The organism is Acidobacteriota bacterium (assembly GCA_016196035.1).
Lineage (GTDB): Bacteria > Acidobacteriota > Blastocatellia > RBC074 > RBC074 > JACPYM01.
Map to the genome: position 1 here is coordinate 1 of JACPYM010000085.1, position 57,671 is coordinate 57,671.

A 57,671-nucleotide genomic window follows, 5' to 3' on the forward strand; every position below is an offset into this window, starting at 1 on the left:
CGGACAGCACAAGCCGTGCGGATGAAGCTGCTGCGCCAACCACAACGTGCAGGCTTCGGCATCTAGGAGATCGTTAAGGGGAAAGTCAATCATTCCCTAAGCTTACCCCTGGCGATGCAAACTGACTACACATGAGCCAAAAATGTACGTGCGCGTCGTTGAAGCCGGGCACAACGCGCTTGCCTTTCAAATCAATGACGCGCGTGTTCGCCCCAGCCAGCTTGCGGATTTGCGCGGTCGTGCCGACGGCGACGATGTGATTGCCGAGACAGGCGATGGCTTCGGCTTCGGGCTGCTGCGCGTTACCCGTCCAGATTTTGCCGTTAAGCAAAATCAGATCGGCGCTCAGCGGCGCGAAAAACGGCAGGAAACTAACGAGCAAAAGACACGCGGTTAGATTGCGTCTCATCGGGTTCTCCGGTTTGTGAGTTGCGTGAATTGAACCTCAAGCGGCGCCGAGGGTAACACAGCTCGCGAGGTTGAACCGTTGTGGCCCCACACTTCAACGTGCGACAGGCCAACAGACAACTCATTTTGCCAATTGCGAGTGTTTTGTCTGCACGGTTTCCCAGGCAAAACGGCGGCAATTTGTCAGATGAATGACCGGCTGTATTCCTAAAGCCGCAGCAAAATACACTTGCCGCTAGAACAGTGTAGCAACTCAACGCCGCTTTCAATTCGATGAAATGCGGCTAAACCCATACTTGACAGTAAACAGAAAGAGGAGGAGCAATGGCACAAAGAAAAATCAAGACCGTTGATGGGCAACGCTTCGAAGATCATTGCGATCGCTTTCAGGAACGTAATGACTGCATCTTGTACAAGCAAGGGCTCTTTAACACGGTGAAAATCAACAAGCGAAACATTTCTACGGATAACATCCACGGTGCTGCCGGAGAAATGATGATTCTTGTATTGATGGTGTTGGGTGTATTGATGGCAGGGTTTGTAATTCTGAGTAACTCTGCCAGGTAACTCCCCGCTAACAACAAACTGGGTAGTGGCTAAATCGAGTGGGACGGCTTAGCGGTGTAACCATAGCCACTACCCGCGTTTACTCTGGGGAAAGCGCGGGCTTTCACCCGATCTCTAACCGGTACCCTTTCCCCCGCAAAGTGGTGATGCAGTTGCTGGGCAATCCGCTTTGCTCTAACCGTATTCGCAAACGTTTGATCATAGCGTGCAGCGCGTCATCGGTGGGACTGTTGCCGCGTTGATATTCGTCAGGGTAGACCACGGCAACAATTTCATCCTTGGTACGTAGGCGGCCAGGCTCTAAACAAAGATACTCCAACAGCAGCAACTCTTTCCTCGTCAGAGGCGGAACCATTTGTTGCCCGCCCACCCAAACTTCGCCCGCCGTATCAATCCGAATTGGGCCGGCTTGAGTTTTGGTCGAGTGAGCGGCGCTGGCTTTCTGCGCTGCAATATATTCGGTGAACAGGACGCCGAACGGGCGGGTTATTTGATTTTCCTCTTTAACCAAATGTTTGAGCCGCAACCGCCTGCCCGCTTCGGCGTTGCCGGGGGCAGCCTTCCGCTTAATAACGAGGTCACGCAAGACAGTACGCTCATCCTCGCCCAGGCCATCCCAGAGCTTGCCGCATTCCGTGCGCACATCGTCTACTTGAAGCAGTCCGGCAAGCGCCTGTTCATCGCTTTCCGGCAAGCTCACTTGGCCTTTCACCAGAGCCAAACAAGCCGCCTTCAACAAACCCGGATGCCCGCCAGTCAAGCCAATCAAACGCTCGCTTGTTTCCACCGGCAAGCCTACGCCATAACGTCCCGCGACACGCTGAAGTAAGCCGAGCGCATCCTCTCTCTCATAAGGGCCAAGCCCCATAACATTCGCCGAGAACAGTTCATAAAATTCCTCGTGTTCCGCCCCTAAACGCAACTGCGGCAACTCTTCACGCGTGAACACCAGATACGAGACACGATATTTGTGCTCATCGCGCAGCGCACGCAGATGAACGAAGAAGTGCGGATTGAACGTCTGATAGGCTTCATCGAATTGATCGAAGAGGCAAACCAAATGCAGGTCGGGATCGGAGCCAAGCACCGCGCTTACCGCGTGCCCAAAAACACGCCGGCAGGCTGCCGCGTCAGCGGATTGCTGAATGAACTGCGTAATACCAGCCACGTAATCAATAACATCCTGCTCAATCACCTGCTGCTCACACTCAACCAAGAGCCGTTCGGAGAGCAATTCATACGCGGCGCGCTCGGACAACTCAGACAACGCGTGCGAATCTGCGGCAAGGAAAAGGTAGCGCTGCAAGGCATCGCTCAAATAGTGTTGCCGCACAGCCGGCGTCAGCAAATGGCGAAACAAATTGCTCTTGGCCATACCGCTAACACCAATCAGCGAACAGGAATCACCCGCACGCACACACCGGACGACCTGTTCGACCAGCGGTTGGCGGTAAGTTAGCGGATGCGTTTTCAGATTGGCGGCTTGTGTGTTTACGTTGAACATACCTGACCTTGTTATTGTTGTTGCCGACGTCTTTTCGACTCCGCAATGGCCTTCAAAAGTTGCGGCCAGCCATCCTCCTGATAGAGCTGGATGGCATGATACTTCGCTAAACGCTCTGGCAAATCACATTCTTCCAACATAACAGGAATGATGAAGATGTCGCGCGGCAACATCTCTTGAACTTTGTCGACCGCTTGATTGGCCTCTCGTTGAAAAAAGCCGCGTTTTCCAACCGAGTTTTTTGAAAGACATGAAATGAAAATCGCAGAGTTTTCAATCGCCAGTTTAATACTGCCATTCCAATCCTCTCCCCCAACAAGCTCCTTATGATCTATCCAAGGCTCATGCCCTGCATCTGATAGTTGTTGATACAACCTATCAACTTTATCCCTGTCTTCACTGGCGTAGCTAAGAAAGATTTTCTTTTTCGCTTCAGAAGGTGAATTCGCCTTACGCGCGGCGGTCTGTAGCCGTTCGCAGATCATCGCTGCTGAAAGGAGCGCGTGGTATTGCGCAATACTTTCAGAGGGTTTCGCGCTATCGGCTGAAGTGAAACCTATCATCCGTTTGAGTGCTAAGAAGAGCAGGGCGATGTGATATTCATGCACTTTCTCGACATCGGTGAGTTGGCAGGCCAGTGAGCGCAAATGCTGAATGGTCTCGAGTGCGCGGGTTTGCACTGGTGTGGGATGTTTGAGCAACCCTACAATCGGCTCCCGCAATGATTTCGGCGTGAGCAACGCTTCCTCAAGATCGTAACGCTCTCGTAGGCTGTTAGATTGCAGTAAAGTAAATTTGATGTCGCTCTCCAGTTCAGCGAAATCACGCAGAATATGCCCCCAGCCTGTCTTATAAAAATCTATCAACCAGATACGTTCTGCATCGCCAACCACGATGTTGCCACTGTGTAAATCGCCGTGCGTAATAGCAACCTGAGCAGGCGGAGGGAAGAAATCGCGCCTAGCCTTGCTACTATGCTCTTCCAGAGCAAACAAAACAGGGTTGGGAAGTATAATTTGTTGCCTGTCGGCGATTTGAACCTGTAAGTGGCCATCCTTTAGTAAAAACATCGATGAATTGCCTAGTGTTTGCTGCTGCGCTAGCTGGCCGAATTGATTTTTTAATTCGGCCACATGCGGCTCATCTAAAAGGTTGAGATAGCCACGATACAAACGATCTAATGGCTCTCGCTCATTTTTTGCGAGCCTCCGCTTGCCGCCATACCAGTTTTTGCAACTCACTTGAAAAAGATAGCTAACCACCTTCTTGATTTGCTCAACGCTCACTATCTCATCATTGTAGTAATCGAGAAAAGCCCTTACCGAAGGAGCCTCCTTGCCAACAAATGAATAAGCAATGGCCCCCATCTCACGTGACCAAACCGGACCAAGTTCCAGTCTTGCGCGGCGCTCTACGTGTGGTTCTACAAATTCCTGATAGTTCAATTGTTCTAGGCTGATACTCTCTCGCGGGCCGAACTTGACTGCAAAGCTTGTGCCTGGAACGTTGTTTCGATCCTGCTGAGCTAAAGCGACTGTACAATGCCCATGCCCAGGAATTGCACGCAAGAAATTGACTTTGCTGGCCTTAGAAAAGAGGCGACAAGTCAAATCTCTCAGGACACGCTCTGCTTTCTGCTTGGCTTCACCTTCGCGGTTCCGAAACATCTTTAACTGATCAACCAAAGTTGACCAGGAGAATCCCTTTTCGCGAGTTATCTCAGGATGGGAACCAAAACCAAGGCGCGTTTGAAAAGCCTGTTGAATCGCATCCAGAACTTTCTCCGGGCCATCGCCCTTACGGACAAAACGCACCGCTAGCGAGTCACCCCGTTCGTTTGGCTCAAGCATCTCGCAAATAGCCTTCTCTGCTGCTTCTGGATTGGGGAATGGTTGCCCTGTGAGAATAATCTTGATAATTGAATGATCGAGCCTTTTGGCAAGCCGCAAGCCGCTGTCATCACTCTCGTCGCTGTCATCTCGGAGTCGAATATCAATTACAGCCACATGAATAACCTCTTCCTCACAATACCTCTCAGCCTGTTCTTCGTTTTCAGCAGTTAGTACCATATAACCTTGGGCTTCCAGGTAATCTCTGTTAGAGGCAAGAACATTGGGCTTATTATCAATAATTAAAACTACTGGTTCACACATATCAGTCTCCCCTCAGTTGGCGATATCGGCTAGCGGCAAATGAAAGATGAAAGTAGTACCGCTAGCATCTGAGTGATGCAACCTAATGTCACCGCCGCAAGCGAACAGGTAGATACGAGTGAGCAATAGGCCCATCCCGCTGCCAGCCTGATGAGCGCTGGGCACACGGCGAATGAAGAGTTGCTCTTGAATCTCAACAGGAATTCCACTCCCGGTATCTGCGACCTTGATGTAGGCACGCGCTGCAGCGACATAGCCCGAAAATGAAAGTTGCCCACCTTTCGGCATAGCCTTGATCGCATTTTGAATCAAATGATCGGCGACCTTCTGCAAAAGCTCTTCGTTGGCGAACACAGGCGGCATGCTATCCAGTTGAATAGCGATCTCTATGTGTTTCTGTTGCAGATCACTTTCACGGCGTTTCCTTGCATCCCGCAAAATGTGCGCCAGCACAATCGGTTGTTTTTCGGTAGAGTCAGTAGGCATGCCTGGAATCAAGGTAGCAACCTTTTCAGCCGTCTGCTTGATGCGTTCGACAATTTCCGTAACTTTTGGGCTGAGATTGGAGGCGCAAGCAAGAAGTTTCAAGCTTTGGGCGTCTGCTCGAAGACTATAAGTCTCGTTTGCCGCATCGTGTGCCCAAGCTGACATCGCAGCAAGAGAAACGGCGGCATCGCTGGCCGATTCAAACCGCTCAAACTGGCGAGCGGTTTGAATGGCAATCCCCGCTTGTTGAGCGAAGATATTCATCCAAGTCAATTCTGACTGAGTAAACACATGGCGCGATAAAAAATTGACGAACATTACTCCAACTGGCTCGTCGCCAACTAGCAAAGGGACGCCGGCCGCCGAGGCAATGCCTTCACGCCGCACAAAACCATGATCAAGTACATCATCCCCTAACACATCATCCGCTGAGTGAAGTCGTCGCAAGTTAAGAACCCTGTAGATAGCAGATGCCGAGAGATTTGGGCTAATCCAAATTTTCTCAGGCTCCCGAAGAAATCCTGCGTAGACAGGCTGTTCATCAATAACTCCAGTGTTTGGGTTATAGGGGTAAATGATTGCAATATCTGATCCAATGCCCCCATTCTTATCTACTGCTCCATCAACAACCCTCTTCAGCGTAGCTTCCAAATCGAAGCGTTGCTTGATGTCTTGAACATTGCCTAACAGATTCAAGCTTTGGGCATTTTTGTACGCCATGGCATTGGCTATAGCAGAGACAACTTCGTTAGCGAAAGCTATGCACAGGTTTTGTTGCTCCTTGTTATAAGCATCTAGCTGTTTACTATCAACCGCAAGCAAACCAATCAGCACTTTGCCGTACAGAAGCGGAACACCAAGCCAAGTACGTATGTGTTCAGTATGATATTCTTCCGCCTGCTGCCAAAAATGAGAATAACTCGACCGTAAAACATCAGGAATAAACAAGGGCATTTGTGTATTTACGATATCAAAATCTGGGAATTGCGGATTGATGGGGAAAGATAACTGCATCACTTCACGCTTGGCCTCGCCTTCGAATCCATCACACGCAACAACCTTAAACACATCGCCAACTTTGAGTTGAATCGAAGCCGAATCATAAGGTAATAGCTTCTGCAATTGAACCAACACTTTTTCGAGGACATCATCAAGCACCAAAGTCGAATTGACGACCCTCGAAACCTCTTGCAAACGGCGTAAAGCTCTAGTTTTCCGGCGTAGAGCTGTAGTTTTCTTGGTGACCTGATCGTAAAGCTGAGCGTTTTTAATCGCAATCGCAATTGCCGCAGCCGTCTGAGTAAGAATGCGGAGATCGCGATCATCGAAAGCATCCAAATTTGCGCTTTCAATGTTTAGCACGCCGAATGTTTTGTCACGGTAAATAAGCGGGGCCGCAATCTCGGAGCGGCTTCCTTCGGCGCTCTTGATATAGAGAGGCTCTTTACTAACATCTGGAACGATTTTTGGTTGGCCGGTTCTGGCAACTAATGCAGTCACTCCAGCCGTTTCATCGTTGATTTTAATCCTACGAGTACGGATGACATCCTCTGGATATTGGTTAGCGCGCTCAATATACAACTCGTTCGTGCGTTGATTTTCTAAGAGCACAGCGCAAGTCGTATACCCGAACCGCTGGCGGAGGTTTTCTAGGATGGTATCAAGCAACTGATCATACTTCAGCACTGAGACGAGCGTCTGCGCCATCTCGCCCGTAGCGTCGCGCTCTTGTAAAAGCTGCTCGTTCTTTTTCAAAATCCGGGCCTTTTCAATCTCAGCACCTGCCAGCCTGCCTATGCGAGCAAGCAGTTCTGAATCCGACGTCGTAAATGTTCGACCATCGCTGGCGTCATGTATGACTAAAACCCCCAGCACATTAGAACCAGAAACAATTGGCACACCAACAACAGCCTGAAGTTGATAATCCTCGAAATCTGGCAGCCGATTTTGCCATTCACTGTAATTGGAAACGGTAAATGGTTCCAAGCTGGTTAAAACCTCTCCAACCAAGCCCTCATAACGGCTCAATCGTTTGCCCTCCATTGCTCTCGAACTTACATCAGTAGCAGCTACTTCCAATTGCGTTTCATCCTCATCAACCAACAAATAAACAGCTCCGCTAGTTGCGCGAAGAAACCCAGCAGCACGATCGGCCACAGCATGCAAAAATTCTTTGAAATCTGAGATTTCAGCCAAGCTAGATATCCCATGCGAAATTCGTGTCTTCTCTATTTCTGCCCCAGCTAACTTACCAACGCGCACAAGAAGTCCTTGCTCTACCCCATTGAATTCACGTCCTTCTTGCCGATCATGCACAACTAAGACACCTAATAACCGAGAGCCGGAAATGATAGGCACACCTACAACTGCCGTAAGATGGAGGTCGTCCAAAACTGTCAATCGTTGCTCCCATTCCCAATAATTGGGAACAGCCACTCGGCGTTCTAAACGTAACACTTCCCCCAATAAACCTTTGTGGCTCTGAAGTAACTTACCTTCCTCAAACGCCAGGATACCCGTCACACCAGCCACTTCGACTTGTTCGCCATCTTTGGTTAACAGGTAAACGGCCCCGCCAACTGCGTGGAGAAACTTGGCCGCACGCTCAGCCACAAAACGGCATAAATTTTTGTAGTCGTTGAACTCAGCCATTTCAGCAGCCATTTGATTGAGTTCATATAACTGCAACACTAAGGCCTTCTCTTCTTGTTGCAGCCTCTCTTTCTCAACTGCAATGGCTACCTGATCCGCCAGCACTTGCAGTAACCTCCATTGCTCTTTAGCGAGCACGACTTGATTCTTACTGCCAAGAGTGACAATCCCGTGTAACTTCCTATTACTTCGCAATGGGAGAATTGCAAAGAACTTGAGATCCTTTCGCACCAAGGCTCGACTCAACCCTGAGTGTTGCGCCAGGTCATCAAAGATGATTGGTTCATTGGCATTGAAAACCCCATCACGTATTGCTTTCGGTAAATCTGCCAATGACTTCTCTACTCTCTTCCCCAAGCCACGTTCTATATCAAAGCTCAGGGTTTGCAAACGATCATCAAAAAAACCAATCGTACATGTGTCCAGTTCAAGTAACTTGTAAAGATCGTCCACAACTATGTTAAGCACCCGATCAAGGTTGTCTTCTTGGCGAGTAGCGGTAAGCGTTTCATAGAGATGGGAGAGAATTCTCAAACTCTGCTCTTGTTGTTCATGGAAGAGGGCATTCTCAACAGCCAGGGCAATATGACTAGCGACAGTTTGTAGCAATTCATAGTGATCTTGGGTAAAGGCATCTTGCTGGTCGCTCTGCGCGCAAATTGCACCAATAACCCGGCCACCGCTGATAAGCTGGATTCCAATCAATGCCCGACTTGGCGGATATATCAAATTGATTCGCTGAATCAGCGACTGTCTTTCGGCTGCATCTAAATCATTGTGAAACTGCGATCCGTTTTTGATGATGTGCCCCGTTAATCCCCATTGTTGTTTATCGCTCAAAGGGCGCGGCTCCAATTTAATTCCTTCTTTCCGGCTACCAAACACCCAGAGGAAACGAAACTCGTCACGGGGCTCGTCATAGATAGAGATATGCAAAAGATCAAGATTCGGAATTAGTTTGGCCGTGCGCTCACAAATCTGCCGGGCAATTTCCTCAGGGTTGAGACTCCGCGTAGCGGCCTGGCTCACATCCAGAATCTTTTCCAGCAAGTCGCGCTCTCGCTCAACGGCCTTCAACCTCCGCCGCTCTGCCGCAGCGCGGATGTATACAATCAGTTCTTCATCACGCAATGGTTTGAGGACGTAATTGCAAGCCCCCTCCCGCATCGCCCGCAAACCATCATCCACATCTCCAAAGCCAGTAATAATAATTACCTCGACACCGGGGTGAGATGATTGAATACTCTTCATCACCTCAATTCCATCCCGCCCCGGCCCAAGCCGCATATCTATCAGCGCGACGTCATAATCACCCTGTGCAGCCGCCACGCAGGCCAACGCTTCGTCACCATCGCCCGCGCAATCAACTGCAAATTGGTAAGTGCGGCGAAGTTTTTCGGCCAGCCACTCGCGCGCATCAACTTGATTGTCAACAAACAGGATGCGGATCGGATTAGTCATACTGTGGCTCCTTCCATACTGGGTAAGACGAGCGGTAACTCGATGAGAAAGATTGTGCCAACCGTCATCACGCTTTCTTCCACGCTGATTCTGCCACCCATGGATTCGACCAGCCCGCGCGTGATGAAAAGACCGAAGCCATTCCCTTCACTCCGGGTCGAGAAACCCAGCTCGAAGATGCATTCCAGATGCTACTGATGAATGCCGGGGCCGGTGTCGGTCACGCGCAGTTGTAAGGGCAGGCGGCTGTCTTGGCTGGCGAAGCGGCTCTGGATGAGCACCTCCCCGCTACCTCTGGCAAGTTGAGTATGCTGAATGGCGTTGAGCGCGACATTGACAAGCACCTGCTCCACACGCACGCCTACGGCATAGGTAGTGGGGAGATTGTTGTCGGTATCAGTGACGACACGCACGCTGTAACCTTCCGCAATCGGCGTCAGGATGCTGACGGCCCGGTGGATCACTTCGTTGAGGTTGACCGCTTCACGGCTTTCGGGGCTGACCATGCCGAGGTAAAGCCGCATGATCTTGTGCATGGCACGTCCGTTTTCTTGCAGGCTGCGGATGCAGGTTTGCATTTCGCTTAATCGGCCTTGCGCGTCGCTCTGTGGCAGTGCGGCGGCGCCTGAAGAACGCTGTTCGATGGCGTTGTAATCAAAGGCGAGTGTTTGCGTGTCATTGAGAATACTGCTCAACCGGTTATTCAGTTCGTGCACCAGATGCGAGCCGAGTTGGCCGGCAAAGACGGACGGCTGCATCTGTTGGATCACCCGCTCGGCCTCTTTGCGGGCCATGAGTGCGGCCATTAGTTCGGCGGCGGTTTCAGCTTTTCTGAGGCATTCAGTAGTGAAATGCCCTTTGCGCGAATGGAACAGAAAGAGGCCGTATTCGCGTTGCCCGAAGCCTTTGACCGGCAGGCCGATGCAGGAGGCGAAATTGACAATGTCCAGATGCTTAAACTTTTGCGGGTTGCGGGTGGTGTCAGATTCGTAAACGGTCTGGCCTTCGTGAATCACCTGTTCGATGGGGGTCGCTTGCAGGGTGTATTTCGATCCGTCGTAGTTGGACAGCCGCGCGCCGGTGTGCGCGAAGACGCTTACCTGGCGTGTGGACAGGTTCATATGGAAGAGCACACAGGATTCCGCTTTTGTGATGCGCTGCAATTCGCTGAGTTTTTCGTTGAGCGAGCGGAGCAAATCTTCGCTCGCCAAGGTCATTTCGCCAAGCCGCCCCGCCTCGATTCCCGGCAAATCGGGCATCGGGGTCTCATCCCAATCTTCCCGGCCTGCGGCCAGTTCGGTCAACGTATGATGGAGCCGCGCGAATTCTACGGGCTTGATGAGCGCGCCGCGTGCGCCCGCCGCGCGCGCTTCGGTTTTGACGTTGTAATGCTGGGCCAGCCAGTTGATCCCGGTGACGATCACGACCGGCAGCTTGGGATGTGCGCGGGTCAAACGTTGCGCAGCCTCTGTCCCGTTGAGTTTGCCCGTGCCGAGTTCGTGATCCAGCAAGAGCAGGTCGAAAGCTCGCTCGGCGCAGAGGGCGATGGCCCGTTCAGCATTATCGCAAGTTTCAACTTGATGCCCCAGCCGATTCAGCAGCCGTTGCAGTGAATGCCGAATGCTGGGGTCGTCATCCACCAATAAAATCCGTGGGAATCTGGCGGCCAACTCCGCCCAGGCGTCTATTTCGACCGCTTCGCTTTGTGCACCCGCGCGCCGCTCTTGAAACCAGTTTAAGAGGAGTTGTCGCTGCTCCTGGTTCAACAAATCACCGAGCGGGAAGCCGGAGGGCTTGCGCTCAAGCTCGGCCAAATGCTGCCTGAGGCTCAAGCGCAATTGACGCGCGGCGGGATCAATGTGAGTGACCACAGCTTGGACGGTGTCGCCAACCCACAAGACATCTTCAATTCGTTCGGGCGGGGCTTGGCTTACTTCCTGCAACGGGACAAGGCCGGTTATGGCCGGCTCCAACTCCACAAAGGCCCCGGCCCGCGCAAGGCTAACGATTTTGCGACGCAGAACTTGCCCGACTTGATAACGCCGGTAAATGTCAGCCCAAGGATCGCGCTCAGCTTGCCGCAGGCTGAGTTCCAGGCGCGGATGAGGCCGCACACGATCTACACCCAGGACTAACACTTTGACTTCCTGGCCCACTGACAACAGGGCGGCAGGCTCGGGTTGGTCTTGCGCCCAGGAAAGCTCGCGGCTGCGAATGATGCCCGCCATATCATTGGGTAATCTTACGATGGCCCCAAAATCGGTGAGTACCTGAACCTGCGCTGTCAATTGTGCGCCTTTCGGATAGCGCCGGTTGAGATCGGTGATGATAGCTGTCTCTGCGTCCAAACATGCTCCTTAGCCAACAGTCCGCGCGTAATGATTCATATTGCATGGAATCACGTGGGAAGCCGTATCCTAGTACGCGCTATTAGCGCCTACCTGTCAGGAAGCCGACATTCCAGCAACGAAACCGTCAATGCGCGAGATTGGAGAATGTGGTCTGGCTAAAGCTCTGTTTTGTGCCGGGCAACCAGCTATGACGATTGATTGCCCCTCGGTTCGATGCGCACGAGTTGCGCGGGTTCTTCCAGTTGCAATGTGGCGTGGTCGAGCGCGAATTCTTGCGCCAGCAACTTGCGCAATTCGCCCAGGATGCGCGTGCTCTGGCGGCAATCGCCGACGACGACGTGGGCGGTGATGATGTGGCGGCTGGAGGTGAGCGTCCAGATGTGCAAATCGTGGACGGCTTGCACGCCGGGGACAGCCAGCATGGCCTGTTCAATCGTTTTGGGATTGAGGTGCGAGGGCGCGCCTTCGAGCAAAACGTTGACCGATTCGCGCACCAGACGGATGGCGCTGAAAATGATGAGCAAACTGATGATGACGCTAAAGACCGGATCGGCCCAGTACCAGCCGCGCCAGACGATCATGACACCAGCTAGCACGGCGGCGACCGAACCCAGTAAGTCGCCAAGGACGTGCAGGAACGCGCCGCGCACATTCAAGTTGTCGTCGTGGTTGTGCGAGAGCAGCTTGGCCGAAATCAGATTGACCAGCAATCCGCCCAATGAAACGCCAATCAGCGCCCAGGCATTGACGGCTTCGGGCTTTTGCAATCGTTCGTAGGCCTCGACGCAAATCAGCAGCGAGAGCACGATCAAAGCGACACCATTCGCCAGCGCGGCCAAGATTTCCAGGCGGTAAAAGCCGTAGGTTTTATTCGGCGTGGCGGGGCGCGAGGCAAAGCGCACAGCCAGGAATGAGAGGGCCAGTGCGGCGACGTCGGTGAACATATGCCCGGCGTCAGAAAGTAGCGCGAGGCTGTTGGCCCAATATCCGCCCGCCACTTCGGCCAGCATATAGACGAAAGTCAGCGCCAATACGATCAGCAGCGTGCGTTGCGGCGCGCCGTGGCCGTGGGCGTGACCGTGGGCGTGATCGTGAGGGTGGGCGTGCTCGTGTTGGTGCGCGGGTGCAATCATTGGACGGATGTTAGCGCAAGACGCGGGTGGTGGATAGCGGCTTAGTCCGGCAAAACTTCGTAATAGCGTTCGCCCGCACAAGCGCGGCAGAGCGTTTGGCCAGCGCGCAAGATTTCGCGCTGATCGTTGACGCCTTCGCCACATTGCGCGCACAACACGCGGCTGGTCGGATGGCCGGGGCGGTCGGCTTCAGGCAAGGTGACGCGGACGTGTTCGACTTTGAAAAGCCGTTCATCGGGCAGCGTTTGATAGGCTTCGAGTTGTTGGGCTTTTTTTGTCGGCAAATGGGCGAAACATTCTTTGGCAAGTTCGCGCGAGGATTCCAGTGCAATGACGCGAATGGCCTCGCCTGTTTCGGTATTGAGAAAGGTCGCGGCCAGTTTGCCGAAGTCGCGATACTTGAGTGTACGTTTGCCCAGGCGGCAGCCGGTGACGGTGTTGATCGCATCGGCGGCGCAGCGGTCAATCTCTACGAAAACGATCAGGCGTTTGCCAACTTTGGGTTCTTCGATGCCGATCTGGCGGCAGCCCAATATCGCCATCCGCACGCCGAGCACCTGTCCCGGACACATGTGACCGTGATTGTGCTCGGCTTCGCTCAGGTATTCCGCCAGGGTTTTCATCGCGACTCTCTCAATACAGCAAATAGGGCGCACGTTGTTCAGCAAAAGCCTGTTCATCGGCACGCCAGGAAGCGGCAATCGCCTCGACCGAATCGCCGCGTTCGATCTGTTCGCGCAACTCGAACGTGCCCGCGATAACATCGAAGGGAGCGCGGTCAAAGACGTATTCATACGGCGGCGGCTGCCATTCAAACCCATTCGGATAAAGGTCGTGCACCAGTTTGATCAGCGCTATGCCGCTGATGACCGGCTTGAAGGCCGCGCGATTCAGCACGTGCGGTTGCACGCCGTGACAGAGGCGGCCCGCGTGTTTTTGAAACGTCGGCTGGAAGCAGTGCGGGCGAAAGTAAACGCCGGGTAATTCAAGCTGGTTGAGCGCCGTCGCCAATTCGTGCGCATTGGCGTAGGGGACGCCAAGCAATTCAAATGGGCGGGTCGTGCCGCGGCCTTCGCTGATCTTGGCGCCTTCGACATAAACCATGCCTGGGTAAACGACGGCGGTGTCTACGGTCGGCATATTAGGCGAGGGGATGACCCAGGGCGCGTCGGTTTCATCCAGGTAAAAGTCGCGCTGCCAGCCCTGCATGGAGACAACTTCGAGTTCGCAACCAATGCCAAAAGCCTCATTGAAAAGCTTGGCTAATTCGGCCACCGTCATCCCGTGGCGCATCGGCAGCGGATACATGCCGACAAAGGATTCGTGGCCGGGTTCGAGCAAACCGCCTTCGATGCCTACACCGCCGATTGGATTAGGGCGGTCAAGCACGATGAAGCGTTTGCCGAATTGGCGCGCCGCCTGCATCGCCAGCGCCATTGTATAAATGAAGGTGTAAACGCGCGTGCCGACATCCTGCACGTCAAAGACCAAGACATCCACGTCCTGCAACATCTGCTCGGAGGGCTGGCGCGTTTCGCCGTAAAGCGAATAGGCCATCACGCCGGTGCGCGGATCGCGGAAGCTTTGCCATTCGATCATGTTGTCCTGCGTCTCGCCGCGAATGCCGTGTTGCGGGCCGAACAAGGCCGTCAGGTTGATGTCGGGATGGGCGTGAAAGAGGTCTGCCGCGTGTTTGAAGTGGTGATCCACTGTCGCCGGGTTGCAGATCAGGCCGACCCGGGCGTCCTTTACAAGCGCGGCTTTTTCCGTCAACAAGCGTTCCAATCCGAGTTCAATTTGGTGTTTAGACATGGCGCTTGAGTATCGGCAATGCGCCAAAGGCTGTCAATTCTTTCGCTGTTGCGACGAGGACAGCTATTCCTGCCAAAATTTTCTGCCACGGCCTGGAACTTTTTCTTGGGAGCGGCGTGTATGGATGCAATTCCGGTGGTCATCATCGAAAGCAGAGTGAGGCTGCTGACGGTACCTAAAGATCACCAAATTCCTTCCAAAAGAAGTTCGCAATATGAGCCTGGTAACTGAGTGAGGCGGTTACCAGGCTCTTCGAGTTTTTAGCGCACGATTTCCTGCTTCAAGGTTGATCATTTCAACGCTTGCTCAAAGGCACTGTCAGTTTGTTTTTACCGCACCCCAAAAATTGCGGCAAAAATTTCCAGAACTTCTTGGAACATTCCTTAGGACGCGGCGTTTACAGTGCACAAGCGAACGGTGCTCGTTGAATATAGTGAGGATATTTGATTGAGATCGCCGCCAGCTTAAGTTTCTATTGTGTGTGAGGATCGCATCTATATGGCTCGACAGTGTGTGAGGCGCTGTCGAGCCATTCTCCTTTTGCGCCCTTCTTTCAGCCAACTATTAAGATATTTCAGCCAACCATCAAATTCTCCTAACAGGTTTCAAGCGACTTGCATATAATCCGCCTGTCTCGAATGAATGATTGATTGCGTCCGAAGTCAGCCGAGGCGCAGAGTTGATGCAGTGCCCCTCTTTCCATAAATAAAGAGCATCCCAATAGGAGGCCGTATGCGGTGTCGCAAGTTGCTGGGAATTGCACCGCTGGTTCTGGTCGGGTGTTTGTGCGCCAACGCAATTGCGCAGGAATCAGTTTCAGCTCCCATTCAAAATTCATGTATCTCAACGAATGCCGCACTGGTGAAATCACCTACTGGCATTATTACCGAGCGTCTTTCGCCCAAAGACCTGCAACGCTGGAATGCCATCGAACGCTTGGTCTTTGCCGAACAGGAGGGTCGTCCGCTTCATCCAACGTTGCGCGGATTGTGGGAGTGGATCGAGGCCAGTGGTCACGCCGTTTACATCGTTTTCGTCAAGTCAAACATCGGCGTGACTTCCACGGCTGGGCATTTCAGCATTGAGAAATTTGACGCCCGGGGCGAACGCCACGTCGGCGTCATCGAACTCAACCTGACCAACATTGATTTGGCCTACATCGAGACTAAATCATGGCGCTCAACGGGGTTTATCCCTTTCGACCAATTAAGCCGGGAGGAACGCTATGCCGAAGTGTTGGGCCACGAGATGGCGCACGCTGCCGACATCCTGACTTCGTTGGAGAAGACAGGCCGCGTTGAAGAGATGGTTGAAAAGACCAATGAATTGTTGCTGCATCATCGCTCGCTGAAACCCACTGAGCAGCTTACCGTTGAACTCAAACACCGGCTCAACCATCGCGATGCCATGTTGAAAGTGCTGGAAGCGGCAGCCGAAAGACTGGAATCCGTGGTCTGGCGCGAATTGGTTGCCAGCAAGCAAATACGGGAAAAGACCGGCAACCTGGCGCGCCTCAAACAACCCTGAGTATGCAAAAAGGCGGCAACTCTGATGCAGAGTTGCCGCCTTTTGCCGCGTCTCATTCGCCCAAAATCGTCAATGACTGGGAACAGGGGCTGCGGTAGAGGCACCTACGCTTAATGCCCCCGCCCCGGCGGCAGGCAAAAAGTAAAAGGTCAGTCCCAGGATGATATACACGGCCAACAGTAAAACACCTTCCATCCAGTTTGATTCGCCATCCTGCACGATCAACGCCAACACCGCCACCGAGGCGGCAATCGCCACGACTTCCAGCGCGGTAAAATGCAAATTCATCGGTCGGCCAAAGGCGTAGCTAGCAAAGATCAGCACCGGCGCAACAAACAACGCCACTTGCATGCTGGAACCGATGGCGATGTTGAGCGCCAAATCCATCTTGTTTTTCAGCGCCATCAAAACCGCCGTCGAATGTTCAGCCGCATTGCCGATAATAGCGACCAAAATCACACCGACGAAAATTTCTGTCAGGCCCAGCGATTTTGAGGCGGCTTCGACCGCGCCCACCAGAAATTCGCTCATCACGGCCACCAACACCGTGGCGAGCAGCAAGGTCACCACTGACCGCCTTTGGCTCCAGCCGTGCGTGCCGATGGCTTGCTCCTCTTCGTCCTGCAATTCGCCCACATAAAGGTGCGAATGTGTTTTAAGTGAAAAAACCAGGCTCAGCACATAGGTGATAAACAGCACGATGGCGATTTCCAAACTGAGATTTTGCTCTTTGGCCAAGACATTATTGCGCACGATCAAATGAAACACCGCCGGTAACATCAAGCCGATGGCGGATAAGGCCATCATCGTCGAACCCAGTTGGGCCGCTGTCGTATTGAATTTCTGCTGCGGGAATCTCAGACCTCCTGCCAGAATACTCAGCCCCAATACCAACAATAAATTGCCGATGATCGAGCCCGTGACCGAGGCTTTCACGACATCGAACAGGCCAGCGCGCAAAGCCATCAGCGCGATTATCAACTCCGCCGCATTCCCAAACGTGGCGTTGAGCAAACCGCCCACACCTTCGCCCAGCTTTTCAGCCAGATGCTCAGTGGCGCGGCCCATCAATCCGGCCAGCGGGATAATCGCCAGCGCGGCTGTCGCAAAGATGGCAATCGGATTGGCATGCGTCAGTTCCAGCACGGCGGCGATTGGCACAAAGACCAAGAGCAGGTTCAACAGGTTTTCCACGGCCAGGAGATTTTTCAGCATAGCTCGATGTTTCGGTTTCCGGCTGAGTCACGTCTTGCCAGTTGGGGCAAGCGCGTCTCAACTCCAACAATCTTCCTTTCATTGCGAATCAGTTGTTGCGAGAACGCTGCCGATTATAGAGAGCGCGCGCAACTTGGCAAATCCGCCAGTTTGCTTTCAAAGACAGGTTTGTTAAGCTTCCGATGCGTTCCCATAGCATTCTTCCCCATCAACTCATTCCATCACCACGGAGGAGAAATCATGCGTACACAAAATTCACGTCTGACATTGCTGGCCTTGTTGCTCGGCATGTTGACCACACTTGCCCCTGCCGCGTCGGCGCAACGCCGCACCACCAAAGCGCGGCCCAAAGTTACCAAAGCCGCGCCCGCCAAAGTCTCGGCGCCTGTCATTCCGGTTGGCACAGAGATGAAGATTCGCCTCAACAGCGAAATTGACACCAAGAATTCCAGGGATGGCGACAAGTTTAACGCAGTAGTGCTGACACCCAGCAAATACGCCGACGCCACCGTCGCCGGGCACATCGCCAAAATTGACCAGTCCGGCAAGATGAAAGGCCGCACTTCGCTCGTGCTGGCGTTTGACACAATCAGTTTCAGCAACGGCACCAGCCGCACCATCGCGGCCCAGATCGTCAAAGTTTACGGCGAAGATTCCGCCAAGAAGGTTGACGAAGAAGGCAACGTGCAAAGCGGCAGCAAGACCTCGACCACCGTCAAACGCACCGGCGGCGGCGCGGCAGCGGGCGCAGTCATCGGTGCCATCGCGGGTGGCGGCAAAGGCGCGGCCATCGGCGCGGCTATTGGCGCGGGCGTCGGCGCAGGCTCGACCTACATCCAAGGCAGCAACAAGGTCAAACTCGAACCCGGCACCGAAATTCTGATCAAAACCACCAAGTAACGTGATTGCAGATTGCGGATTGCGGATTGCGGATTGAAAGGCAATCGCAAATCCGCAATCCGCAATCTGCAATCCGCAATGAGTAGATATTCCCGCCAAATCCTCTTCCCTGGCATCGGCAAGGCAGGACAGGAAAAGCTGAGCAACGCCTGCGTCGTCTTGATTGGTTGCGGCGCGCTCGGCGCAATGCACGCCGAGATGCTGGCGCGCGCGGGCGTAGGCCATTTGCGCCTGATTGACCGCGATTTCATCGAAGCCTCGAACCTGCATCGCCAGGTTTTGTATGATGAGAGCGACGCCGCCAACGCGCTGCCCAAAGCCGTCGCCGCCGCCAATCGCCTCGCCCAGATCAATTCCGCCATCACAGTCGAACCGGTCGTCAAAGATGTCAATTACGCCAACGTCGAAGCGTTGATCGGCGATGCCGATGTCGTGCTCGACGGCTCGGACAATTTTGAAGTGCGCTATTTGCTCAACGACGCGGCGGTCAAGCTGAACAAGCCCTGGGTCTATGGTGCGGCCGTCAGCGCGCACGGCTTGCAGATGACGATTCGGCCCGGCCTGACGCCCTGTCTGCGCTGCGTCTTTGCCGAAATGCCGCCGCCAGGCACATCGCCGACTTGCGACACGGCGGGCGTCATCCTGCCCATCATCGCCGTCGTCGCGTCGTACCAAGTCACCGAAACGCTCAAGCTGCTGACCGGCCAATTCGACAAACTGCACGGCGCGTTGATTCAATTCGACCTCTGGCAAAACTCGTTCACCAAACTGAGGCTGCGCGAACGAACGCCCGATTGCCCGACCTGTGCGCAAGGGCGCTACGAATTTCTCACGGCGCACGGCGGCCAATTGGCTACGACATTGTGCGGACGCAATGCCGTGCAGATCACCCCCGCCGCGCCGCATCAGCTTGATCTCGCCGAACTCGCCAGCCAACTGCGCGACGCGGGCGAAGTGCAACTCAACCGCTACCTGCTGAAATTCAAAGCGGGCACGCACGAAATCACGGTCTTCCCCGACGCGCGCAGCGTCATCAAAGGGACGGATGATGTGAATGTGGCGCGCTCGTTGTATGCGCGTTATATCGGTGCTTGATTCTTCGCGGCGTCGAGCACAACATAATGACCAATGGACTTTGAAATCATCAGCGGGATTACTGATGTGTAAGTCATCGCCACCGGCACGGGCGTCCGTGGGCGTGCGCGTTTGCGCAAAATGTATGGCCGAGGCCGCTGGCGTAAACTCAAAGGCGTCGCGACTGTGCGGTTGGCCGATGGCGCGCTTCGTTTAGCCGAGATTCATTGGTACGAAGCGCACGGTATCGGCAAGCGCGATTTCAAAATAAAGCTGCCGTTTCTGGATTGAACATGAACAAGCTGCAAGACCAAACCATTCAATTCGCTCTGTGCCTGAACAACGCTGATTACAAAGCGTCGCTGGAGGTCGGCAAACTCTATCAGGTCATTCCCGACCCCAGCGCAGAGAAGCACGGCTACCTGCGCATCGTGGATGAGAGCGGCGAAGATTACGCTTTCACGGCGAATCGTTTTCACCTTCTCACCTTACCGCACCCCATCGAACAAACCCTGCTTGCGGCGGTACGGCTTTAGATGTGTAACGTAAGGCCGAAATAGTACGGAAGAGGCAAACGTTATGCGTTCGTTGTATATGCATTACGGTGGCTTATAGAGGTATTTGTTATGCAATGTTTCTTGGCCTTCCTTTTTGTCTTTCTGATAGTCGTTCAACCCAAGCCTGTTGACACACAGTCGCTCCGCCCCGTCAGGCGTAATGGCTTGGTGGGCTACATAGATCAAACAGGTAATTTTGTTATCCCACCGCAATTTCAGGAAGCGGGGAAATTTAGTGAGGGGCTGGCTCCTTTTCGAATCAAGAACAAATGGGGCTATATCAATGCAAGAGGGCAAGTGGTCATTCCTGCCAAATTTTTCCAAGCAATGCCTTTCAAAGAAGGATTGGCCTCTGTTGGCATTTTCTTTGAAGAGGGCAAAGTAATTGAAAGCAAAGTTGGCAGATATGGCTACATTGATAAGACCGGACGTCTAGCCATAAACCAACAATTTGACCTTGCTATTGGCTTCTCAGATGGACTCGCGAGTGTCATAACTCTTGAAGGGAAACACTGCTTCATCAATCAGGCCGGTGACATAGTTTTCCAACGCGGCGAACCCTCCGTTGAAGATTTTGCCGAAGGTCGGGCGCTGTTCAAGACCAAGGGCAATATGCCCGACAGCAAAGTTGGCTACTTGAACAAAAAAGGCGTGGTAACAATTCCGCCAAGATTCCAATGGGGCAATAACTTCAAAGAAGGTTGTGCATGTGTATATGAAAATGGGAAAGCCGGTTTCATTGATGCCGATGGCAAGTCATTCATCGAATTCAAATTTGAAGGCTGTGACAACTTCTCGGAAGGGCTGGCAGCAGCCAAGCTTAGCAACCGGTGGGGCTACATCAATAATGCTGGTAACTTTGTAATCGAGCCGCAGTTCGCGGAAGCCAAAGAATTTTCAGATGGCACTGCGGTCGTTAGCTTGGTTGAAAACGGCAAGTTTGGTGCGATTGATAAATCAGGCCAGTTGTTTATTCAGCCGCGTTTCACCGAACTTTCCAATTTCTCTGGCGGACTTGCCTGGGCTAATCTCACAAATAGCATTGTAGTAGACGGTGAGCCTGACGATTGGGCCTATATCAACAAGCAAGGCAATTACATCTGGCGCACCTCTCGGCTTAAACTACAACCCGCTCATCGTTAATCTCACATTCAATTTACAACTCCATTCAATGTCCAAATCCGAAATCATCGTACCCGCTTCCACCTCCAACCTCGGCGCCAGCTTCGACACCTGCGGCCTCGCGCTCGCGCTGTACCTGCGGCTCGAAGTCGAACCGCAATCCGGCGGCTTTGAAATCATCCCGACTGGCGAAGGCGCGGCCAGCGTCCCGCGTGACGAATCGAACCTGATGATTCGCGCCGCCCGCTTTGCCGCCGAAGCGCGCCGCCAAACGCTGCCCGGCGCGCGCATTCGCGTGGACAGCCAGATTCCGCTCGCGCGTGGCTTGGGCAGCAGCAGCAGCGCCATCATCGCGGGGCTTTCGATTTATGAAGCCCTGAGCGGTGACCGCTTGAGCCAGGCGGACTTTTTCGATTTCGCGCTGCACTTCGAGGGGCACGGCGACAACCTCGCGCCCAGCACCCTGGGCGGCCTAGTCGTCGCCGTCGTCAAGGAGCGCACCGATTATGCGGGCAACGAACGCCGTTCGCTGCTGGCGGTCAAACGCCACTGGCCCGAAGCGGTCAAGCTGGTGCTGTGCATTCCCAACTTCGAGATGGAAACGGCCCGGATGCGCGCCGTGTTGCCGCAGATGGTCACGCGCCACGACGCGATCTACAATTTGCAACGCGCTGCGCTGTTGCAGGCCGCACTGAGCGAAGGCCGCTTCGACCTGCTCAACGAAGCCCTGCGCGACCGCTTGCATCAACCCTATCGTGCCCCGCTCGCGCGTGGTTTGAGCGAAGTCTTGAAGCTGAATGACGAAACGGAAAAGCATCCGGGCCTGCTCGGCGTCGCGATCAGCGGCGCGGGTTCGACGATGATCGCCTTTGCGACGGACAATTGCTCGGCGATTGCCGCGACCATGCAAGCGCGGCTGGCAGCCAGTGGCGTCGAAACGCGCGCGTTGGAAGTGAGTGTGGATAATCGCGGGCGGATGGTAGAGTGAGCTTCACTGCATTCCCCAAGATAAATAACCAGCGTTTCACTGGTGTTTCGACAGGATTGACCAGATTCCTTGCAGGATGAACAGGATCGCCCAATAGCAGTCATTCGTTTGCTGATACCCATCTTGTAAATTCTGAATCAATCCCGTTCATCCTGTCTCAATGCTCTGAGGAGATTTTCTTTTGTCCAAGCGTCTGCCCGCGCGCGGTAAAGCCGCCAGCAAACCCAAAAAACCTTCGCCGCTCAACGACCTCGATCTAACGCAGTGGCGCGAATACGACGACATCTGGACGGATTCACTCTGGCAAATCCCTGAACGCGACCGCACCGGGGCGCATCTGGCCGATTATCACGGCAATTTCGTGCCGCAGATTCCCTACCAAGCCATGCGCCGCTATACCAAGCAGGGCGATGTCGTACTCGATACCTTTCTCGGCTCCGGCACGACGCTGATCGAATGCCGCCGCCTGGGCCGCCACGGCATCGGCATCGAACTCAAACCGGCGCTGCGGCGCGCCGCCGAAAAGCGCATCGCCCAGCAAGACAACCCGCACGACATCATCACACAGGCCCTGACCGGCGACAGCGCCAACCTTAACGCCACGCCGCCGCTCATTGCCAAAGCCTTGCAGGCAATTGGCAAACAAGGCGTCCAACTAGCGCTGTTGCATCCGCCCTACCATTCGATCATCCAGTTTTCTGACCGCGCGAACGACCTTTCCAACTGCCCGACCGTCGAAGCCTTCACCGAACGCTTCGGCCAGGTTGTAGACGTCACTAACCAATTCCTGGAACCGGGCCGCTTCCTGGTGCTGGTGATCGGCGACATGTACGAAGCAGGCGAATGGGTTCCGCTGGGCTTTCAATGTATGCAGGAAGTGCTGGCGCGCGGCTACACGCTGAAAAGCCTGGTCGTCAAAGACATGCAAGGCAACCGCGCCAAACGCAATCTGGAAAACATCTGGCGCTATCGGGCGCTGGCGGGCGGGTTTTATATTTTCAAGCATGAGTACGTGATGTTTTTTCAGAAGGGTGGGAAGAAAAATGGATCAAACAGTAAAGTCGTTGAAAAGCGCGGCTGAATTTCATTGCCTCAGTTGAGCAACCGCGAAGCAAGTAATGCTACGAGCGGGCCTTACCTGTTGTAGAATCTGAGGCGAGCCAGACTCGAAAATGCCACGTTGGCAAATCAAGCTGACGGCGGAGATGACAGCAATGAATGAACAAGTCACCTTACAGGTACCTGATTACATTTTGCAGCAAGCGGCACAACTCGCCGCGCAAACCAACCTGAAAGTCGAAAGTTTTTTGGCTGATGTATTGGTGTCGGCGTTAGGTGAGCGTCCAGTGACGGCATTGGCTGACGCTGAAGTCTTGGCCTTGACCGAATCGCGCTTGCCCCAAACACAGGAAGAACGCCTCAAAGATTTGCTGGCCGACCATTGCGAAGGCTTGCTCGATCAAAACCAGCAAAAGGAACTCGACCAGTTAATGAATATCTATGAACGCGCCCTGCTGCGCCAATCCCAGGCTTTGCGTGAAGCAGTTGCGCGCGGATTGATGAAGCCACTCAGCCATGAGCAGAACTAAGGTTGCGGAGCCAATCAAACAGCGTGTGCGCCAAGCCGCAGGCAATCGCTGTGGCTTTTGTTTGGGTGAACAGCGCCGCATCCTGGGCATCCTTGAAATCGAACATATCATTCCTTTGGCGCGCGGCGGCACAGATGAAGAATCGAACCTCTGGCTTTCATGCAGCCTTTGTAATTGCTACAAATGGACACAAACTACTGCGCTTGATCCTGAAACTTTTGCAGTTGCTCCAATATTCAACCCACGAGAACAGGCTTGGGCTGAGCATTTTTGCTGGGATGAATCCGGTGCCAACATACTTGGGCTTACGCCGATTGGGCGCGCCACGGTCAATACCTTACGACTCAATAACCCGATTGCAGTGGAAGTAAGAAAAGGTTGGGTAGAAGCGGGATGGCATCCGCCAAAGCTTTGATCCCCCTGCAAGACAAGCATTGTTTATGTCGTCACTCACCAAAATCCCGGCAGGCGTCCAATACTTCTTTGACGAAGAGGTGAAGCTGCGCCGCCATGTCGAACGCCAGGCGATGGCCGTGTTCGCGGGCTGGTCGTATGACGAGATCATCCTGCCGATGTTCGATTATCACGATCTGTTTGCGCGCGGGATGGGCGCCGAAATCGCCGAGCGCACGTACCGCTTCACCGACCGCGATGGCGCGTTGCTGGCGCTCAGGCCCGAACTGACGTCGCTGGTCGCGCGCACAGTGGCGACGCGGTTCAAAGCCAAGCCGCGCCCGTTGCGCCTGTGCTATTCGGGCGAAGTGTTCCGCTACGACGAACCGAGCGAGCGGGCGGCGCGTGAGTTCCATCAAGTCGGCGTCGAACATATCGGCGAACCGAACATCGTGGCAGACGTAGAAGTCCTGCTCGTTGCGGCAGAGTTGCTGAGCACGCTGGGGCTGAACGGCTTCCGCATTGCGCTCTCGCACGCGGATTTTTTCAACGGCGTGAGCGGCTATCTGGAGCTCGAAGCCGCGCAGCGCGCCGAGTTGCGCCGCCTGATTGATCGCCGCAATAGCCAAGCTCTCGACACCTTTTTGCAACAGCACGCGCCCAGTGTTGAAGCCACGCGCCGCGCCGGATTCTGCCGCCTGACGCAACTCGCGGGTGGCGAAGAAGTCTTGGCGCAAGCCGAACAGGTCTTGCGCAACAAACGTTCGCTGGCGGCGATTGCGCATCTGAGAGCGGTTTACACCACGCTCGCGGCGCTGGGTTTGGCCGAACATTTTGACGTAGATTTCGGCGACACAGGCGGGCAGGAGTATTACACCGGGCTGCTGTTCAAGGCTTACGTGCCTGAATGGAATGTGGCCGTCGGTACGGGCGGGCGCTACGATAAATTGATTGAAAACTTCGGCGCGGCGGAACCGGCGGTCGGCTTTTCCTTCGCACTCGATGCACTGGCTGGAGCGTTGTCAAAACACGCGCCGAACGGCCAGATGGATACGACGGCGCTGGTGCAAAGCATCAATTTCAACGGCGATTTGGCCGCGACGTTCACGCGCGCGCGCACCTGCCGCCAAGCTCATCAACAGGTAAAGATCAGTGCCCAGCAATAAAGCCCAACTCACTATCGCGCTGGCCAAAGGCCGCATGCAGGAAGACGCGCTCGCCCTGTTTGCCCGTGCGGGCATCATCGTGGACGAGAGCGAACTCAAATCGCGCCGCCTCGTCATTCATTCGACCGACCGGCGTTTCAGCTTCGTGCTGGTCAAGCCGAGCGACGTGCCGACGTATGTGGAATACGGCGTCGCCGACGCGGGCGTCTGCGGGCGCGACGTGCTGATCGAAGCGCGCTCTGACGTACACGAACCGCTGGATTTGAAATTCGGGTACTGCCGCATCGCCGTCGCGGGCAAACGCGAAGCCGTCAACGAAGATTACAACCTGCTCGCCACCGTGCGCGTCGCGACCAAATACCCGCGCATCACGACCGCCTACTTCCAAGCCAAAGGCGTGCCCATCGAAATCATCCCGCTGCAAGGCTCGGTCGAACTCGCCCCGCTGCTCGGCCTTTCCGACCGCATCGTAGACTTGGTCGAAACCGGGCGCACGCTGAAAGAAAATGGCTTGGAAGTGATCGAAACCATCACCGACACCACGGCGCGGCTGATCGTGAATCGGGCGAGCTTTCATTTGAAGCGGGCAGCGGTGAGTGCGTTGATTGAGGATTTGGCGAAGGTTCTTTGAATTTTAGAACGGCAACTGTGTAACGTAAGTATGTGGTGCAGCCAGGAGCAAGACTTCCCGTTTGGGGTAACTGTAGATTACGTCGAAATTGTTGGTCACTTCCCGGCCAAGAATGGAAATGTCGCTACTTTCTGCTTCCGTGAAAACAGCGAATGGGCCATTCACAGTTACGCGTCCGCCATCATCACGGGTAAAGCCCAAGCGCGTATCCGCCAGTGTTATTCCCACCAATCCGCCTACACCGCCTACGCGGGGCATCTCTGATTCGGGAACAACCAGCGGTGTCAGCAATGGCAACAACCGCGCTTCAAGCACTGTGCGATCCGCTCCTCCGTCAAGCTGAAAGGTAACGGCTTTCCACTCGCCAGTCGCAGTCAACACATGCGCTTCGATAATGGGGCGCATGATTTCATCCGGGAATTCACGCCAGCGGCCTTTAACAAGCATAAATGCGCTCGCACTTGATTTTCGGAATGTAGATGACGAACGGCGTATCGCTTGGGTGTTTTTCTCGCGCGAGACGTTCTGCTTCTTGCGCATCAGGTGAAACAAAAGTTTCGCCTTCCGAAACCGCCACGAATTGACCGAGATACTGATCGTAAAACGGCTTGCCGTGTTCACTCATCCATTCGCTGTTGCGGCGATATAAGTCGAGGGTGCGGCGGAGTTCCGGGTCTTCAGGCTCAAGGATAAGGGGAAGTTTATAGTCCAACACGACAGTCATAAATTTGTCACCTCGCTTTGCAAATCAGAATGGGCAGCTTATGCCGCCGACAAGGGTTCGTTTTGCTTGGCACCACCTACGACGCATTCGCGCTTTCAGTAGTTCGTGGGCAATATAGGAACAGATAGTTTTTTTGGCAACAGTCTTTTTGAGTCTCAAAGCCGCCTTGTCTATGATCGTGAATTGAGCGAGCTTTATTTGAAACGAGTGGCGGTAAGTGCGTTGATTGAGGATTTGGCGAACTCGCTAACGGAAGTATAAATCGAGATGACTCTTTCCGAATTACAAAGCGATTTAAATCAGTTGCTGCATCAACCAGTTTCTTTCAAACGAATTGCTGGCAATAGCATCATCATTTACTTTTTTGACGAACCAGGCGATAGCAACGTGGTCAGCATCTTCACCCATACCAGTTGGCGCTATCAAAAAGATGGCAAGGTGGTAATCGGTAGCTATGATCTTCTGATTGACGAGGATGATTTCAATTCTGTAGAAGAGTACGAACAAAGGTTCGACTACTTGTGCTCCCTCACAGACGAGCTTTCTAACGCCGACCTTTTGGCCTGTTTCATTGACCCTGAATCATCCGACCTCACTCTAAAATTTAGTAACGAACAGGTTATACACATCTTCGCCAACAGCGCGTTCGATAATATAGCGTGGACATATCGGAACATCCCACAGCAAATCTGCGCAAACGTCTCACCATCTGGCGTAGAGATTAAAACAATAGATAAATAGCAATGATCGAACTCATCAAACTCAATTCATCTGATACCGACAACGCCAAGCTCCAACGCATTCTCAACCGCACCAACGGCCTCAACGCCGAAATTCTGGCGCGGGCGGAAAGCATCCTGCACGAAATCCAAACGCGCGGTGATGCGGCGTTGCTTGAATTCACCGAACGTTTCGACGGCGTTAAACTCACGCCCGCAACCTTGCGCGTGCCCCGTGAAGTCATCGAAGAACTCGCCGCCCAAGTAGACGACGAACTCATCGCCGCCATGCGCGCTGCGATTCACAACATCCGCACCTATCACCAACACCAACTCACCCGTGATTGGGAAATCGAAGGCGAGAACGGCGTGCGACTGGGCCAGCGCGTCAGCCCGCTGCAAATTGTCGGCTTGTACGTGCCCGGCGGCACGGCGGCTTATCCTTCGACCGTAATGATGAACGCGATTCCGGCGCAGGTCGCGGGCGTGCCGCGCATCGTCATCGTCACGCCGCCGGGCCAGTTCAAACAAAACCCGCTCATCGCGGCCACGCTGAAAGAGTTGGGACTGTTTGAGGTATACACCATCGGCGGCGCACAGGCCGTCGCCGCGCTCGCCTTTGGCACCGCAACGATTCCGCGCGTAGACAAGATCGTCGGCCCCGGCAACCAGTACGTCGCGGCGGCCAAGAAGCTGGTTTACGGCGCGGTGGACATTGATTCCATCGCCGGGCCTTCGGAAATCATCGTGGTCGCCGACGACACCGCACGCCCCGATTTCGTCGCGGCTGATTTGCTCTCGCAGGCCGAACATTCCGAAGACGCGGCTGCCATTCTGATCACGCCGAGCGAGACGCTGGCTTTGACAGTGAAAGAAGAACTCGCCCGGCAAACGGCTACGTTGTCGCGCAAAGCGATCATTGAACGCTCGTTGGCCGATTTCGGCGCGCTGATCGTCGTCGAAAACATTGACGCCGCTTGCGCCCTGTGCAGCCGCCTCGCCCCCGAACACGCCGAAGTTATCACGGCGGATTGCGAAGCCGACGCGCTCAAGATTCACAACGCGGGTGCGATTTTTATCGGCGCTTACTCACCCGAACCCGTCGGCGATTATTTCGCCGGAACGAATCACGTGCTGCCGACGGGCGGGACGGCGCGTTTCTCTTCGGCGTTGGGCGTGTATGACTTTTTGAAAAAGACGAGCATCGTGCGCTATACGCGGGAAGAGTTGATGCAGACGGCAGGGATGATCGAACGGTTGGCGTTGGCGGAAGGATTTGACGCGCACGCGCGCTCCGCTACGCTGCGAATTGATAGTTGACAGTTGGTAATTGATAGTTGGGGTTCGTATGGCAGAAAGTCTAGTAAAAGATACGTCGTATAAATTTGCGGTCAGGGTAGTACGGCTGTACAAGTATCTGACCGAAGAGAAGCGGGAGTTTATCCTCAGCAAGCAGTTACTTCGCTCGGGCACTTCGATTGGGGCGAATGTCAAAGAGGCCACGCAAGCTGAGTCGCGGGCTGACTTCATTCACAAAATGGCGATTGCGTTGAAAGAAGCTTCCGAGACTGAGTATTGGCTGGAACTGCTGAAAGAAACCGAATATCTCGACGAGGCCGGGTTTAATTCGATTTATGCTGATTGCCAGGAACTGCTCAAGCTACTCACCGCAATCATCAAATCCTCCAAGCAAAATTCATGACCGAAAAAACGATCAACGATCAACTATCAACGATCAACTGCATTAAGCCGCACGTTCGCGCGATCAAAGCCTACACGCTCGCGTCCCTCGAAGCGCCGATCAAGATCAACCAAAACGAAAATCCATTCGGGATGCCCGCTGCCATCAAAGACGAAGTCTTGCGCCGTGCCGCCGCCCACGATTGGGCGCGCTATCCTGAATTTGTCCCGACGGCGTTGCTGGAAAAGCTGGCGGCTTACACTGGCTGGCGCGCGGACGGCATTATGGCGGGCAACGGCTCGAATGAGATGATTCAATCGGTCGTCAATGCGGTCGTCGAAAAAGGCGTGCTCACCGTGCTGCCCGAACCGACGTTTTCGGTTTATCGCCAAGTCATAACTGTTGCGGGCGGCGAAATCGCTTCGGTCTTGTTGAAGGAAGACCTAACTTTTGACGTGCCGCGCTTGAAAGCCGAAATCCTTGAACGCAAGGCTGCGCTGGCGATCATCTGTTCGCCCAACAATCCGACGGGTTGCACGATCAGCCGCGCCGAGTTGGTGGATTTGCTGACCAGCACCGACGCCTTGATTGTCGTAGACCAAGCCTATCTGGAAATCGGCGGCGAGAATTTCGTGCCGCTGCTCAACGAACATCCCAATCTCGTCATCCTGCGCACGTTTTCCAAAGCGATGGCGATGGGCGGCTTGCGCGTGGGCTATTGTCTGGCCGCGCCCGAACTCATCACCGAATTCAACAAGGCCAAGATGCCATATAGTTTGAATTATTTTTCGATGACAGCGGCGGAAGTGGCGCTGGACAAGCAAAAGTTGTTGCAACCGCTGGTCGCCGCCATACAAAGCGAGCGCGAGCGGCTGTTTGCTGAGTTGGGCAAGATTGAGGGGCTGGAACCTGTGCCTTCGGCGGCGAATTTTTTTGCGGTCAAAACCCGCGTCACGCCAAAAGAATTGTTCACGCAATTGCACGCAAGTGGCATTTTGATTCGCGATGTAAGCAGTGCGCCAATGCTGAAAGATTACGTGCGCATTAGTGTGGGGACACCGGAAGAAAACGATGCCTTGCTCAAAGCGTTGAAAGAGCTTTTTGTGGAATGAGTATATGTTCGAGGACATCCTCAAGCTGATGTGCGAATATATCCGCGATGATTGCGCGGAATTAACACGCCACGCTTACGACGAAATGAACGATGATGACTTGTTTGTCTTCGACTTGGAGCAATGCATCCTGACTGGTAGCATTGTTAAGCGCCAGTGGGACGATGATTTTCAGGATTGGAAATACGTGATTCATGGCCTGAGCGCCGATGGCGAACAGATCGCTACGATCGCCAAGCTGGCAGAGCAACAAAAGGTCGTTTTCATTACCACCTTTCGTCTATGAAGCAAGAACAAGAATCAGCAATCGTGTGCAGCCTCTGCGGGCAGCAAAAAGCCCATCAGGTCACCAGACCGCAGTTCGTCGGCAAAGGCAAAGACTTGGTGATCGTCGAGAATGTTCCCATGATTTCCTGCCGCAATTGCGGGCACGATTATTTTTCCCTTGAAGTTGCCCGCAAACTCGACCGCATCCGCACCAAACCACGTGAACAGACAGCTCAAAAGAGCTTCGCGGTAGCCGAACTTGTTTAACCCCTATGCCTCGTACTGCGACCATCACACGCAAAACCAAAGAAACCGACATCTCCGTCACACTCAACCTCGACGGCGGCGGGCAAAGCACGATTACCACCGGCATCGGCTTTCTCGATCACATGCTTGACCTGTTCGCGCGCCACGGTCTGTTTAATCTGACGGTCGAATGCCAAGGCGACTTGCACATTGACGACCATCACACGGTCGAAGACATCGCCATCACGCTAGGCCAGACCTTTGCCCAGGCACTGGGAGACAAGCGCGGCATTGTGCGTTATGGCGCGGCCTACGTGCCGATGGATGAGACGTTGGCGCGCGCGGTCTGTGACCTGTCAGGCCGCGCTTACCTCGTTCACCGTGTGACAAACACACGCGAAAAGATCGGCGACTTATCGGTCGAATTGGTCGAACATTTTTGGCATTCGTTCGCCGAGCATTGCCAATGCAATCTGCATATCGAAGTGTTTTACGGCAGCAACCAGCACCATATCATCGAAGCCCAATTCAAAGCCGTCACACGCGCGCTGGCGCAAGCCGTCCGCGTGGATGAACGCATTGAAGGCGTGCTGTCTACGAAAGGAACAATCTAATTTTAGCCACAGAGGCACAGAGACACAGAGTCGAACCGAAGAAATGAAACCTCTCCTTTTTCCTCCGTGTCTCTGTGCCTCTGTGGCTAATTCATCTGCAAAAATGAAAATCGCCATCATTGATTACGACATCGGCAATTTGCGCAGCGTCGAAAAAGCTTTCACTTCACAAGGCATTCCCGCCGCCATTACCAAAGACGAACAAGTCATTCGCGCCGCCGACAAACTCGTGCTGCTGGGCGTCGGCGCGTTTGGCTACGCGATGGACAGCTTGCGCAAGTACGGCTTCGATAAACTGATTCTTGAAGCCGCCGGTGCGGGCAAACCGATCATCGGCTTGTGTGTGGGGCTGCAAATGCTCTTTGACGAAGGGTATGAATTCGGCGTGCATAAAGGCCTGGGGCTGTTGCCGGGCAAGGTCATTAAGTTCCCTGACGGTGTGCGCGTGCCGCACGTCGGCTGGAATCAGGTCGAATACCGCAACAGCGCAGCGCAGCGGCCTTTTCAAGCGGCACTCTTGCGCGGCTTGCCGGATCAATCGTTCTATTATTTTGTGCATTCCTATTATGTCGAACCGGTGGATGAGACCTGTGTGCTGGGCCTAACCGATTACGGCTTGCGCTATGCCTCGATCTGCGGACGCGACAGCGTCGTCGGCGTGCAGTTTCATCCGGAAAAGAGCCAGGCGGCCGGCTTACAGCTTCTGCGAAACTTTGCTGAGTTCTGATTTTCCGCAACCGTCAATCTCAACTGCGGCAACGTTCCATCAAATTTACCAGCCAAGCCACCTCCCCGCCTGATAATTGCTTGACAGTCCTGGAACCATTTGGATAATGCCACCAACCGATTGCACTGAAATTCTGACACTAACCACACATAGCAATCGGTACCGCTTCTCGCATCAATCAATCCTGAGTTGATGCCGCACGCTGGGACGAATCGCATACCCTTCAGTTTTCTTTCAACGCATCTTCACGTTTGTGGACTATAGCCACTCTAGCCGGGGCTTTTCTGCCTACGGCCACGGGGCTTCTATCACTACAGGCGCGTGGCGATCATGGTTGCGCGTCGCACTTCACGATGGAGGAATCAATGCATAAAGAAACGTGCTTTAGGAAGTTCGGCACGGCCTTGCTCCTGGCGCTGGCGTTAACAGTCACCGCCTTTGCGCAGACCAGCGCCAGCTTGAGTGGCACCGTGCATGACGCGCAGGGGAATGCGGTCAGAGCTGCGAAAGTCATGCTCACGAACACAGCGGGTACCACCCAACTCGACACCACCACCAACCACGAAGGGTTTTATACCTTCCCGGTCATTCAACCAGGCAATTACACGGTGACGATTGAGGCCTCTGGCTTCAAGAAGTCCGTTAAATCGGGCCTCGTCGTCAATGCCTCGGACAAACAATCCGCCGGTATCACCGCGCTGGAAGTCGGCGACATTTCCAACACTGTCGAAGTCACCGCTGACGCCGCCCAACTTCTGATCAAAACAGAATCGGGCGAACAAAGCACGGCGATCAACAATCAACAGTTGCAGAACCTCGCGATCAACGGGCGCAATTACCTCGACCTGCTCAAACTCACACCGGGCGTAGTTGTCACCACCAGTTTCGCCACTTCTAGCCCAGGCGGGTTGGGCAACATTGACATCAACGGCACGCGCACGGGCAAAAACAACCTGACGATTGACGGCACCACCAACGTGGACACCGGCTCGAACGGCACCCAGCACATCGCGCTCTCGCTCGACAACATCGCCGAGTTCAAGCTGCTGACCTCGAACTTCCAGGCCGAATACGGGCGTTCGGGCGGCGGCGCGATACAGATCGTGACCAAGAGCGGCACCAGCCAATTCCACGGCACGGGCTACTACTTCCACCGGCACGAACAATTTAATGCCAACAGCTTTTTCAACAATGCCAACGGGCGCATCGGCGATCCGAACACGGGCATTGAGCGTAACCCGCGCAATTTCTATCGCTACAATCAGCAGGGCTACAACATCGGCGGCCCGGTTTGGGCGCCGAAGATTGGCAGCAAGTACCTGAAAGAGCGCCTCTTCTTTTTCTTCTCGCAGGAATATCAACAACAACTCGTACCGCAGGCTGCCCGGCAGTCGCGCGTACCGACGGCGCTGGAAGCCGCAGGCGATTTCAGCCAAACCAAAGATGGCAACGGCGTCGCGATCGTCATCAGAGACCCGGTGACGGGCCTGCCTTTCGATGGCAATAAAATCCCAGCCGCACGCATCAACGCGAATGGCACCAAGATTCTCAATCTCTTCCGCCGCTTCGAGAACACGCCGCTGGGCGGCGCGGATAATGGCTTCCGTTACAACCACAATTCGCAATTGAGCGTCAGCTATCCGCGGCACGAAAACAGCATCCGGCTCGATTACAATGTCACGGACAACACCAAAGCTTATGTCCGCTACACGCGCGATGCCGACCAACAGATCATGCCTTATGGCTTGGGCTGGACGGGCGGCAGCAACAACATTCCGTTCGACAACCTGGTCTTCAAACAGGCGCCCGCCTGGAACAGCACGCTCAACGTCACGTCGGCGCTCTCACCGACCTTGACCAATGAGTTCATCTTCGGCGCGAGCCAAAATAACCTGACGCTTGATCCGACGGTGGCAAATGCCGCGAGCTATTCAGGCATCGGCTTCAATTTTGCGCTGCCATTCGCGGGCTACCCGGCGAATCAGTGGTTCAACATCGGCTTCGGCGGGATTACTAACAACACCTTCGCCGGCGTCGCGGGGTACAGCCAGTATCCTTACAAAAACTCCAACACGACCTTCGACATTTATGACAATGTCAGCAAGGTGGTTGGCACGCATACGATGAAGGCCGGTTTCTATTACCAGCGCAGCCGCAAGGATCAGGCGGCGGGCGATTCCGCCAACATCCAGTTCAGTCACAATACGAACAACCCGAACAACACCGGGCATCCTTATGCCAACGCGCTGCTCGGCGAGTTCAACACCTTCAATCAGCCGAACATCGGCGTCTTCCAGGGACAGTATCGTTCGACCAATATCGAGTGGTATGCGCAAGACAACTGGAAGGTCAACAGCCGGCTGACGTTGGATTACGGGATGCGCTTCTCGTTGATCTACCCGCAATACGACAAACGCGCGCAGGAATACTACTTCGTGCAAAGCAAGTACGACCCGGCCAAAGCCGTGCGGCTCTACCGGCAGACTTGCGTCAACGTCAACGCCTTCGCTTTGGGCGGCTGTTCAGGCACCAACCTGAAAGCCTACGATCCCGGCCCGACCAACAACGTCTCTCCGTTGCAGGCGGCCCAGAATACGGCGCTGCAATTGCCAAGTTACTTGATCAATCGCATCGTGCCCGGCTCGGGCGACCCCTTCAACGGGATGCAAGGCCAGCAACAAGGCAACTTCCCTGGCGGCATCAAGAGCCGTGGCGTGCAATACGGTCCGGTCTTGGGCTTTGCCTACGACGTTTTCGGCACCAAGAAGACGGTCGTGCGCGGCGGGTACCGTTGGGGCTATGACCGCGTGCAGGGCAACGAACTGTCCTTCGCCGCCGTCGGCCAACCGCCGAAATTCTTCAACCCGACGTTCAATTTCGGCAATCTTTCCACTGTGGGTCAGAACACCGGCGCCATCGCGCTCGGCACGACCGGCGTGATTTCCGCCGATCAGGAAGGCTTTGTTCCCAGCGTGCAGAGCTTCAGTCTCGGTGTACAGCAGGACATTGGCTGGAACACCGTGTTGAGCGTTACCTATGTTGGCACTCTCTCGCGCCATCAGCAGGAATTGCTCAACCTCAATTACAGCCCCTACGGCGAACTCTTCACCAAAGCGGCACAAGACCCGTCGAAATTCGCGGGCGGCGTGGTGCCGGATGAAGAACCCGGGCTGGCGCAGGTTTACAAAGATGCCGGTTTGAAGTTCTCTGGCACCTATGCGCTGGCGGCGGACTTCCTGAAGAAGTACCCGGGCTATACCACCGTCGGTCTGCGCACCTTCGGTGGTTCGTCAAACTACCACTCAATGCAAACGACGTTGAGCAAGCGGCTCGGCAATTCGGTGAATTTGGGCATGGCTTATACCTGGTCGAGGGCTATGGGCACAGCCAATACTTACTCCGACTTCATCAACCCGGTTTGCTCGCGCTGCGTGAACTATCAGCCGCTGAGCTTTGACCGCAAGCACCTGATGGTCATCAACTATGACTGGCGGGTGCCCGGCTTGAAGAGCGCGAACTGGGCCGTCAAGGGTGTAACCAATGGCTGGCAGATCACCGGCATCACGCAATTCATTTCCGGCTCGCCGACGCGGCCCGGCATCGGCATTCCGAACGTCAACCTCAATCAACGCATTAATGGCTCCTGGACGGAAGGCATTGGCCCGCTCTTTAGCGGCGATGTCAAACGTTCCTCGGACATCAATAATGCCTTCAATTGGCAAAACGTCCGGCTGCCGAGCGTGGCCGAGGCCTTGCAACTCAAAGGCGCTTATCCGGTCGGTTACTTGAGGAATCCCGGTATCAACGTGACGGATCTCTCCGTCTTCAAGAACTTCGGGCTGGGCAAGGACAGCGAGCGCCGCATCCAACTCCGGCTGGAAGCGTTCAACGTCTTCAACCACGCGCAGTTCAGCGGCTTCAACAGCGGTGTGAACTTCAATATCGCCACGAATTTCTCGGACTTCCTGCAAAAGCAAAAAGCGGATGCAGCATACGTCCAGAACGTGCGCGGCGGCACGCTCAGTGGCAATCCACGCCTGGGTAACGGCCTGGGCGAATACAATGGCCTGAGCGGAACCGTGTCGGGCAATCGCATCGTTCAGCTTGCGGTGAAGATTTACTTCTAACCGCAAACTGACTGGCCGTACCTCAACAGTGGGGGTTGCAACTCGCTTGCAGCCCCCGTTTTCTTTCCAGGCCTGGCCTGGGTACGCAGGATTTTCCCTTGGAGGTCTGCGATGGCAAACGGACGATTCTGGCTGGTGCTATTGCGCTGTCTCGCGTTGCTGTGTCTGGCGGCGAGCAGCGTGCAGGCACAATTGGGAACCGTGGGCGGGCCGGGCTTCATCGTGTTTGGCCGCGTCTATCTGCCCGATGGCAAACCGGCCTCGCGCGTGAAGGTTTATCTGGAAATGTCCAATGGGCTGAACCGGTATATTCCCAGTGATGACGGCGGCAACTATGAATTTCGCGGCGTCGCGGCCGGGCGTTACAAGGTGAAAGCCGTCAACCCTGACGCGGCCGAGCAATACAGCGACGTGGCCGAATCCGATTCGACGCGCGCCTATTCCAATCGCGTGCAGATTGATGTTTACCTGCGGCTGCCACTGCACAAAGGCGCGCCTGATGCCAAACCCGGCACCATCAGCGTCGCCGAAGCCGCGCAAAACATCCCCAAAGCGGCACGCCAGGCCTTTGAGCAGGGCCTCAAGCTGCAAAAGGAAAACAAGCCGGACAAGGCGCTCATCCAATTCAACCAAGCCATTCAAGAATACCCCGAATACTTTCAGGCGCTGACCGAACGCGGCAACCTGCGCATGGCGCGCAACCAATTGGCCGAAGCCGCCGCTGATTTTGCGCGTGCGCTGGAACTCAACCCCAAATACGCGGCGGCGTTGCGCGGCTTGGGCTATTGCCAGCTTCAGCAAAAACAGTTTGAAGCGGCGGTCGCCAATCTCGAAAACGCCTACGCGCTGGCCCCCGACGTGGCGCTGACCCTGATGCTGCTGGGTTATGCCAACCTCTCGCTCAACCGTTACGAACCGGCCCAGCAATGTTTGCAAGAGGCGTTGCGCCTGGACGCGGCGAGCGCCGCCCGCGCCTATGTGTACCTCGGCGAAATCTACGCGCACGAACAGAAATTCAAGGAAGCCGCCGACGCCATCAATGCCTATTTGAAATTGAAACCGGACGCCGCCGATGCCGCGCGGTTAAAAGAGCGGGAAGCGCAGTGGCGCGCACGGGGCAAGAGCCAAGACTGATGCGAGTTGTATTGCTGGCGTGGGTGCGTAGAATGAAGCACCGAAAGGAGAACCATTTCGATGACAGCAACCCAGGATAACGTCCTTTCAATCGCCACGCTGAGCGACACCGGACAATTGACGCTTCCCTCTCAATACCTGAGCGCCTGGCCGCATGGCGAAACCTTCAACGTAATGCAGGCTGGCGCGGCCTTGCTGCTAGTGCCGCGTGACGAAGCCTTGGCGACAGTGCTGGCAAGAATGGAGACGGCGCTCAGCCACAGCGGTCTCAAAGTGAATGACTTGATCGCCGCCGCTGACGAAGCACGCGCCGAGATTGTGCGCGAACAATTCGGCAACCTGGATGAGGCAGAAAAGTGAACGTCTGGCCCAGCAGCGGCGCGCGCGTCTTCCCCGATTCCAATGTGCTGATCGAAGGTTTATTTGCGCCCTGGAGCGTGTCACGCGCGCTCTTGATTCTGGCGCGAGCGCAAGCCTTCCGGCTGGTGCTGTCACCTTATGTTGAAATGGAAGTTGAGCGCGCGCTCCCCAAACGGCTGGGACACGATGCAGTAGAAGGGACGCGCTTGATTGACGATTATGCGCTGGCGTTGCGACTGCTCGCCCCCGAACGCGCCGCGAGTGCGACACGCGAGGAAATCGAAACGCACCGCTCGTTGATTCGGCATATGAACGATGTGCCTGTGCTGGTCACGGCCATCAAAGCGCAACCTGACTGGCTAGTCACCGCCAACGTCGAACATTTCTCGCCGGAAGTTGCCAGACGCACAGGGTTGAAGATCGTCACGCCTTATCAGTTCCTACAGATGTTCAAGCTGAATCCAGGTACATAATTCAATCAAAGGAGGAGCCAGGATGAACGCCGCACAAGCTAGCGCACTACTTGCGCAGATCAACAGCATCGAAACGCAACTCACGACATTGAAACAGCGGGTGCAAAAATTCGCCGCGCAAAATGACGAACAGCCGCACACCTTTGCCGATCTCGAAGGCGTTTGGGCCGGGCAAAACTTTAGTGAAGAAGAGATCGAAGCAGCTTTGTACAAACTCACGCCGGAATGGATAGACGAGATCGCCACCATTCCGAGCAAGGCCGAGTGATAAGGTTTCACGGATGTTTCAATACCTACTACTCGCCATCGTCATTACGTTCTGCCACGCACAACAGGCATCTGACCCGGCAGCACAATTCCAAGCTGCCGTCGCCCTGCAACAACAAGGCCAGCTCGACGAAGCCGCCGCCGCCTATCGCGCGCTGCTCAAACGAAAACCTGATTACGCCGAAGCCCACGCCAACCTGGGCGTCGTGCTCGCGCGGCTGGGCCAATACCAAGAAGCTATTCACGCCTACGAAGCGGCTTACAAACTCGCGCCGCAATTGACGCCGATCCTGCTCAATCTGGGCATCGCGCATTATCGCGCGGGCCAATTCGCCGCAGCCTGCGCCGTCTTGCCGAAGTTTTTAGAGAAACAGCCGAACTCGTGGCAGGCGCGCCAGCTTTACGGGCTATCACTCGCCGCGCTGGGCCGCGAAGAAGAAGCATTGACCCAATTGGAACCGACGCTGGACGCCGCGCCGCCCGACGCCGCCGTGTTGTATACGGCCGGGCTGGCCTATTTGCGTTTGGGCCGCGCCGGGTTTCGCGCGACGCTCGAACGGCTGGCGGCTTTCCCGGCGGGCGCACCGGCCTTGCACTTGTTACAGGGCCACGCCTTTTTGCGCGATCAGGAATTTGAACAGGCGCTGGAAGAGTTGCGGGCGGCGGAAAAGCTCAATCCCGAATTGCCCCGGCTCTATTACGCGCTGGGCACGGCGCACGCGCAATTGGCGCAACACCGCGAAGCCGCCGCCGCCTTTGAAAACCAATTGCGCCGCACGCCGGAGGACGCCACGACAATGTATGCGCTGGCCGTGGCGTTAGAGGCCGTAGGCAATTTGAGCGCGGCGCAACAATACGTCACCGCCGCGCTCAAACTCGATCCGCAAAACGCCGCAGCCAACGGCTTGCTGGGCAAGATTCTTTTCAAACAGGGGAAAGCCGCCGAGGCCGTGAAGCTGGTGGAGCTTGGTGTGAAAGGCCGTCCCACCGATCAGGAATTGCGCTATCAGTTGGCGCGCATCTATCAGCAACTTGGGCGGAAGGAAGACGCCGCGCGCGAATTTGCCGCTGTGCAAAAGCTAAAAGCTGAACAATTGAAACAAGACCGGGCGAACACGCCAAAGCCTTAGCCAGTCGAAATCAAGGGCTAATGCAACCATTGCACGCACCCTGGGTACGCACCGCTTCCAGCGTGCAGTCTCAGCAACCTATTCTTTCAGGCCGGTAGCCCTGACTTGACGCCTGCACGCTGGAAGCGGTGCGTACCCAGGGTGCGGCTACTTCTCAATCACCTTAACCACGCGATTCGCGGCTACCTTCGTCAGCTTCTCGACCTTACCGTTCGGCCAACGCACGACAATCTCATCAATCACATTCGCTTTCCCCAAGCCGAAATGCAGCCGCCAATCCGAATGTGAAAGATAACTGTCGCCCGCGCGCACTTCGTCCACTTGCGTCAGGCCGCCCGCTTTGACTTCGACACGCGCGCCGACAGCATTGCGATTGGATTTCGTGCCGGTCAATTTCAGCTTCAACCAATGCCCGGTCTGTGCGCCATTCGTTTCGACAAAATCGTTGCGCAACAGCATCGGCGGGCCGTCCAGATCGTTGACCAAAATATCTATGTCGCCGTCTTCATCGTAATCGCCAAAGGCCGCGCCGCGCGACGCCCGCCGCTCTTGCAAGGCAGCGCCAACTTCATTCGAGGCATCGGCGAAGGTGCCGTTGCGCAAATTGCGATAGAACAGCTTGCGTTGGCGGTATTGTCCACCTGGATACGCGCCTTCGATCTGCGGATAAACGTGGCCGTTGACGACCAACAAATCGAGCCAGCCATCGAGGTCGGCGTCAAAAAACTTCACGCCCCAACCGACGTAAGGCAAGCTGACTTCCGCCGTCTTGCTCACGCGCGACACATCGCTAAACGCACCATCGGCCTGTTTGTGATAGAGCGTGTTGTACTGTTCGGCAAAGTTGGTCACGAACAAATCCAGCCGCCCGTCGCGGTCATAATCGCCAATTGAAATGCCCATACTGCCCTGCTCCACGCCGTTGTCATCCACCGCCACACCGAGGGCCAAACCCATTTCAGTGAAGGTGCCGTTGTGATTGTTGCGATAGGCATAATTAGGCGTCGCGTCATTCGCCACGTAAATATCCGGCCAGCCGTCGTCATCGAAATCCGTCCACACCACACCCAAGCCGTAATAGCCATTCGCGTCTTCAACCTTCGCGGCCTTGCTCACATCAGTGAACGTCCCATCACCATTGTTGCGATAGAGTGCATCGCCCGCGCCCGGCAAGCCGCGCGGCCCGCATTGCACGGCGATGTTGCGAAAGCGGCACAACTCGCCCTTGCCGAATTGCGGCAGGTCAGTCAGTTTGAAGTCCACATAATTCGCCACGAACAAATCAAGGTCGCCATCGCGGTCGTAATCGCCCCACGCCGCGCCGGTCGAAAAACGCGCATCGCCCACGCCCGCCTTGGCCGTCACGTCTTCAAACTTGCCGTTGCCCAAATTGCGATAGAGCTTGTTCGGCCCGAAGCAGGTGACATACAAATCGTCAAAGCCATCGTTGTCATAATCGGCCACGCTCACACCCATCGCCCAACCGGGATCAGCGACGCCCGCTTTGACGGCGACGTCTTCAAACTTGCCATTGCCCAGATTGCGGTACAGCGCGGCAGGTGGACGCGGCTTGTTGGCTAAGGCGGCTTCGACGGAATAGGAGTTGGTCAGGTAAAGATCGAGTTTGCCGTCGCCGTCATAATCAAACATCGCCGCACCGCCGCCCATGCTTTCGACGATGTATTTCTTTTCAGACGCGGCAGCGTTGATAAACGCAATCCCGGCGGATTTGGTCACGTCAGAGAAGTGAATGGGAGCAACCGCTGGCGAATCGGCGTTTCCTTGCGCTGACCAGTTGAAAAATGCTGGGGTAAGACAGGCAAGGCTGAGCAGCAACAGCAAGCACGTTCTGAATAGCCAAACCGCGCTGGTCGGAAGTTGAGGTGCAGCGGCAGTCTGGGTACGCACCGCTTCCAGCGTGCGGACTTGGCAGACCAATCTTTTCAGCCAGTGGCTCCGACCTGACGCCTGCACGCTGGAAGCGGTGCGTACCCAGGGTTGCCCGCTTGCTTTCTTACATTCGCACTTCATTTAGCTACCAAATTGACCAACCGCTTCGGCACCACAATCGTTTTGACGATCTGTTTGCCAGCCAGCTTGGCCTGGACTTTGGCGTCCGCCAGCGCAGCGGCTTTCAGATCGTCGTCTGCGATTTCGGCGGGGACGATAACGCGGGCAACCAGCTTGCCGTTCAGTTGCACAGGGATTTCCAGTTCATCGGCCTTCGCCAGTTCGGCGTCGAATTGCGGCCACGTTGAGGCCACCACGATTTCGTCGTGGCCTAACGAGGCCCACAACTCTTCGGCGATGTGCGGCGTGAAAGGGGCCAGCAGTTTCGCCAGCGCCTCCAACGCTTCTTTCACCGCGAACTTGTCAGCGGCAGTTGCGCCCTCTTTGACCGCGCCGTCGAACGCATAGATTTCGTTGGTCAGTTCCATCAACGCTGCCACGCCGGTGTTGAAATTCATGCGCTCGCCGATGTCATTCGTCACACGCTTGATCGTCTGGTGCGTCTTGCGGCGCAACGCGCGCGCCGTCGTCGAAAAATCAGAATCCGCAATCCGCAATCCGCAATCCGCAATCTGGGAGTGCCAGCGATGAACGATGCGCCAGACGCGATTCAGGAAGCGCGCTGCACCTTCGGCTCCGGCCTCGCTCCATTCCAAATCCTTTTCGGGCGGCGCGGCGAACAGCATAAACAGCCGCAGCGTGTCGGTGCCGAACACACGAATCATCTCGTCGGGATCAACCGTGTTCTTTTTGGATTTGGACATCTTCTCAATGCGCCCGACAGTGGCCGTGCGCCCGCAGAATTTGCATTTGCCGTCTTCGACCTCTGATGGATTCAGCCAGTCGTGCTCTGCGCAACGATGTGTCGCCAGGCAGACCATGCCTTGCGTCAGCAGTTTCTTGACCGGTTCGCCGAAGGTCAGCAGGCCCAGGTCGCGCATGATCTTCGTCCACAGCCGCGTGTAAATCAGGTGCAGCACGGCGTGTTCGATGCCGCCGATGTATTGATCCACCGGCGTCCAATAGGCCGCGACTTTCGGATCGAACGGCAACTCGTCATTCTTTGGATCAACGTAGCGGAAGTAGTACCACGACGAATCCACGAAGGTATCCATCGTGTCGGTATCGCGCCGCGCCGCGCCACCGCACTTCGGACAAGTCGTATTCACAAAACCTTCGTGTTCAGCCAGCGGTGCGCCCTTTGACGCAAAATCCAGATCGGACGGCAGCGTGACGGGCAATTGGTCTTCGGGCACGGGGACGATGCCGCAGCTTGGGCAGTGGATGAACGGCATCGGCGTGCCCCAGGCGCGTTGGCGCGAGATGCCCCAATCGCGGATTTTGAAATTGGTGCGCGCCGTGCCGAAGCCGTTGGCCTCTGCGTGCGCGGTCATCGCGGCGATGGCGTCGGGCACACTCTTGCCACTCCATTCGCCGGAGTTGATGACTACGCCGGATTCGTCTTTAGCGGTGAACGGCGCCGCGACCGGCGCGTCATCGGCTTTGGTCGAGTCAGCCAGCTTGATGACGCGGCGAATCGGCAGACCGTACTTGGATGAAAACTCGAAGTCGCGTTCATCGTGCGCGGGCACGGCCATAATCGCGCCCGTGCCGTAACCGGTCAGCACGAAATTCGCCGTCCAGATCGGCAGTTTCTCGCCGCTGAACGGATTGAGCGCGTAATGGCCGGTGAAGACGCCCAGTTTCTCTTTGCCCTCGGCGATACGGTCGGCGGCTTCGATGGCGGCCTGCTGTTCGACAAATGTTTTCAGTTCGTCGCTGGCCTGCCCCGCCGCAATCCATTCGGCGATGTAGGCGTGTTCGGGCGCCAGAATCACCGAGCTGGCCCCGTAAATCGTGTCAATGCGCGTGGTGAAGATGCGAATCTTTTTGTCCGGTTCGCCTTCAATACCGAAATCAACCTCCGCGCCTTTGCTGCGGCCAATCCAATTGCGTTGCATCGTCAGCACGCGGTCGGGCCAGCCACCTTCCAAGCTGTCCAGGCTGTCCAGCAGTTCGTCGGCGTATTTGGTCACGCGCACGAACCACTGTTCCAGTTGGCGCAGTTCGACGGGCGTATCTTCGTGCCGCCAGCAGAAGCCGCCTTCGGCCTGTTCGTTGGCCAGCGAGGTGTTGCACTTATCGCACCAATTGACGGTTGCGTTCTTGCGATAGACCAACCCGCGCTCGAACATCTTGATGAAAAACCATTGGTTCCAGCGGTAATACTCCGGCGTGCACGAAGCGATTTCGCGCCGCCAGTCATAACAGAATCCCATGCGCTGTAATTGGGTGCGCATGGCGTCAATATTCTCGAACGTCCACACATCAGGCCGCGCGCCGTGTTTGATCGCGGCGTTTTCGGCGGGCATGCCAAATGCATCCCAGCCCATCGGATGCAGCACGTTGAAGCCCTGCATGCGTTTGAAATGCGACAGCGCGTCGCCGATGGAATAGTTGCGCACGTGGCCCATGTGGATGCGGCCCGACGGATAAGGCAGCATTTCCAGGCAGTAAAACTTGGGCTTGGATGGGTCTACTTCGACCTCGAAGGTCTTGTGGGCAGCCCAGCGCTGTTGCTGGCGCTCTTCGATTTCGGCGGGAAAGTATTTCTCTTGCATGATTCTCGTTAGTCCTTTTGCATTGCGGCGCGCGCTGTCCGGCAAACTGCCAGTTTGCCGAGAGACTAATTGCCAGTCCCTTCGGCCATCATCACAACTTCGCCAAGCCTGCGGCAAACTGGCAGTTTGCCGGACAATTACGGCGCGCCAAGATAACAAACTCTTGAATTCGGGGAAAACGGTTCGGCGGGAAAGCAGCGCAATCATCCACATTGCGCTGCTAGCTAAGGCGGAGGCTGGTCAACGGCGCATACACCGCCGCGCCATTGGCAGGCGCGCAATGCATCACGTAACGGCGGTTGTGTTTGCTGTTGTTGTTCATTGCTGTTTCCGTGGCGGCAGATTTTACTGATGAGGCCGGATTCGAGCAAGCAGTTATTCGGAGTTCATGTTTTCAATTTCGGTTTTTTCGCGGCAGCAACTCTCCGGCAACATAGGTAGTACCATCGCCAAAGCTCACGCGATACAAATCAACTTCCACCTTAGTGATCACTGGTGAAAAACCCTTTTGACCAGTCCAGTGCTCCAAGTAATCCCAATGATTCTTGATATGCTCTTTGTTAATTTTGAAGACATGCGACTCGCCAGGTTTCAAGGCAACGTCCTCTGTAGTCGCGTATCTTGAGATATGACTAAATTCAGGATTGCCAAACTCCAGTCTAAATCCTGCCGTCCCGCCATAAGGCCCCGTCTCTGGCAAGATGACGTAAATGCAAATGTAATAGATGGGCTTTTCAGAGAAATTTTTGTACTCTAGTTCAAATTCATTGAGCCAATCTTCGCCCTCAATTCCCTGCATCCGAATCATCCGCAACTCCGGAATCGCTTTGGGGCTGTGCGCCAAGATGATGTGACGCTTTTGTTCTTTTTCTTGGTTGGCTTGCTTCGCCCTTGCCAGGGCACAAGGCTGTGCAACGTGACTGCTGAAAATTATGGCTATGGCAACACGCGTAAGGCGCGGGAATGACAACGTTTTCATACCAAGTTCCTCTCAAGCTGGTCATCAATACCCCAGCGACCTGCACACCCCGCAATGATCGCACTTCCGATTCCGCTCAATCGTGCAAAGCTGCTCTTCGACAAATTCGCGCAACTCGCGCCGCAAGTCCGTCGCTTCGTTGATATCGAATTGCTGGCGGCTGGGATGCGCATCATACGTCACGCCCGTCCACGGCGCTTGATAAACAGCCGGTTGTATCGGCAAGGCTTGTTCAATCGCCGCACGCACGAGTTGTTTAACTTCTTCGCGGTTTACCATCAATGTACCTCAACAAAATCCACCACGCCGATGATGGCGCTGTCAATCGCCGCGCCCTGTTCGCCTGTCGCCGCCGTCGAAGCCGACCAGCCCTCTTGCACGACGACGACCAGATCGCCTTCGCCCGCATCTACGGAATCGAGCGCCAGCATCTGCGCGCCGCGTGCTGTGCCATCGGGATTGACCGGCTGGACGAGCATGATGCGCGCGCCGTCGTAGCGTTGATTTTTTTGCGTGGCAACGACATTGCCCAGCACACGGGCTAACAGCATTTACTTTATCCCAATGTTTTTCACGTGCGCGTCCGAATCCACAATGCCGACAATGGTGCAATCGGTCGGCACGTCGCTGCCCTCAAACGGGAAGCTGGCCTCTTTGCCACGACACCAGAACACCAATTCGCCCACACCCGCGCCGACTGAATCCACCGCGACCAGCGGCCTGCCTGTCGGTTTCAAATCGCCATTCAGGATTTGGATGACCATGAGTTTGCGCCCCGTCAGCGTGGGGTTTTTGATGGTCGAGACGACGTTGCCGATGACGCGGGCGAGTTGCATTGGGTTCCTCGCGCGGCATAGTACACAACCGCTGTGAGGCTGGCAAAGACGCGCCTTTCGCCTGTATGTTCAGGCAGAATCAACCACGGGGACACTGGGAACACCGGGAAAAAGAAAGCCTGTCCCTGTGTCCCCAGTGTCCCCCGTGGTTTGTCCATAAAAAGGAAAGAGCGCTTTCCCCAGCCGCTCAGCAGGGCCAGCAAAAGCGCTCTTCAACAAGCCGTTTTCCAGGTTGCAGCAGGCTTATTCCGCGCCGTAGCGGATTTCCATCCGGCGGATGCGCACCGCCGCCAACACTAAAACGACGGTGGTGAATAACAATAGACTCGGCACTGAAATCCAGGCGGGTGTCGTTTCGGCCACGGTCGCCAGCGGCCCTTCAGGCACAGGCACCGGCGCGAGCGTGTGCAGGTAATGCACGATGCTGATCTTTTTCAGCACCGGCGGCAGCAGGAAGTTGAGCCATTCCCAGCCATACACCAACAAGCCCGGAATAATCGGATTGCGGAAAAACAGGCCGATGAACATAAAAACCGCGCCGTAACCGAAGCAGCCCAGCAACGTAATGCCCAGATAACTCAAAGCGTGTCCCAGCCGGCCATTGCTGAGCAACGCCTGGGCGTTATCCAGATAGCCGCGCGCGGCATAGAAAAACAGCAGCGAACCCAGCGCCGACATGCCGAACAGCGCGCAGGCCGCAACCAGGCCGGAAACATATTTGCCGGCGACCAGCACTTCGCGGCGCAACGGCGCGAGGAAGTAATAGTGCAAACTCTTGTCCACGATCTCGCCGCGAAACAAATTCATGAACACCCAGGCGCAGCCAAAGAAAACTATCGAGCGCAGGAGCAAGGCCTCGTAAATGTTGGCAAAGATGATGTCCGATTCGGTGCCGCGCCGGATGTCCGCCGCCGTTTCGGACCACAAGGCCATCGCCGCAAAAAAGGCCACCGGCACCGCCGCCAGCAAATAGATCAACAGCGCGCGGCGGCCCCAGAAATTCTTTTTGATCTCGATGCGCAGGATCGCGCCGATTTGCCGCAGCCAGAGCGACCAATCCGAACTCGCCATTTTTGTAGCCATAGGTTTGACTGCTTGCACTTCGATTACTGAACTCATCTCATTCCCCTTTTACGCCTGCCCGCTCGCACCAATCAGGTAGTGATACACCGCATTCAAATCATCATCCACCGGCGTAACGGTTTCGATGTTCATGCCGCTCTCGACCACGATGCGATTGAGCAAGGCGTAAAATGCCTCGGCGTTGCGCGTCTTGATGAAGACGCCTTGCCGGTCTTCGGTCAGCGCCGCCTCGACAATCTGTTCGGCGTCAAACAGGCGCGCCGCCAAGGCGCTGGCCTGTTCGCAGCGAATCATGATTTGCATGGGATGCTCTTGCATCTCTTCACGCACGCCGTGCACGCCGCCTTCAGCCACGATGTAGCCGTTGTTAATCAGCACGACGCGGTCGGACATCATATCCACTTCGTGCAGGATGTGGCTCGACACGATCAAATGCTGCCCCTCTTGCGCCAGTTGGCGAAAGAGCCGCATCGTTTCAGCGCGCGCCATCGGATCGAGACCGTTTAGCGGTTCGTCCAGAATCATCACCGCCGGTTCGTGCGCGATGGACTGGCCCAGCCGTATTCGTTGGCGCATGCCTTTGCTGTAGCCATCCACTTTGCGCTGCGCGGCGTCGGTCAGGTCAACACGCTCCAGCGCGCGCCAGGTTTTTTCCTCGGCTTCTTGCTTGCTGAGACCATGCACGCGCAGCAATTGATTGATGAATTCGTAACCGGTCGCGCCGCGCGGGAACGAATCGAATTGGCCGCAATAACCGACCGTGCGAAAGAGTTCCTGCGGGTTGTCGGTCGAAATGCCCAGCACGCTGAGCCGCCCGCGCGTCGGTTGAATCAGGCCGGTCATCAGATTCATCAACGTCGTCTTACCTGAACCGTTCGGCCCCACCAGCGAAGTGATGCCGGGCGTAATCGTCAGGCTGACGCGATTGACGCCGAGCACTTCGCCATAAAATTTCGAGACGTCTTCAAAGACGATCGTCTGTTCCGAATTCATCACGACACCACCTCATAAGCGCGCACTTTGCGTGAGAGCAGCAGCAAACAGAAAGCGCATAAACAACCCAGCGTCAGCCAAGCAGCCCAGAGCGGCAAGACCATCCAGGGCGGGAAATCCATGGAATTCGGCTGACGGAAAAGGCCATCGGCGACGGTTTGAATCAGGACATCGAGGTTGATCAAATGCCCCCAGCGCGTGTGAAAGACGCCGTTGATCAACATGCCCAGCCCGAAGGGAATCGTGAACAAAACAAAGAGCGCGCCGCTCGCCGCCGTCCGCCACTTGATCCAGGCCGACAACGTCAGCGCCAGCAAAGACAGCACAATGATCCCGACCCCGCTGCTCGCCACAATCGCCCACGCCAGCCAGAGGTTCGCGCTCAACCAGCCGCCCCCCGCCAAACTCGCCTGCAATCCGAAGAGCAACAAGCCCGGTATCCAGGTGATCGCCGAGAGCAGAATCAAAAGCACGCTCATCTTGCCGAGCACGTACTCCGCCCGTGAGAAAGGCCGGCACAGATAAAGCGGCAACGCATTGTTGGCGAGGTCGCGCGACACCAGCGGCGGCCCAACCAGCACTGTGAAAAGAAAGCCCAACCCGCCTTGAAAGGTGACGAAAAAGCGGAAGAAGTTGGCGTCAATCGCAATCAGATCGGCCACATTAAAGCGCAGCGCCGCCAGCGCGCTTACGTTGTGGTGCAAATAAATCAAGATCAGCATGATCAGCGGGCACACATAACAGAACGCGAAGAAGCCGCCCGCGAGCTTCGATTTGAAGACGCTCTCATATGCATAGCGCGGCAGCACTAAAAACCGCGCCCAATGCGGCGTCTGCGCGCCTTCATAAGGTTTGTAGCTGTGTTCGTAAACGGCCATAAATTTTCCTAAACCTCTCCCACGAAGACACGCGAAGTAACACCAAAAAGTTGTGTAACTACGCCCACCTGGGAGCGCAGTGCTTCCAGCCTGCGAGCTCGGCTGGAAGACGCTTTGGAAAACCCCAGGAGCGCATCGCCACGGCCCGCAGCCTGGAAGCACTGCGCTCCCAGGGCTGAACAGTTACGAAGTTATTTGGTCTTCTTGGTGCGGCTTCGTGTTACTTCGTGGGAGACTTTTTTGCAAAGTAACCTGCCTTGCCGCGTAAGACGACTTTGCCCTCACGCCGTTCAACCGCATTCGTCACCCGCACACGCAAGCGGCGAAAGCCCGCCTGCTGACTGGCGTTCGTCGAGATATAACCCAGCGTGTAGCGTGCCCGCACGCGATCAATGACTTCGGCTAGGCGCTGCTCCACATTCTCTTTTTCAACCTTGATGACCTCGCCGCCCGTGCGTTCGGCGTATTTGTTCAAGTCCCCTGCCCCGCGCATAAAAATATTGACGAAACCCAGCACTTTGCCTTCGGCGCTTTGCATCATCAGACCGAAGACCGCGATGTCGTGCTCGAACAACTGCGCAAACGCCTCGTCTTCGGTGTGCGCGCTTTTCGGCGGACGATTCGGTAGATTGTCGGTCAGCCACAAAATCACACGGCGCGTGCGGGGCGCGACGCTGGTTTCAATCAACCCCGCCGTTTGAAAGAGCGCCTCATTGAACAGCGCCAACTGCTCGCGCGCATCCAGCTTGGCAGCTTGCTCGATTGCCGCGACAATCGGCGCGCGTTCGCGGGTGAAGGGTTGCAGCACCTGCACCTTGTTCGAGTAAACCGCCACCGCCAATTCGTCTTCCGGTTTGAAATGCTGCAAGGCGGTCAGCGCGCCTTTCGCCAACTCTTTCAGCACCGGCTGCACCGTGTCAGTCAAATCAAAGAGCAAGACCACCGAGAGCGGCAGCTTGTCTTGCGTGAAAAAACTGATCTCCTGCTTGACGCCCTCTTCTTCGACAATGAAATCATCGGCTTTCAAACCGCCGATGATTTTGCCGTGCGCCTGCCCGACGACTTGGGTGTCCACCACGACCAAATCTGTTGTCAGGCGAATTACATTATCATCAGCTTTGGCCGGCGCAGGTTTGGTTTGCGCTGAGACGCCAACGACCAAGCTCAAGAGCGCCGCGCTCAAGCACCACAACCGTATCATCACCGTTATTCCATCGCCTTCAAAAAGATGTCTTCCAGCGAATCGCGTTTGAAATTCAAGCGGCGAATCTGGGCCCCGCTTTGCGCCGCCAGCGCGTACAAATCGCGAATCTCCATCTGTTCGTTCAATACGACCTTCAACCGCTCCGGCCCATTCTGGGCGTAGTCACAACCCAGCGCCTCGACTGCGGCGGCGAAGCGGTCGGTCGCGCCGCGCGTTTCCATCTCGATAAACTTGCGGTTGGCCTTGCGCTCCGCTTCCAGATCGCATTGCGCGGCGATGCGCCCGTCTTTAAGGATCAGAATCTCGTCGCAGCATTCCTCGACATCGCGCAGCAGATGCGACGACAGCACGATGTGCGCCCGGCCCGAATCGCGAATCTCACGGATCAGTTCGAGCATACGTTTGCGCGCGGGCGGATCAAGCCCGTTGGTCGGTTCGTCCAAAAAGATCAAGCGCGGCCCGTGCACAATGGCCTGCGCCAGCTTCGCCAGTTGCTTCATGCCGAGCGAATAACCGCCCAATTCGCGGTAACGCGCCTCGCCCAGGCCGACGTAAAACAGCGCCTCGTGCGCGCGCTCCAACGCGGCCTCGCGCGGCAGGCCCGACAGTTCCGCCATCAGCCGCACGAAATGCACGCAATTCATGTTGGCGATGAACGAGTCGCGTTCGGGCATGTAACCGATCAGCGCGCGCACCTGTTTGGCTTGCGTGCGAATGTCGTGGCCGAACAGCCGCGCCGTACCTGAATTGGGTTGATAGAAACCGAGCAGCGTATGAATCAGCGTCGTCTTGCCCGCGCCATTCGGGCCGAGCAAACCGATGCAACGCCCGCGCAATTCACCGCGCAGGTCATGCAGGATGCGCCGTTTGCCGAATTCAATACGTAAGCCGTCGAGTTCGATGATTGGATTCATGTGATCGCTCGTTTGCGCTTGTGCGGGTAAGACGCCGCGCCCTGGGTACGCATCGCTTCCAGCGTGCGGGCGTGGCGTCAGACGGCTTCCTGCCGGAAGGGAGATTGTATTTACCAAGTCTGCACGCTGGAAGCGATGCGTACCCAGGTAACGTGCGCATTTACTTGGTTGCCGTCACGTCAGCGCCGCCCGCCGTCTTTGCGGTTTGCGCATTCTTCGCGGGCAAAAAATTGATATTGCCGTTGACGCCGCTCACTTCAATGGTCGTACCGCCGTTGCCGAGGCGTGCTTCCAGACGACCGCGTTTTTGTTCTTTGACCGAGAGATTCGGCAGCTCAGGATTGATGCTGCCATTCACGCCATGCACTTCGATGTCGGCGTTCACTTCACCCAGGAAGCGCAGATCAACACTGCCATTGACGCCGCGCACTTCCACACCTTTGGTGAGTTGGGCGAGGGTGGCTTCGATATTGCCGTTCACACCCGAAAGCTCAAACCCGCCCGTCGCGCGCGCCACTTTGACCGGGCCATTCAAGCCGCTCAATTCCACGCGCCCGCCGATCTCGCCGATTTCAGTTTTGCCGTTGATGCCGCTGACATCCAGGTTGATTTGGCGCGGCAATTTGAGGAAGGCCTGCTGCCGTTCGGGATGACGCGAACTGAGCATCGCCCAAAAGCTGCGCTCGCGGTTATTGCGCATCCGCACGACCAGACTGTCGCCTTTTTGCTCAATGACGAGCGTGCGCTCTTTGAAATCCTCCTCGCTGCGTGCCGAACGCACGATATGGATTTCGGCGGCATCAGTATCGGCGGTTTCAATCTGCAACAAACCATTGATGCCCGAAACATCCACTTTGGTTCCGGCAGCGAGTTTGTAACTCTGCCGCACCTCCTGCTTGGCTGAATATTCCTGATCACTGTCAGTGGCGTTGAGTTCTTTCTGCTTCGCCTCGACCCGTTCGCGACGATTGACGTGACAGCCGCCTGTCACGAACAAGCTCAAGCCCAGTGCGGCGGCGCCCAATAAATACGCGGTCTTTTTCATTGTTATCCTCCCGAATCAAGTAGTGTGAATTGCAGAAACGGTTACGCCAACCGAGGGTGGCGAGTTCCCCTCGATTGGCGTTTTGGTTGAATAAATCCAGGGATTTCAGCGTGCGACTCGCCCTCAATTGCGCGCCAGCACGGTAGCCGCGCGCTCATTGATGAGCACCTTGCCATGATCCACCGTAACGGCGTCTTTAGGTTGGAGCCTGCCGTAGTTTTTGGCGTTGACGATCAACTCTTCATTGCGAATCACGACCTCGGCATCGCGACAAGGCTTGAATTGAAATTCCGTGTCCGAAACTTTTTGCGGTTGCGGCACGCTAGTGCGATAGCAATCCGTTACGACTACGGCGTGCGTGCCGACCGTCGCTTCGACGCGCCCCAGCAAGACGTTGTTCGAACGGCTGCACGCGCCAAATAGCAGCAACAAACCCAAGCTGAAAACTGCCAAAAGTTGTTTGCGCATCTTTGCTCCTTATACGGCCTTTTTATTTCTGCGCGATTTGCGCGGCAGGTTGCACCTTGCTGCCGTTGATAAAGACTTCGCCGTCCCCAACTTGCACGTCTACTCTGGCGGCCAGCTTGCCGTAGCTCTTTTCGTTGACACGCAATTCTTCGTTGATGATTTCGACCTTCGTCGCGCCGCATTTAATCACGTGATGCGAATCGAGCGGCCCGTTGTCGCTGAGTGTTTGTCTTTCGGCATGGCGACAAGAAGCGACTGAAAGATGATGGCCCCAGATAACGGTTTCGGTTTGACCAAAGAAAACCTCGCGCAATTTATCGTGCACGCTGTGGTGCTCTTGGCGGGCGATTTTGTCGTGCATCATTTCAGCCTTGCGAGTATGACAACCTTGCAAGGCGGCGAGCGCCAACAAACCTACTCCGATAAACATGGCCTTCGACATTAACTTACTTTTGCGAGTCATCAATAACCTCCTGCATAGCGCGAGCAAACTTAAATGAGTTTGAGCGGATGAACAACAATTTGCGCATCCGCTCCGATTTGACGGTTCTATGGTTTAATGACTGAGGCCCTTGAAAAGCTGCCCCAAACCAACGCCGCCATCCATTCCCAACAGGCTCGACGGTGTTAAGCCGACCGGCCCATCCTCGGTATTCAACGACAACACCATCCGATCGCCGAAGGAGTAAACATAGGCCAGGCCCGCTTTATCGGCAGCCAGTTTTTGCAACATGTTCTGATGCTCTTTCGACGCGCCCTCGATCATGCCAGCGCGCTTCGCCAATGGCGCGACGATGGAACTGACATTGTAAAAAACCAGCGCCGAGAAGTTGGCTTGCTTGTCCGCCGGCAGCGCCGCTTTGAACTTCGCCGATTGCGGCAGCGTGTAACCAGACTCGCGGTACTTGATCGCGTTCTCGACCAGCGCGCGGCTGGGCGCGGCGATCAAGAAACCGTAGGCGTAGGCGTAATTCACTTCGCCCAAACCGCTCGCCGGTTTCAGGCGATAAAACGTGCGGCCATTGCTTTGCGCGTTCTCCCACACGAGTTGCGGTTTGTCTTTGGCGACGAGTTCTTTGTTCAACTCAACCACCGCACGTTCAAAGCTTTGCTGCAACCCGGCGGGATCATTGACTTCGCAAACCACTTTCCACGAAGGCGTTGGCAACACCGGCCCGTCCACTGCCACGGCGATTTCGCCGCCCAGCTTCGCGGCAAAATCGTCGCGCAAGCTGATGCCGTGCTGCGTTTGCAGGTTGATGAATTCCTGCCAGGCCGCGGCATCCGCCGTCTTGAGCGTATTCATCAAGTCGTCATACATCGCCGCCGGGTTCTGCACCACGAAAGCCGCGACCACGTTGGCGTCGGGCGAGATGAATTGCAGCGCGCCCATCGGCCCCGGCGCGGCCAGCCACGAAGCCAGCCCGTGTTGCGGCGCGCCGTTGGCGCTGTCAAAGGTCACGACCGCACGATTCTGCGGCTGGCCGTTCACGTCTTTGAGTTCGGCGATGAAATGCCGCATCTGATTGACGCCGAGTTGATTCAGCACCGCCGCATCCTTGCCGCCGCGTTGCGTGTCTTGCGCCAGCTCACGGCCAATCAATTGACCGAGGTCAGCGCCGATCACCAGGCCCGCGCCTTCGCGGTAAACATCGGCTAAGCGTGCGTGGAAGGGCGTTGCATTGAAGCGATTTGCCACCGCGCCTTTCGCGCTCGCTGCCACTGTTTGCAGCGTCGTCAATTCGGTTGAAGCCACGACCACATCGTTATTGAGCCAGATCATCAAGTGTTCGTTCTTGCTGCCGTCTTTGCTTTGCTTGGCGGGCGCGGTCGCTGCCAGGGGATCGTCAATCAGCAACACGTGCTCTTTGCCACCTTCGACATTCGCCAACTGCTGTTGCAGGAAGGCGCGGAAGCCGTTCGGGTCTTTCACTTCAGCCAGCGCCAGCACGGCATCTTTTTCTCCACCGACGGCAATCTCCTGTCCGATGAATTGACCGAACTCGGTGAGCTTGGCGACCACGTCACCCAGTTCGTGCTTCTTTTTGCCGTCTTTGCCAGTCTGTTGTTCGTCGTACCAAGCACGCAATTCGGGATTGGTCTCGATGTTCTGTTGCAAAATGTTGTTAGCCTGGGCCAGCGTCTGGCTCAGGTTCGGAATCGCCGCGTAAAAGACCGTGCCTTCCGGCATCAGGTCGAGCAGCCGCGTCGAATAGCGATTGCCCGGCATTGCCACTTTGGCGTCAATCTCGCGCTTGACCGCAGCCAAAACCTGTTTGTACTTGTCGGCATCGCGGCTCCACGCCACTTCGTCTTTGACCGGCACGGGCGCGATGCTCACGTGCGTCGCCAGTTGTTCGCCAGGATGCAGCACAGTCTTCTGACCGGCGCGATCCACCTGCACTTCGCCCTCGACGACGGAGATGCGCGAACCTTTGGTGCCGCTGTTGACCGCAAAGGTCGTCCCCGTGACCGCCGCTAAACTGTCCGGCGTGGCGACGTAAAGCTTTTTGCCGCCTTGTTTCGCGGCTTGCACGATGATTGCGCCGCGTTCGAGATTGATCGTGATGCCGCTGGCCGTTTGATTGACCGCGAATTCGGAGCGTTCGCGCGTTTCGATCAGCGAACCGTCGCTGAGTTTGACGACCGCGCCGGCTTCCTTCGCCGTGCGCAAGCGCTCGCCGCGCGACAATTGTTCGCCCGCCTTGAGCGCCAGCGTTTGATTCTCGGCCACGCGGTAAACCGGCCCGCTCGCCGCTTCGACGGTCGCCGTCAACGCAGTGCCTGGCAGCATCTGCGAAACCAACGGCCAAGCGAACACGCCAAAACCGAGCACGACCGCAGCCGCCAACGCCCATTTCATCGCTGGCATTTGGAACCAGTTGAATTTGGGAGTGGCTTCTTTGTAGGCCGCCTGAGCCTTCGCGCCGTGACGCGCTTCTTTCAGCGCTTTGCGGCAGGGCACGCATTCACGGGTGTGATCTTCGAGCAGCATCGTGCGGGCGCTGCTCAAGAAACCGCCCAAATACGCCGGGATCAAGCCTTGGAAATCGTCGCAGCCGCGCAAATGCTCGACCGTCGCGACACCGGCTTGGGCCGCCGCCTGTTTGTGGCCGAGGCGCGTTTGCACACGCTCTGCCGCCGCCTTGACCGTGGTGTCATCCAGCTTTTCGTTGCGAATGCCCGTCGTCACATCATCAAACAATTCGTTTAGTTTTTGATTCTTCATCATTGCAGTCCTCCTTAGTACTTTGGCTTATCAATTTGGGGCTTATCAATTTGGCTGCCGGTTAAACCGTCAGTTTCGTCTCCAGATATGAACCCAACTCTTTTTTGACGCGCGCCCGTGCCCTGTGCAGGAGCACGGCCACGACCATTGGCGAAGTCCCCATCCGCGCTGCGATCTCTTGGTTATCAAAGCCCTCGAAATACCGCAGCACAAACATCTCCGCCTGATTCTCGCCTAACTTGCCGACCGCCTTGCGCACGGCCCGGCGCAACTCGCGCTCTTCCTGCAACGCGGCGGGGCTGGCCGAACCGCTGGGCAACAACTCCGGTGCGACATCGTCGAACGCGACCACCGCAGCCCGCCCGCGTTGCCGCAACAAATCCAACGCCGCATTGATCGCCGCGCGGTGCAAATAGCTGGCCGGATTTGGTTCCAGGTTTAATTCCTCCCCCCGTTTCGCCAGCCGGTAAAAAACCGTCTGTAACACGTCCTCGGCATCCACCACACTGCCCGTCACGCGATAGGCCGCGCGGAACACGCGGTCGTAATGTTCGCTGAAGAGGCTCTCCAACGAAGCGCGCGCGGGCGGCGTCGGCGTGCCGGGAATCGCTCGTAAATGTGTCGCCGTAGCTCTCACTGCTTCCTCCTGTTCTGGCGTCTGTCTTGTGTATAAATCTTCTGTCATCTGGCAAAACGCTTTAGGGTGGAATGAATTAACAGCGTGAGTGCAAAAAAATCTCGCTACTCGCGACCCAAAACCTGCGAGTTCGTTAAAGCCATAAAACAAAAGAGAATACGGAGCAAACGGAAATAACAGAACAGACGGAAAAGGCCAGACAGTTGAGCCGGCTTCCGTGTGTTCCGTTATTTCCGTTTGTTCTGTAATCTCCTTCTCTTGACTGGGTCAGTTAAGCAGCGGCCGGAATCACATCTACACCCAAATATGGCACCAATGCCTCTGGCACACGCACCGAACCATCCGATTGCTGATAATTTTCAAGAATCGCCAGCCACGTGCGGCCCACCGCCAAGCCGGAGCCATTTAGCGTATGCACGAATTCCGTCTTTGACTTGCCGTCGCGCTTAAACCGAATCTGCGCGCGCCGTGCCTGGAACGCATCGCAATTCGAGCAGGACGAAATCTCGCGGTAGGTGTTCTGGCTGGGCAACCACACCTCAATGTCGTAAGTCTTCGACGCCGAAAAGCCCATGTCGCCCGTCGAGAGCGTCACCGTGCGATAGGGCAGCCCCAGCAATTGCAGCACACGCTCGGCATTGGCCGTCATCTTTTCCAATTCGTCATAGGAATCTTCCGGCTTGGTCAGCTTGACCAGTTCGACCTTGTCGAATTGATGCTGGCGAATCAGGCCGCGCACATCGCGTCCATAACTGCCCGCTTCTGACCGGAAGCAGGGCGTGTAAGCCGTGTAATAGAGCGGCAAATCTTTCTCTTCCAAAATCTCGTCGCGGTGCAAATTGGTCAACGGCACTTCGGCGGTCGGCACCAGATAGTAATCGCGCTCGAACCGTACCTTGAAAAGATCAGCCTCGAATTTCGGCAACTGCCCGGTGCCAAACAGCGAATCGGTGTTGACCATAAACGGCGGCAACATCTCCGTGTAGCCGTGCTCCGTCGTGTGCAGGTCGAGCATGAACGAGATCAGCGCGCGTTCCAGCTTCGCGCCCAAGCCTTTCAGCACCGAGAACCGCGCGCCCGTCACTTTGGCAGCGCGTTCCAGATCGAGAATGCCCAGGTTGGTGGCGATGTCCACGTGATCTTTTGGTGCAAAACCTTCGGCAGCGAAATCGCGCGGCGTGCCCCAGCGACGAGTTTCGGCATTGGCGGCTTCATCTTTGCCCGCCGGCACCGATTCGTGGGGCAGATTGGGCACGCGCGTCAGAATGTCGCGGAAACCGATTTCCAATTCGCTCACCTGCGCATCGGCCGCTTTGATTTTGTCGCCCAGCGCGCGCGCTTCGGCCTTCTTGCCCTCGGCTTCGTCCTTTTTGCCTTCGCGCATCAACGCGCCGACCTCTTTGCTGAGGCGGTTCGAGGCAGCGTTCAATTCATCACGCTCACGAATCAAGGTGCGGCGTTGCACATCCAGTTTGGTAAAATCCTCAAGTAAGGCGGGATCGAA

The 57,671-nt window shown here is 55.7% G+C and carries 56 protein-coding genes and 1 pseudogene (1 of these 57 running past the window's edge); 28 read left to right on the top strand and 29 right to left on the bottom strand.

The genetic code is table 11. The features are described from left to right. Positions 1 to 85: 85 nt before the first annotated feature. Complete coding sequence (locus HY011_24400; protein ID MBI3426083.1) at positions 86 to 409, bottom strand: hypothetical protein; 324 nt, start codon at positions 407 to 409, stop codon at positions 86 to 88. A gap of 323 nt (positions 410 to 732) precedes the next feature. Here HY011_24400 and HY011_24405 point away from each other — a divergent pair, with 323 nt between their 5' ends. Further along, the gene (locus HY011_24405) at positions 733 to 975 is read left to right on the top strand and encodes a hypothetical protein (protein MBI3426084.1); all 243 of its coding nucleotides are present in this window, start codon (positions 733 to 735) and stop codon (positions 973 to 975) included. A 103-nt stretch (positions 976 to 1,078) separates the two neighbouring features. Here HY011_24405 and HY011_24410 read toward each other — a convergent pair whose 3' ends face one another. Beyond that, positions 1,079 to 1,906, bottom strand: coding sequence for a winged helix-turn-helix domain-containing protein (locus HY011_24410; GenBank protein MBI3426085.1), 828 nt, complete (start codon positions 1,904 to 1,906; stop codon positions 1,079 to 1,081). Between the two features lie 63 nt (positions 1,907 to 1,969). On the opposite strand from HY011_24410, the gene HY011_24415 reads away from it, so the two are divergent. Continuing rightward, positions 1,970 to 2,434 carry a hypothetical protein gene (locus HY011_24415; GenBank protein MBI3426086.1) on the top strand — a complete coding sequence of 155 codons (465 nt, stop codon included), beginning with the start codon at positions 1,970 to 1,972 and terminating at the stop codon, positions 2,432 to 2,434. A gap of 56 nt (positions 2,435 to 2,490) precedes the next feature. Here the strand turns inward: HY011_24415 and HY011_24420 are convergent, their stop codons facing one another. The 7 genes from HY011_24420 to HY011_24450 form a co-directional block, all read right to left on the bottom strand. Continuing rightward, positions 2,491 to 4,632 (bottom strand): TIR domain-containing protein, encoded by a 2,142-nt coding sequence (locus HY011_24420; GenBank protein ID MBI3426087.1) that lies wholly within the window; start codon positions 4,630 to 4,632, stop codon positions 2,491 to 2,493. A gap of 12 nt (positions 4,633 to 4,644) precedes the next feature. Further along, a complete protein-coding gene (locus tag HY011_24425; protein ID MBI3426088.1) occupies positions 4,645 to 9,231 on the bottom strand; it encodes a GAF domain-containing protein in 4,587 nt (1,528 codons plus the stop codon). Next, on the bottom strand, positions 9,228 to 9,419 hold the full coding sequence (locus HY011_24430; GenBank protein ID MBI3426089.1) for a hypothetical protein: 192 nt from the start codon (positions 9,417 to 9,419) through the stop codon (positions 9,228 to 9,230). The genes HY011_24425 and HY011_24430 overlap by 4 nt, the downstream gene beginning before the upstream one ends. 3 nt (positions 9,420 to 9,422) lie before the next feature. Beyond that, positions 9,423 to 11,579: a S1 RNA-binding domain-containing protein gene (locus HY011_24435; GenBank protein MBI3426090.1), complete on the bottom strand. Its 2,157-nt coding sequence runs from the start codon at positions 11,577 to 11,579 to the stop codon at positions 9,423 to 9,425. A gap of 188 nt (positions 11,580 to 11,767) precedes the next feature. Next, on the bottom strand, positions 11,768 to 12,715 hold the full coding sequence (locus tag HY011_24440) for a cation transporter (GenBank protein ID MBI3426091.1): 948 nt from the start codon (positions 12,713 to 12,715) through the stop codon (positions 11,768 to 11,770). A gap of 41 nt (positions 12,716 to 12,756) precedes the next feature. Beyond that, a complete protein-coding gene (locus tag HY011_24445) occupies positions 12,757 to 13,338 on the bottom strand; it encodes a TraR/DksA C4-type zinc finger protein (protein MBI3426092.1) in 582 nt (193 codons plus the stop codon). A gap of 10 nt (positions 13,339 to 13,348) precedes the next feature. Continuing rightward, positions 13,349 to 14,512, bottom strand: coding sequence for a DUF1343 domain-containing protein (locus HY011_24450; GenBank protein ID MBI3426093.1), 1,164 nt, complete (start codon positions 14,510 to 14,512; stop codon positions 13,349 to 13,351). Between the two features lie 876 nt (positions 14,513 to 15,388). Here HY011_24450 and HY011_24455 point away from each other — a divergent pair. Further along, a complete protein-coding gene (locus HY011_24455; GenBank protein ID MBI3426094.1) occupies positions 15,389 to 16,054 on the top strand; it encodes a hypothetical protein in 666 nt (221 codons plus the stop codon). Positions 16,055 to 16,123: 69 nt separating this feature from the next. Here the strand turns inward: HY011_24455 and cax are convergent, their stop codons facing one another. After that, complete coding sequence (gene cax / locus HY011_24460) at positions 16,124 to 17,269, bottom strand: calcium/proton exchanger (protein ID MBI3426095.1); 1,146 nt, start codon at positions 17,267 to 17,269, stop codon at positions 16,124 to 16,126. Positions 17,270 to 17,509: 240 nt separating this feature from the next. On the opposite strand from cax, the gene HY011_24465 reads away from it, so the two are divergent. The 11 genes and pseudogenes from HY011_24465 (at position 17,510) to HY011_24515 (ending at position 25,689) form a co-directional block, all read left to right on the top strand. Continuing rightward, positions 17,510 to 18,169 (top strand): hypothetical protein, encoded by a 660-nt coding sequence (locus HY011_24465; protein ID MBI3426096.1) that lies wholly within the window; start codon positions 17,510 to 17,512, stop codon positions 18,167 to 18,169. Positions 18,170 to 18,247: 78 nt separating this feature from the next. Then, a complete protein-coding gene (locus HY011_24470) occupies positions 18,248 to 19,264 on the top strand; it encodes a ThiF family adenylyltransferase (GenBank protein MBI3426097.1) in 1,017 nt (338 codons plus the stop codon). A gap of 33 nt (positions 19,265 to 19,297) precedes the next feature. Next, a pseudogene (locus tag HY011_24475) lies at positions 19,298 to 19,534 on the top strand (hypothetical protein). 2 nt (positions 19,535 to 19,536) lie between these two features. After that, positions 19,537 to 19,779 carry a hypothetical protein gene (locus HY011_24480; protein MBI3426098.1) on the top strand — a complete coding sequence of 81 codons (243 nt, stop codon included), beginning with the start codon at positions 19,537 to 19,539 and terminating at the stop codon, positions 19,777 to 19,779. 90 nt (positions 19,780 to 19,869) lie between these two features. After that, positions 19,870 to 20,943, top strand: a complete 1,074-nt coding sequence (locus HY011_24485) for a WG repeat-containing protein (GenBank protein ID MBI3426099.1) — start codon at positions 19,870 to 19,872, stop codon at positions 20,941 to 20,943. 28 nt (positions 20,944 to 20,971) lie between these two features. Further along, positions 20,972 to 21,910, top strand: coding sequence for a homoserine kinase (gene thrB / locus HY011_24490; GenBank protein MBI3426100.1), 939 nt, complete (start codon positions 20,972 to 20,974; stop codon positions 21,908 to 21,910). Positions 21,911 to 22,103: 193 nt separating this feature from the next. After that, entirely contained in the window at positions 22,104 to 22,991 is an 888-nt protein-coding gene (locus tag HY011_24495; protein ID MBI3426101.1) for a site-specific DNA-methyltransferase, read from the top strand. A gap of 133 nt (positions 22,992 to 23,124) precedes the next feature. Continuing rightward, positions 23,125 to 23,499, top strand: a complete 375-nt coding sequence (locus tag HY011_24500) for a hypothetical protein (protein ID MBI3426102.1) — start codon at positions 23,125 to 23,127, stop codon at positions 23,497 to 23,499. Further along, on the top strand, positions 23,486 to 23,914 hold the full coding sequence (locus tag HY011_24505; GenBank protein MBI3426103.1) for an HNH endonuclease: 429 nt from the start codon (positions 23,486 to 23,488) through the stop codon (positions 23,912 to 23,914). The genes HY011_24500 and HY011_24505 overlap by 14 nt, the downstream gene beginning before the upstream one ends. Positions 23,915 to 23,939: 25 nt before the next feature. Next, entirely contained in the window at positions 23,940 to 25,058 is a 1,119-nt protein-coding gene (gene hisZ, locus HY011_24510; GenBank protein MBI3426104.1) for an ATP phosphoribosyltransferase regulatory subunit, read from the top strand. A gap of 34 nt (positions 25,059 to 25,092) precedes the next feature. Then, the gene (locus HY011_24515; GenBank protein ID MBI3426105.1) at positions 25,093 to 25,689 is read left to right on the top strand and encodes an ATP phosphoribosyltransferase; all 597 of its coding nucleotides are present in this window, start codon (positions 25,093 to 25,095) and stop codon (positions 25,687 to 25,689) included. Positions 25,690 to 25,692: 3 nt separating this feature from the next. Here HY011_24515 and HY011_24520 read toward each other — a convergent pair whose 3' ends face one another. Beyond that, complete coding sequence (locus HY011_24520; GenBank protein ID MBI3426106.1) at positions 25,693 to 26,136, bottom strand: hypothetical protein; 444 nt, start codon at positions 26,134 to 26,136, stop codon at positions 25,693 to 25,695. Beyond that, positions 26,126 to 26,413, bottom strand: coding sequence for a hypothetical protein (locus HY011_24525; protein ID MBI3426107.1), 288 nt, complete (start codon positions 26,411 to 26,413; stop codon positions 26,126 to 26,128). The genes HY011_24520 and HY011_24525 overlap by 11 nt, the downstream gene beginning before the upstream one ends. 267 nt (positions 26,414 to 26,680) lie before the next feature. Between HY011_24525 and HY011_24530 the strand changes: the two genes are divergently transcribed. From HY011_24530 to HY011_24595, 14 genes are all read left to right on the top strand, one after another. After that, complete coding sequence (locus HY011_24530; GenBank protein ID MBI3426108.1) at positions 26,681 to 27,154, top strand: hypothetical protein; 474 nt, start codon at positions 26,681 to 26,683, stop codon at positions 27,152 to 27,154. Between the two features lie 2 nt (positions 27,155 to 27,156). Continuing rightward, positions 27,157 to 28,452, top strand: coding sequence for a histidinol dehydrogenase (hisD, locus tag HY011_24535; protein MBI3426109.1), 1,296 nt, complete (start codon positions 27,157 to 27,159; stop codon positions 28,450 to 28,452). A 28-nt stretch (positions 28,453 to 28,480) separates the two neighbouring features. Further along, positions 28,481 to 28,834 (top strand): four helix bundle protein, encoded by a 354-nt coding sequence (locus tag HY011_24540; protein ID MBI3426110.1) that lies wholly within the window; start codon positions 28,481 to 28,483, stop codon positions 28,832 to 28,834. Then, complete coding sequence (gene hisC, locus HY011_24545; GenBank protein MBI3426111.1) at positions 28,831 to 29,925, top strand: histidinol-phosphate transaminase; 1,095 nt, start codon at positions 28,831 to 28,833, stop codon at positions 29,923 to 29,925. Before HY011_24540 ends, hisC begins: the two co-directional genes overlap by 4 nt. Positions 29,926 to 29,929: 4 nt before the next feature. After that, entirely contained in the window at positions 29,930 to 30,211 is a 282-nt protein-coding gene (locus HY011_24550; protein ID MBI3426112.1) for a DUF4258 domain-containing protein, read from the top strand. After that, positions 30,208 to 30,459, top strand: coding sequence for a YgiT-type zinc finger protein (locus HY011_24555; GenBank protein ID MBI3426113.1), 252 nt, complete (start codon positions 30,208 to 30,210; stop codon positions 30,457 to 30,459). The genes HY011_24550 and HY011_24555 overlap by 4 nt, the downstream gene beginning before the upstream one ends. A 5-nt stretch (positions 30,460 to 30,464) precedes the next feature. Next, positions 30,465 to 31,052, top strand: coding sequence for an imidazoleglycerol-phosphate dehydratase HisB (hisB, locus tag HY011_24560; protein MBI3426114.1), 588 nt, complete (start codon positions 30,465 to 30,467; stop codon positions 31,050 to 31,052). A 103-nt stretch (positions 31,053 to 31,155) separates the two neighbouring features. Next, entirely contained in the window at positions 31,156 to 31,779 is a 624-nt protein-coding gene (gene hisH / locus HY011_24565) for an imidazole glycerol phosphate synthase subunit HisH (GenBank protein ID MBI3426115.1), read from the top strand. Between the two features lie 365 nt (positions 31,780 to 32,144). Continuing rightward, positions 32,145 to 35,906: a carboxypeptidase regulatory-like domain-containing protein gene (locus tag HY011_24570; GenBank protein MBI3426116.1), complete on the top strand. Its 3,762-nt coding sequence runs from the start codon at positions 32,145 to 32,147 to the stop codon at positions 35,904 to 35,906. A 111-nt stretch (positions 35,907 to 36,017) separates the two neighbouring features. Then, complete coding sequence (locus tag HY011_24575) at positions 36,018 to 37,040, top strand: tetratricopeptide repeat protein (GenBank protein ID MBI3426117.1); 1,023 nt, start codon at positions 36,018 to 36,020, stop codon at positions 37,038 to 37,040. A 60-nt stretch (positions 37,041 to 37,100) separates the two neighbouring features. Further along, positions 37,101 to 37,400: a hypothetical protein gene (locus HY011_24580; GenBank protein MBI3426118.1), complete on the top strand. Its 300-nt coding sequence runs from the start codon at positions 37,101 to 37,103 to the stop codon at positions 37,398 to 37,400. Next, a complete protein-coding gene (locus HY011_24585; GenBank protein ID MBI3426119.1) occupies positions 37,397 to 37,873 on the top strand; it encodes a PIN domain-containing protein in 477 nt (158 codons plus the stop codon). The genes HY011_24580 and HY011_24585 overlap by 4 nt, the downstream gene beginning before the upstream one ends. A 22-nt stretch (positions 37,874 to 37,895) precedes the next feature. Beyond that, positions 37,896 to 38,141 (top strand): hypothetical protein, encoded by a 246-nt coding sequence (locus HY011_24590; GenBank protein MBI3426120.1) that lies wholly within the window; start codon positions 37,896 to 37,898, stop codon positions 38,139 to 38,141. 13 nt (positions 38,142 to 38,154) lie between these two features. After that, complete coding sequence (locus tag HY011_24595) at positions 38,155 to 39,270, top strand: tetratricopeptide repeat protein (protein ID MBI3426121.1); 1,116 nt, start codon at positions 38,155 to 38,157, stop codon at positions 39,268 to 39,270. A gap of 147 nt (positions 39,271 to 39,417) precedes the next feature. On the opposite strand, the gene HY011_24600 is transcribed toward HY011_24595, so the two are convergent. The 17 genes from HY011_24600 to serS form a co-directional block, all read right to left on the bottom strand. Beyond that, complete coding sequence (locus HY011_24600) at positions 39,418 to 40,938, bottom strand: CRTAC1 family protein (GenBank protein MBI3426122.1); 1,521 nt, start codon at positions 40,936 to 40,938, stop codon at positions 39,418 to 39,420. A gap of 359 nt (positions 40,939 to 41,297) precedes the next feature. Beyond that, positions 41,298 to 43,901, bottom strand: coding sequence for a leucine--tRNA ligase (locus HY011_24605; protein MBI3426123.1), 2,604 nt, complete (start codon positions 43,899 to 43,901; stop codon positions 41,298 to 41,300). 394 nt (positions 43,902 to 44,295) lie between these two features. Next, the gene (locus tag HY011_24610) at positions 44,296 to 44,880 is read right to left on the bottom strand and encodes a hypothetical protein (GenBank protein MBI3426124.1); all 585 of its coding nucleotides are present in this window, start codon (positions 44,878 to 44,880) and stop codon (positions 44,296 to 44,298) included. A gap of 24 nt (positions 44,881 to 44,904) precedes the next feature. Further along, positions 44,905 to 45,159: a hypothetical protein gene (locus HY011_24615; GenBank protein MBI3426125.1), complete on the bottom strand. Its 255-nt coding sequence runs from the start codon at positions 45,157 to 45,159 to the stop codon at positions 44,905 to 44,907. Continuing rightward, on the bottom strand, positions 45,159 to 45,431 hold the full coding sequence (locus HY011_24620; protein ID MBI3426126.1) for a EutN/CcmL family microcompartment protein: 273 nt from the start codon (positions 45,429 to 45,431) through the stop codon (positions 45,159 to 45,161). The genes HY011_24615 and HY011_24620 overlap by 1 nt, the downstream gene beginning before the upstream one ends. After that, a complete protein-coding gene (locus HY011_24625; protein ID MBI3426127.1) occupies positions 45,432 to 45,716 on the bottom strand; it encodes a EutN/CcmL family microcompartment protein in 285 nt (94 codons plus the stop codon). Between the two features lie 243 nt (positions 45,717 to 45,959). Continuing rightward, positions 45,960 to 46,799 carry a hypothetical protein gene (locus HY011_24630; GenBank protein MBI3426128.1) on the bottom strand — a complete coding sequence of 280 codons (840 nt, stop codon included), beginning with the start codon at positions 46,797 to 46,799 and terminating at the stop codon, positions 45,960 to 45,962. 48 nt (positions 46,800 to 46,847) lie between these two features. Further along, the gene (locus HY011_24635; protein ID MBI3426129.1) at positions 46,848 to 47,792 is read right to left on the bottom strand and encodes an ABC transporter ATP-binding protein; all 945 of its coding nucleotides are present in this window, start codon (positions 47,790 to 47,792) and stop codon (positions 46,848 to 46,850) included. Beyond that, complete coding sequence (locus HY011_24640) at positions 47,792 to 48,670, bottom strand: ABC transporter permease (GenBank protein ID MBI3426130.1); 879 nt, start codon at positions 48,668 to 48,670, stop codon at positions 47,792 to 47,794. The genes HY011_24635 and HY011_24640 overlap by 1 nt, the downstream gene beginning before the upstream one ends. Positions 48,671 to 48,890: 220 nt before the next feature. Next, the gene (locus HY011_24645; GenBank protein ID MBI3426131.1) at positions 48,891 to 49,874 is read right to left on the bottom strand and encodes a VWA domain-containing protein; all 984 of its coding nucleotides are present in this window, start codon (positions 49,872 to 49,874) and stop codon (positions 48,891 to 48,893) included. Between the two features lie 2 nt (positions 49,875 to 49,876). Next, positions 49,877 to 50,788, bottom strand: a complete 912-nt coding sequence (locus HY011_24650; protein ID MBI3426132.1) for an ABC transporter ATP-binding protein — start codon at positions 50,786 to 50,788, stop codon at positions 49,877 to 49,879. Positions 50,789 to 50,948: 160 nt separating this feature from the next. After that, positions 50,949 to 51,833 (bottom strand): DUF4097 family beta strand repeat protein, encoded by an 885-nt coding sequence (locus HY011_24655; GenBank protein MBI3426133.1) that lies wholly within the window; start codon positions 51,831 to 51,833, stop codon positions 50,949 to 50,951. A 123-nt stretch (positions 51,834 to 51,956) separates the two neighbouring features. Further along, positions 51,957 to 52,301, bottom strand: a complete 345-nt coding sequence (locus tag HY011_24660; protein ID MBI3426134.1) for a hypothetical protein — start codon at positions 52,299 to 52,301, stop codon at positions 51,957 to 51,959. A 22-nt stretch (positions 52,302 to 52,323) separates the two neighbouring features. Then, complete coding sequence (locus tag HY011_24665) at positions 52,324 to 52,764, bottom strand: hypothetical protein (protein MBI3426135.1); 441 nt, start codon at positions 52,762 to 52,764, stop codon at positions 52,324 to 52,326. A gap of 93 nt (positions 52,765 to 52,857) precedes the next feature. Then, a complete protein-coding gene (locus HY011_24670; GenBank protein ID MBI3426136.1) occupies positions 52,858 to 55,533 on the bottom strand; it encodes a FecR domain-containing protein in 2,676 nt (891 codons plus the stop codon). Between the two features lie 58 nt (positions 55,534 to 55,591). Next, on the bottom strand, positions 55,592 to 56,167 hold the full coding sequence (locus tag HY011_24675) for a sigma-70 family RNA polymerase sigma factor (protein MBI3426137.1): 576 nt from the start codon (positions 56,165 to 56,167) through the stop codon (positions 55,592 to 55,594). Positions 56,168 to 56,438: 271 nt separating this feature from the next. Beyond that, on the bottom strand, positions 56,439 to 57,671 hold the 3' portion of the coding sequence (gene serS, locus HY011_24680) for a serine--tRNA ligase (GenBank protein MBI3426138.1). 66 nt of this gene lie beyond the right edge of the window; only the last 1,233 of its 1,299 coding nucleotides appear in the window; its start codon lies off the right edge, out of view — the gene reads right to left on this strand; its stop codon occupies positions 56,439 to 56,441.

What these genes read in the sequence shown, in the direction of transcription:
- HY011_24400 (MBI3426083.1), bottom strand. Translation starts at nt 409, where the DNA reads ATGAGACGCAATCTAACCGCGTGTCTTTTGCTCGTTAGTTTCCTGCCG.
- HY011_24405 (MBI3426084.1), top strand. Translation starts at nt 733, where the DNA reads ATGGCACAAAGAAAAATCAAGACCGTTGATGGGCAACGCTTCGAAGAT.
- HY011_24415 (MBI3426086.1), top strand. Translation starts at nt 1,970, where the DNA reads ATGAACGAAGAAGTGCGGATTGAACGTCTGATAGGCTTCATCGAATTG.
- HY011_24420 (MBI3426087.1), bottom strand. Translation starts at nt 4,632, where the DNA reads ATGTGTGAACCAGTAGTTTTAATTATTGATAATAAGCCCAATGTTCTT.
- HY011_24425 (MBI3426088.1), bottom strand. Translation starts at nt 9,231, where the DNA reads ATGACTAATCCGATCCGCATCCTGTTTGTTGACAATCAAGTTGATGCG.
- HY011_24440 (MBI3426091.1), bottom strand. Translation starts at nt 12,715, where the DNA reads ATGATTGCACCCGCGCACCAACACGAGCACGCCCACCCTCACGATCAC.
- HY011_24445 (MBI3426092.1), bottom strand. Translation starts at nt 13,338, where the DNA reads ATGAAAACCCTGGCGGAATACCTGAGCGAAGCCGAGCACAATCACGGT.
- cax (MBI3426095.1), bottom strand. Translation starts at nt 17,269, where the DNA reads ATGCTGAAAAATCTCCTGGCCGTGGAAAACCTGTTGAACCTGCTCTTG.
- HY011_24465 (MBI3426096.1), top strand. Translation starts at nt 17,510, where the DNA reads ATGCGTACACAAAATTCACGTCTGACATTGCTGGCCTTGTTGCTCGGC.
- HY011_24470 (MBI3426097.1), top strand. Translation starts at nt 18,248, where the DNA reads ATGAGTAGATATTCCCGCCAAATCCTCTTCCCTGGCATCGGCAAGGCA.
- HY011_24480 (MBI3426098.1), top strand. Translation starts at nt 19,537, where the DNA reads ATGAACAAGCTGCAAGACCAAACCATTCAATTCGCTCTGTGCCTGAAC.
- HY011_24485 (MBI3426099.1), top strand. Translation starts at nt 19,870, where the DNA reads ATGCAATGTTTCTTGGCCTTCCTTTTTGTCTTTCTGATAGTCGTTCAA.
- thrB (MBI3426100.1), top strand. Translation starts at nt 20,972, where the DNA reads ATGTCCAAATCCGAAATCATCGTACCCGCTTCCACCTCCAACCTCGGC.
- HY011_24500 (MBI3426102.1), top strand. Translation starts at nt 23,125, where the DNA reads ATGAATGAACAAGTCACCTTACAGGTACCTGATTACATTTTGCAGCAA.
- HY011_24505 (MBI3426103.1), top strand. Translation starts at nt 23,486, where the DNA reads ATGAGCAGAACTAAGGTTGCGGAGCCAATCAAACAGCGTGTGCGCCAA.
- hisZ (MBI3426104.1), top strand. Translation starts at nt 23,940, where the DNA reads ATGTCGTCACTCACCAAAATCCCGGCAGGCGTCCAATACTTCTTTGAC.
- HY011_24515 (MBI3426105.1), top strand. Translation starts at nt 25,093, where the DNA reads ATGCAGGAAGACGCGCTCGCCCTGTTTGCCCGTGCGGGCATCATCGTG.
- HY011_24520 (MBI3426106.1), bottom strand. Translation starts at nt 26,136, where the DNA reads ATGCTTGTTAAAGGCCGCTGGCGTGAATTCCCGGATGAAATCATGCGC.
- HY011_24525 (MBI3426107.1), bottom strand. Translation starts at nt 26,413, where the DNA reads ATGACTGTCGTGTTGGACTATAAACTTCCCCTTATCCTTGAGCCTGAA.
- HY011_24530 (MBI3426108.1), top strand. Translation starts at nt 26,681, where the DNA reads ATGACTCTTTCCGAATTACAAAGCGATTTAAATCAGTTGCTGCATCAA.
- hisD (MBI3426109.1), top strand. Translation starts at nt 27,157, where the DNA reads ATGATCGAACTCATCAAACTCAATTCATCTGATACCGACAACGCCAAG.
- HY011_24540 (MBI3426110.1), top strand. Translation starts at nt 28,481, where the DNA reads ATGGCAGAAAGTCTAGTAAAAGATACGTCGTATAAATTTGCGGTCAGG.
- hisC (MBI3426111.1), top strand. Translation starts at nt 28,831, where the DNA reads ATGACCGAAAAAACGATCAACGATCAACTATCAACGATCAACTGCATT.
- HY011_24550 (MBI3426112.1), top strand. Translation starts at nt 29,930, where the DNA reads ATGTTCGAGGACATCCTCAAGCTGATGTGCGAATATATCCGCGATGAT.
- HY011_24555 (MBI3426113.1), top strand. Translation starts at nt 30,208, where the DNA reads ATGAAGCAAGAACAAGAATCAGCAATCGTGTGCAGCCTCTGCGGGCAG.
- hisB (MBI3426114.1), top strand. Translation starts at nt 30,465, where the DNA reads ATGCCTCGTACTGCGACCATCACACGCAAAACCAAAGAAACCGACATC.
- hisH (MBI3426115.1), top strand. Translation starts at nt 31,156, where the DNA reads ATGAAAATCGCCATCATTGATTACGACATCGGCAATTTGCGCAGCGTC.
- HY011_24570 (MBI3426116.1), top strand. Translation starts at nt 32,145, where the DNA reads ATGCATAAAGAAACGTGCTTTAGGAAGTTCGGCACGGCCTTGCTCCTG.
- HY011_24575 (MBI3426117.1), top strand. Translation starts at nt 36,018, where the DNA reads ATGGCAAACGGACGATTCTGGCTGGTGCTATTGCGCTGTCTCGCGTTG.
- HY011_24580 (MBI3426118.1), top strand. Translation starts at nt 37,101, where the DNA reads ATGACAGCAACCCAGGATAACGTCCTTTCAATCGCCACGCTGAGCGAC.
- HY011_24590 (MBI3426120.1), top strand. Translation starts at nt 37,896, where the DNA reads ATGAACGCCGCACAAGCTAGCGCACTACTTGCGCAGATCAACAGCATC.
- HY011_24595 (MBI3426121.1), top strand. Translation starts at nt 38,155, where the DNA reads ATGTTTCAATACCTACTACTCGCCATCGTCATTACGTTCTGCCACGCA.
- HY011_24600 (MBI3426122.1), bottom strand. Translation starts at nt 40,938, where the DNA reads ATGGGCGGCGGTGCGGCGATGTTTGATTATGACGGCGACGGCAAACTC.
- HY011_24605 (MBI3426123.1), bottom strand. Translation starts at nt 43,901, where the DNA reads ATGCAAGAGAAATACTTTCCCGCCGAAATCGAAGAGCGCCAGCAACAG.
- HY011_24610 (MBI3426124.1), bottom strand. Translation starts at nt 44,880, where the DNA reads ATGAAAACGTTGTCATTCCCGCGCCTTACGCGTGTTGCCATAGCCATA.
- HY011_24615 (MBI3426125.1), bottom strand. Translation starts at nt 45,159, where the DNA reads ATGGTAAACCGCGAAGAAGTTAAACAACTCGTGCGTGCGGCGATTGAA.
- HY011_24620 (MBI3426126.1), bottom strand. Translation starts at nt 45,431, where the DNA reads ATGCTGTTAGCCCGTGTGCTGGGCAATGTCGTTGCCACGCAAAAAAAT.
- HY011_24625 (MBI3426127.1), bottom strand. Translation starts at nt 45,716, where the DNA reads ATGCAACTCGCCCGCGTCATCGGCAACGTCGTCTCGACCATCAAAAAC.
- HY011_24630 (MBI3426128.1), bottom strand. Translation starts at nt 46,799, where the DNA reads ATGGCTACAAAAATGGCGAGTTCGGATTGGTCGCTCTGGCTGCGGCAA.
- HY011_24635 (MBI3426129.1), bottom strand. Translation starts at nt 47,792, where the DNA reads ATGAATTCGGAACAGACGATCGTCTTTGAAGACGTCTCGAAATTTTAT.
- HY011_24640 (MBI3426130.1), bottom strand. Translation starts at nt 48,670, where the DNA reads ATGGCCGTTTACGAACACAGCTACAAACCTTATGAAGGCGCGCAGACG.
- HY011_24650 (MBI3426132.1), bottom strand. Translation starts at nt 50,788, where the DNA reads ATGAATCCAATCATCGAACTCGACGGCTTACGTATTGAATTCGGCAAA.
- HY011_24655 (MBI3426133.1), bottom strand. Translation starts at nt 51,833, where the DNA reads ATGAAAAAGACCGCGTATTTATTGGGCGCCGCCGCACTGGGCTTGAGC.
- HY011_24660 (MBI3426134.1), bottom strand. Translation starts at nt 52,301, where the DNA reads ATGCGCAAACAACTTTTGGCAGTTTTCAGCTTGGGTTTGTTGCTGCTA.
- HY011_24665 (MBI3426135.1), bottom strand. Translation starts at nt 52,764, where the DNA reads ATGACTCGCAAAAGTAAGTTAATGTCGAAGGCCATGTTTATCGGAGTA.
- HY011_24670 (MBI3426136.1), bottom strand. Translation starts at nt 55,533, where the DNA reads ATGATGAAGAATCAAAAACTAAACGAATTGTTTGATGATGTGACGACG.